The organism is Nocardioides salsibiostraticola (assembly GCF_054783655.1).
On record NZ_BAAGQD010000017.1, the window covers coordinates 56769 to 113880 of the forward strand.

The window sequence follows — 57112 nt, forward strand, 5'->3', positions numbered from 1 at the left end:
CGCTGACGGCTTGGACGGTGCCGAAGGCGCGGCGTACGCCGAGGGCCTCCAGGGCGGGTGGTGCGGTCATGGCGCCACTGTAAGTTTCGAAAGTCGGAAATCGTGGCTCTTGAGGTGACCCGGCTCCCCGAGTCGGCGCAAGTTTTTGAAAACGCGCCGGGTCGACGCCGTACGAGCGTCAAGATGCGCCGACTCGGCGGTCCGAGCCGGCAGATATTTCCTGGGGTGAATGCCCGGAGAGGGGCCGAGATCCTCTAGATTCCGACCGTGAGCGCTCAAGCACCCTCTGCTGTCATCCTGATCCGTGCCGAACGGTTCGTGCCCAACCCGACCACCGCGGCCGACAACGCCTTCCAGGCCGATCTGCCGCTGGGTCAGTCCGACGAGGTCACCTCGGCGATGGCGCTGGCCGAGATGGATGCCGTCGCGGACGCGTTGCGTGCCGCGGGTGTGCGCGTCCATGTCTTCGCCGACGAGGACCACACCCGACCCGACAGCGTCTTCCCGAACAACTGGCTCTCCACGCACGCGGGCGGCAACGTGGCGATCTATCCGATGTACGCCTCCAACCGTCGCCACGAGCGCCGGTCCGATGTCCTGGAACTGCTCAAGTCGTCCTACCGGGTCCAGACGATCGTGGACTACTCCGGTCTGGAGAACGACGGCATCTTCCTCGAGGGCACCGGGGCGATGGTCCTCGACCATGTGTCGCGGGTCGCCTACACCGCAGTCAGCCACCGCGCCGACACCCACGTGCTCGAGCGCTTCTGCACCGATCTGGGCTACGAGCCGATGGCCTTCGACGCCGTCGACTCCTCGGGCGTGCCGGTTTACCACACCAACGTGATCGCCTGCATCGGCACCGACGTCGCCCTGATCGCCCTGGAGATGATCCCGGACGAGGTGCGCCGCGCCGGGGTGCGGGAGCGACTCACCGTCAACGGCCGCAAGGTCGTCGAGCTCACCGAGGAGCAGGTGCGGGAGTTCGCCGGGAACGCGGTCGAGCTGTGCGGACGCACGCCGGAGGGCCAACGGAACTACATCATGGCGATGTCCTCCCGGGCCCGGCGAAGCCTGCGTCCCGACCAGATCGCGGTCATCGAGGAGTCGTGCAGCATCGTCGACGTCGACATCCCGACCATCGAGCTGGCCGGTGGCTCGGTGCGGTGCATGATCGCCGGCGTACACCTCGATCACCGTCCGGTGGGGGTCGCACTGGGGCCGACACCTGCCGTGTCCGCCATCGACCAGAACCCCCAGACGGTGGACGGACGCGACGTGGCCGGGGGCCACTGACCGCCCCTGTAGCCGCACCGGACAACGGCCGTCACACTGGGTCTGGCAGTGTCGACACCAGACACCCTTGATTCTTAGAACGCCGTCAGGGCGCGACCCAGTCGCGACTGACCCAGAACTGACGCAGAACGGACACCCCTTGAGCCATCCTCATCCCGACCTCCAACGGCCACCGAAGTTGCCCGCGCAGGGCCTTCGTGTCGTCGCCTTGGGCGGCCTCGGCGAGATCGGTCGCAACATGACCGTCTTCGAGTACGACGGCAAACTGCTCATCGTCGACTGCGGGGTGCTCTTCCCCGAGGAGCACCAGCCCGGCGTCGACGTGATCCTGCCGGACTTCAGTTGGATCCGGGACCGGATCGACAAGGTAGTCGGCATCGTCCTGACCCACGGTCACGAGGACCACATCGGTGGCGTGCCCTATCTGCTGCGTGAGCGCAGCGACATCCCGGTCATCGGTTCCCGGCTGACCCTCGCGCTGATTCGCGAGAAGCTCAAGGAACACCGCATCGTCCCGAAGCTGCACGAGGTCAAGGAGGGGGACCGGGACAAGAACACCTACGGTCCCTTCGACCTGGAGTTCTTCGCGGTCAACCACTCGATCCCCGACGGTCTCGCCGTCGCGATCCGGACCGGTGCGGGACTCGTGCTGCACACCGGGGACTTCAAGATGGACCAGTTCCCCCTCGACAAGCGGATCACCGACCTGCGCGGCTTCGCCCGGTTGGCCGACGAGGGCATCGACCTGCTCCTGATCGACTCGACCAACGCCGAGGTGCCCGGGTTCACGACCTCCGAGCGCGACCTCGCACCGGCCATCGAGCAGGTCTTCCGGACCGCACCGCGACGCGTGATCGTGTCGAGCTTCGCCAGTCACGTGCACCGCATCCAGCAGGTGCTCAACGAGAGCCACGCCCACGGTCGCAAGGTGGCCCTGGTGGGTCGATCCATGGTGCGCAACATGGGGGTCGCCCAAGATCTCGGCTACCTCGAGGTGCCGCCGAACCTGATCGTGCCGCTCAACGAGCTCGAGAAGATGCCCGCCAAGAAGGCGACGCTCATCTGCACCGGCTCCCAGGGTGAGCCGATGGCCGCCCTGTCCCGGATGGCCAACCGTGAACACAAGATCCGGGTCGGCGAGGGCGACACGGTCCTGATGGCGTCCTCGGTCATCCCGGGCAACGAGAACGCGATCTCCAACGTCATCAACGGGCTGACCCGCTGGGGCGCCCACGTGGTCCACAAGGGCAACGCGAAGGTGCATGTCTCCGGTCACGCCAGCGCCGGTGAGCTCATCTACTGCTACAACCTGATGTCGCCGAAGAACGTGCTGCCCGTCCATGGGGAGTACCGCCACCTGCGCGCCAACGCCGACCTGGCCATCAGCACCGGGATCCACCCCGACCGGGTGATCCTCGCTGAGGACGGCGTGGTCGTCGACATGGTCAAGGGCAAGGTGAAGATCACCGGCAAGGTCGCCGCACGCAACATCTACGTCGACGGCCAGGTCGTCGGTGGCGTCACCGAGACCACCTTGCGCGATCGCGTCACTCTCGCCGAGGAGGGTGTCGTGACCGTTCTGGCGATCGTCGACGCCGACACCGGGCAGCTCGCGGACCCGCCGGACTTCCTGGTCCGCGGTTTCGAGCACGAGCCGAAGGCGTTCGACCCGGCTGTGACCGTGGTCGAGAAGACGTTGGCCCGGGCGGCGAGCGAGGGCATCGGCGACCCCCGTCAGCTCGAGCAGATGATCGGACGCGACGTCGCTCGGTGGGCCCAACGCGCCTTCCGTCGTACGCCGCTGATCATCCCGATCATCATCGACGCCTGAGTCGGGACGCTCAGCGCTCCATGCGACCGGTGCCCGATGTCCTCGGGCACCGGTCGCCGCAATATGGCAACCCTTTCGGGTGAAGAAGACTGCGTCGACGCGTGGCAGGATCGCTCAGCCAACCCTTTTCGGACGGTGCATTCCGGACGAGAAGGATGACGATCACGACCGCTCGGGAAGGCGGCAGCCATGACGACTCCAGTCACTCAATCCGGCCCTCGCGAGGAGCGGGACTACTACCTCGGTCGGACGGTTCATCTCGCGATGGTGGCCGCACTGGGTGGACTGCTCTTCGGATTCGACACCGCGGTGATCAACGGAGCCGTCGGCGCCATCTCCGAGGACTTCGACGTCGATGGTTTCTTGCTGGGATTCGTCGTCTCATCCGCCCTGCTGGGCTGTGTGTTGGGGGCCTACGCAGCGGGTCGACTCGCCGATCGCGTGGGCCGCGTCCGCGTGATGGTGCTGGCCGCGCTGCTGTTCCTGATCAGTGCCATCGGCTCAGGGTTGTCGGTCGGCGAGTGGGATCTCATTGCCTGGCGAGTGGTGGGTGGGCTCGGCGTGGGTGCGGCATCGGTGATCGCGCCCGCCTACATCGCCGAGGTCTCGCCAGCGTCCATTCGAGGGCGGATGGGGTCCCTCCAACAGTTGGCCATCGTGACCGGCATCTTCGTCGCTCTGCTCTCCGACTACTTCTTCGCGACCGTGGCAGGAGGTTCGGGTGAACCGCTTTGGGGGCTGACCGCCTGGCGCTGGATGTTCATCGCCGAGGTCGTGCCCGCGGTGGCGTACGGCGTACTCGCCCTGACCATCCCTGAGTCACCTCGCTACATGGTCGCCAAGGGCGACCAGGCTACGGCCAGGGAGGTGTTGCGATCGGTGATGAAAACCGGCATCGACGAGCGCATCAAGGAGATCAAGGGCACGGTGGTCCAGGACCGTCGTTCCTCGTTTGCCGATCTCGTCCGCCCCGGCGGTCACAATCTGCTGCCCATCGTGTGGATCGGGATCGCGCTGTCGGTCTTCCAGCAGTTCGTCGGGATCAACGTGATCTTCTACTACTCCTCGACGTTGTGGCAGTCGGTCGGCTTCAGCGAATCCGACTCACTCACGATCACCGTGCTGACCTCGGTGACCAACATCGTGGTGACCCTGGTGGCGATCAGCCTGATCGACAAGATCGGTCGTCGTAAGTTGTTGACCATCGGGTCGACTGGGATGGTCCTCTCGCTGGGGACGCTCGCCTATGTCTTCGCCACCGCGGCCGAGACCACCACCGAGGCCGGCGAGGTCCAACCGGTGCTCGGCGATACGGCCGGAATCGTTGCGCTGCTCGCCGCCAATGCCTTCGTCGTCTTCTTCGGGATGTCGTGGGGGCCGGGTGTGTGGGTGCTGCTGGGTGAGATGTTCAGCAACAAGATCCGCAGCACCGCCCTGGGTCTGGCCGCATCGGCCCAGTGGTTGGCCAACTTCGCCATCTCGACTTCCTTCCCACGGTTCGCCGACATCGGACTGGGCTTCGCCTACGGCTTCTACGCCTTCTTCGCGTTGCTGTCGCTGCTGTTCGTCATCAAGTTCGTGCCCGAGACCAGGGGCCGCGAACTCGAGGACATGTAGTTGCCAACTCGGTCCCATGAACTCGCTGACAGCGGGCAACTCGCTGACCCATCGGACTTCCTGGTCTGCGGTTTCAGGCGCGTTGGCCCAGCCAGTGGTCGACCTCGAGAGCCGCGCCGACCTCGAGGGAACGGGCCGCCCACCGCTGCGGCAGCAACTGCTCGGCGCGGTGTAGTCGATTGAGCACCGTGTTGCGGTGGGTGAAGAGGACCCGCGCGGCGCGGGAGGCGCTATGACCTTCGCGGACGTAGGCGCGCACCGTGTCGCGGAGGTTCGGGTCAGCGGTGGCCAACTCGCCCAGGACGCGGGAGACGAAGGCGCGTGCGGCCTGCTCGTTCTGCGTGGCGAGGTGGACCAGGGCGACGTCGTCGTAGGCCGCCGCGGTCACGTGGCTGGCCCGCAGCAGCATCTGCTGGGCGCTGACCGCCTCGAAGTGGCTGCGTCGGAAGCCATCGAGCCCCACGTCGGAGCCGCCCACAGCCACACGCACCGCACCGTCCTCGAGTGCGCCCGTCAGCGCGGGTGGGTCCAGGGGCTCGTGGGACCCCAACCAGAGCCAGAGGGAGGAGGAACTCGCGGGCAACGCCAGCATCTGGGGCGCAGCGACCCGTCTGCGCAACTCGTTCGCGCTGCGCATCAGCGCGGCCTGATCGGGCATGGCTGCGACCGTCCAGAGCACAGCGGCGAGTTGCGCCCCGCCCAGGCGGTACCCCAACCGGTGTTCGGCTAGGGCGAGATCCGTCGGGTTGTCGTCGAGGAGTTCGTTGACGGTGGCGAGCCGTTGGGTGTGGGACTGCCACTGGTAGTCCTCCCGTTCGCGTTGGATCAGTGCGACGAGGCCGTCGAGTGTGGCGTCGACCCATGAGCCCATCGATCGGGAGGCCAGATCCAATGATGCGGCCAGGACTGCCGGATCGGTCTCCACCTCGAAGGATCGCTGCATCCACAGACGCCAGGCCTCGTCCTTGGCGACCCGGTACGCCGTCCACACGGCGCGATCGGCTCCACGACGGATCACCTCCCGAGCGATCCCGACGACGGGGCCCTCGAGCGCCGGCATGACCGGAACGCGGGGCGCGACCGCCATCATGGTGGCCCAGTGGAGGACGTTGAGGCGGGTCGACTCTCGCACCTCTTGAGCCATGACCGGATCGGTGTTGAACGGCTCGCCGATCCCGGTGAGGGAGGCCTCCTCCACGCGTTCCAGCGCTCCGCTTGCCGGGTCGACGAACCACTTCGCCACCACCCGCAGCAGGCCCTCTGCGCCGTCCACGGGTGTGTCCAGCGAGGTCGGGGTCTCCGTCTGCTGACTCGGTTCCATGACCTTCAACCTATCGCTAGATGGGCAGGTGCACATTCATTAACTAATAGATGTGCGGAATGCCCTTGAAGACGTGACGTCCGCCACGGGAGAGTGAACGCACTGTCCCAGTGAAGGAGTCGCCATGAACCAGCCGTCCCGCACCGTCAACTCACTCGACCACGCAACGAACCCGGGCTCGTCGGGCTGGTTGAAAGAGGTGGATCTGCTGGTGGTGGGCGCCGGTCTCACCGGGCTCGGATTCGCCTCCCGGCTGAGGGCTGAGAAGCCTGAGAAGTCCGTGCTCGTCATCGACACCCATGAGGAGGTCGGGGGGACGTGGCACCTGTTCCGCTACCCCGGGATCCGGTCCGACTCCGACCTGATCACCTACGGCTACCAGTACAAGCCGTGGACCAAGGAGAAGGCGATCGCCCCAGGGGCGGAGATCAAGGACTACCTCCTCGAGACCGTCAACGAGTTCGACCTCGCCGGGCGGCTCCGACTGGGCACCCGGGTCGAGTCGCTGAACTGGTCCTCGCAGGAACAGCGGTGGACGGCGACACTGCGCGAGGTCGCCACCGGAGAGGTGTCGCAGGTGTGCGCGCGCTGGATCGTCTCCGGCACCGGCTACTTCGACCACACGGAGGGCTACCGCCCCACCTGGGAGGGGGAGGAGTCTTTCGACGGCACTCTGGTCCACGCCCAGCAGTGGACCGAGGACCTGGACTACGCCGACAAACGAGTGGTGGTCATCGGCAGCGGCGCGACCGCGGTGACGCTCCTGCCGGCGTTGGCCGAGAAGGCCGAGCTCGTCACCATGCTCCAGCGCTCACCCAGCTACATCCTGCCGCTTCCCTCGAAGGACCTGGTCTTCGACCTGCTGCGACGCTTCATGCCAGAACGCAGAGCATTCGAGGCGACGCGAAAGGCCAACATTCAGCGTCTCCGTGCTGTGGTCAGTCTCAGCCGGCGTCACCCGCGGGCCATGAAGTGGCTGATCCGTCGGATCAACAAGGCGTTCCTCCCCAAGGGCTTCGACGTCGACACCCACCTCAGCCCGACGTACAAGCCGTGGGACCAGCGGATGTGCTTCGTTCCCGATGCCGACCTCTACGGGGCGATCAAGCGCGGCCGCGCGACGATCGCGACCGACACGATCGAGCGGTTCGTACCGGGGGGCATCGAGCTCACCTCGGGTCAGTTCCTGGCCGCCGACATCGTCGTTGCCGCCACCGGGCTGAAACTGTTGCCGTTCGGTGGCATCGAGGTCGCGATGGACGGTGAGGTCCTCGACTGGTCCGACACGGTCGCCTACAAGTCGGTGATGCTCAGCGGGTTGCCCAACTTCTTCTTCGGGTTCGGCTACACGAACAATTCGTGGACGCTCAAGATCGATCTCGCCAGCGACTACCTGGTGCGGTTGCTCGACCACATGGACACCCAGGGCTTCCAGACGGTGGTACCCACCCTCGACAGCCCGGACGCGAAGCGCGCGCCGATGATCGAGGACCTCACTGCCGGCTACATCCAACGTGGCATCGCGGCCTTCCCGCAACAGGTCCACGACGGGCCGTGGAGCTTCAAGAGCCACTACCGATTCGACCTCGACCGCCTCGCCCAACCCATCGACGACGGCCACTTGACCTTCGAGCGCAGCGCCGAGCACGCGCCCCTCGCGGTGGCCGGAGACGTCGCATGAACCGCTCGGACGTGACCTTCCTCAGTGCCGGGACGACCTGCGCCGCCTGGCACTACGCCAGCCCGCTCAAGGCCTACGAGACCGACGGCGGCCGCCCGTGCGTGGTGATGGCGCACGGCTTCAGTGGCACCCGCGATGCCGGGCTGGAGGGGTACGCACGGGGCTTCGCCGCCGCTGGACTGGACGTCCTGCTCTTCGACTACCGCGGGTTCGGGGGGTCTCAGGGCGACATGGCTCAGCACGTCGATTATCGCGGTCAACGAGACGACTACCGGGCGGCGGTTGCCGCCGCCCGCCGGTTGCGTGGGGTCGACCCCGACCGGATCGTGCTGTGGGGGACGTCGTACTCAGGTGGGCATGTGCTCAACGTCGCGGCGCACGATCAGCGGATCGCTGCGGTTCTCTCCCTCACACCGGCCGTCGACGGTCTCCCGGTGCTGGCCATGATCGTCAAGTCGCATGGGGTCGGCAAGCTTCTCGCCCTCACCTCGGCAGGCCTGCGCGACCGGTTCGGCAGGCGCCCGGTGATGCTGCCTGCGGTGGGGCCGGCCTCGTCATCAGCCGTGATCGCCAAGGACGGCGCGCTCGAGGACTTCACCGCCGTGGTGGGTCCGATGTGGCGCAACGAGGTGCGCGCTCGCTGCACCCTCGATGTCGCCCTCAACCGGCCCATCACTGATGTCGCCAAGATTTCTGCACCGCTGCTGATCCAGGGAGGCGATCACGACTCCGTGGTCTCCACGTCGGCTGGGCAGAAGGCCGCACGTAAGGCCGTGTCCACGGCCGAGGTGCGGAACTACCCGGTGGACCACTTCGACGTCTACGCCGACCCCTGGCTCTCGACCGTTCTGCACGATCAGCTCGACTTCCTGTCCCGTCACCTCGGAAAGTCCGTCAACTCCAAGCAGAGGAATGCCGCATGAGCAGCGATATCACCAACGTCACCGTCCTGGGCGCCGGAGTGCTCGGCTCCCAGATCGCCTTCCAGACAGCGGTTCACGGCTTCGTCGTCACCTGTTACGACCTGGACCAGGACGCCGTGTCTGCCGCGCGTCAACGGCTCGAGAACCTGGCGGTCACCTACGAGGCAGAGGTCCCGGCCGCCACCGGGCGCACCGCCGAGGTTCTTGCCGGACTGACCGTGACCTCCGACCTGGCCGAGGCCGTGAAGGAGGCCGACCTGGTCATCGAGGCCGCTCCGGAGCTTCCGGACGTCAAGCAGGCGTTGTACGGCTCGCTGTCGGGCCTGCTGCCCGACCGGACGATCCTCGCCACCAACTCCTCCACGTTGTTGCCGAGTGATCTGGTCGGATCGACCGACCGCCCGGACCGGTTCCTGGCGTTGCACTTCGCCAATCGGATCTGGCAACTGAACACGGCGGAGGTGATGGGAACCGCTCACACGGATCCCGCGGTCTTCGATCGCGTCGTTGCCTTCGCCGAAGAGATCGGCATGGTGCCGATCCCGATGCACAAGGAGAAGGCCGGCTACGTCATCAACTCCCTGTTGGTGCCCTTCCTCATCGCAGCCGGGGAGCTGGCGGAGGGGGAGTACGCCGCGCCCGCGGACGTCGACAAGGTCTGGAGGATCGGCACCGGAGCTCCTTTGGGGCCGTTCCAGTTGCTCGACATCATCGGTATGACGACGCCGTACAACATCATGGTCGACGGCGACGAGACGATGCAGAAGATCGCGGCCTGGCTGAAGAAGGACTACATCGACCAGGGCAAGCTCGGAGTGGCGACGGGCGAAGGCTTCTACACCTACTAGGAATGGACTCCGGGGTGTGATGGCGGTCATGTTTGCGCGAGGATGCATCCATGACTGGCACCGAGGAACTTCGACGCGTCCGTGACCTGCTGATCGAACAGCGCACCGCCTATGACGAGGCGGTCGCTCAGTTCGAGTGGCCGGACGTGGGCGCGCAGTTCAACTTCGCGCACGACTGGTTCGACCTCTTCGCGCGCGACAACCCCGCCCCGGGCCTGGTGATCGTCGAGGAGGACGGCAGCCGAGCGTCCTACAGCTTCGCTGAACTCGTCGACCGCTCAGATCAGGTTGCGGCAGCGCTCACCGAGCACGGGGTCGGTCCCGGCGACGCCGTGATGGTGATGCTCGGCAACCAGGTCGAGCTGTGGGAGACCATGCTGGCTCTGACGAAGATCGGGGCGGTGATCATGCCGACCACGACGGCAGTGACCTCGACAGACCTGGTCGACCGGATCGCCCGCGGCGGTTCGCGCGCGGTGGTGGCCAACGCCGGTGACACCGCGAAGTTCGATGACGTGCCCGGCGACTACGTGCGGTTCGCGGTCGGCGCGACCGAAGGCTGGCTGGACCACGCGGCGGCGTACGACCGGAAGCCGGAGCCGGTGGCGCATCCCGGCAACAGCACTGACGACCGACTTCTCCTCTACTTCACCAGCGGCACGACCAGTCGTCCGAAGCTGGTCGAGCACACCCATCGGTCCTACCCCGTGGGGCACCTGAGCACGATGTACTGGCTGGGGCTGCGCCAGAGGGACGTGCACCTCAACGTCTCCAGCCCGGGGTGGGCCAAGCATGCGTGGTCGAACTTCTACGCTCCGTGGCTGGCCGAGGCGACCGTGCTGGTTCTCAACCAACGCCGGTTCGATCCGGTGGGGATGCTCCGCTCGATCCGAGAGGAGCAGGTGACGACCTTCTGCGCACCGCCGACGGTTTGGCGGATGCTCATCAACACCGACCTCGGCGATGGGCCGGGTCTGCTGCGTGAGGCGATCGGGGCGGGCGAACCCCTCAACGCCGAGGTCATCAAGCAGGTCCGCGACCAGTGGGGGCTCACCATCCGGGACGGCTTCGGTCAGACCGAAACGACCGCGCAGGTCGCGAACACCCCGGGTCAGCCGGTCAAGGCCGGCTCGATGGGTCGCCCGTTGCCCGGTGTACCCGTGGTCCTGGTAGACCCGGTCACCGACGAGATCGTCGAGGGGGTCGGCGAGGGCGAGATCTGCCTGGATCTGTCGCAGGCTCCGCCGTCCCTGATGACCGGCTACCAGGGAGACCCGGAGCGCAACGACGAGGCGATGCGTGGCGGTCGCTACCACACCGGCGACGTCGCGAGCCGGGACCAGGACGGCTACATCACCTACATCGGACGCACCGACGACGTGTTCAAGGCTTCCGATTACAAGGTCTCGCCCTTCGAGTTGGAGTCGGTGCTCATCGAGCACCCTGCCGTCGCCGAGGCCGCGGTGGTCCCGGCGCCCGACGCGGTCCGGATGGCGATCCCGAAGGCGTACGTCGTCCTCGCGCCCGGTCACGAACCCACGCCCGAGACGGCCCGGTCGATCCTGGCCTACGCCCGCGAGCACCTTCCGCCGTACCTGCGCGTGCGCCGGCTGGAGTTCGCCGAACTGCCCAAGACGATCTCCGGCAAGATCCGGCGGGTCGAGTTGCGGGCCCGTGAGGTCGAGGTCGCCGAGGAACGTCCGACGGGGGAGTACCGCGACGACGACTTCCCCGACCTCAAGGGCTGACGCCACCAGACGTCAACATCACGGCAGGACGGTGCCGATGCCGCACTTCCCGTCGAGCTGCGCCTGCTTGGCGGGGCTGGCCGGTGTCGAGAAGGGCCCGCCTCTCGGCACGTCGAAGAACGTCCCGACCAGGGTGATCGTCTCGCTTCCCTGGTTGAAGGCGGTGTGGACCTCGGGACCGGGCTCGAGGAACATGGTTCCGGTGTCGTACGGCCGCACCTTGCAGTCACGGCCGCGCATGTAGCTGAGTTCCCCACCGTCGATGACGCTGACCATCACCGGACCCGGATGGGTGTGCCAGGGGAAGGAGTCGCCTGGCTCGAGTTCGAAGGTCACGGTGGCGATCCTTCCGGGATGGCGTAGGTGAATGACCTTCTGGCGGGCCCCGTCGATCTTGACCTTGAACGTCATCCGAACCTGGTCGGTGAACCGGTTCGGCCCCTCCGGGGATTGGAAGACGTTGGTCGGCTCGGGCCGACCGGTGGCCTGGAAGGAGTCGTCACCGGCGACGACGGGTGCTCCGGGTAGCAGGGCCAGGGCGGTGATGCCACCAACTCCTGCGAGGGCGAACTTCTTGGTGAGAGTGAACATGTGATCGACCTTCGTTCTCCACCGGCGAATGCCGAGGGGTGGATGTTTTGACGGACCACTTCACCGTGCTCCGTTCGGCATCCGTCCGCATCCGGCATACCCCCTCAGATATTGCTGCGGCGTCGTACAACGCGAGCAGCCCCCGACCGCTCTGGCAGGGCTCCCATCGGGAGGCGACCCATTCGATTATGTTGCATAATTGAACACAAGTGTCTGTTAGTCTGCAACGCACGTCCTGGGGCCTCACCAGGATCTCCGAGGGAGTGTCCCCGGCCCGGTCGAAGCGGAAAGAAGATGTGATGACGGTTGTTCAGAGGGTCGGCACTGCTGACATGGTGGATCGGGTCTTCAATGTTCCCCGGGTGATTCGTCGGACGGTGGCCAGTTTCCCGGTGCGTCGGATCGGGAATGATTACGCCGATCAGACGCTCGATGACATGTGCCCCGGACATCCGGCGGTGACGGACCTGCTTGCGGGGATCTCTACGTTCTTTCCCCCGGGGGAGCGGTTCATGATCGCTTCGGCGATGTCGATCCGAGACCAGATCGAGGACCCGCTGTTGCTTGCCGAGATCGACGCGTTCGTGCGCCAAGAGGCACAGCACGCGAGCGAGCATTCCCGGCTCAACCAGCACATAGCCGCCGATGTCGGGATGGCAGCGGAGGAGATTTGCCGGGAGATCGATGCGCTGTGGCAGTTCGTCGAGCGAAACGCCAGCCCGCGCGTCCGAGCCGGCGTCACCGCGGCCACAGAACACTTCACCGGGTTCATTGCTGAGGTGCTGCTTCGTGACATCGAGTTCATCGACTCGATCCCAGACGGCAAAGCCAAGCAGTTGTTCGTCTGGCATGCGATCGAGGAGTGCGAGCACAAGGCGGTCGTGTTCGACGCCTACAAGGAGGTCGGGGGAAGCGAGCTGGAACGCATCGCCATCATGGCTGCCTATAGCGTCCCGGTCTTCCTCGCCGCATCGCTTCCCGTTCTTCGGCTCCTCGCGGGTCATGGTCGCCTTCGGAAGGTCGAAACCTGGGCCGATGCGGTGCGGGTGGTTGGTGGTCGCTGGGGCTGGCCACTTCTACGCGGTTACACGCAGTACTACCGGCCTGGATTTCATCCCAATCATCTACCGACGCGCGAGCTGGAGTTGTTCTGGCGAGACCGGCTGAGCATTGTTGATGACGGGAAGCGGACCGCGTGAGCGCGCTGTCGGTGAACGTCGCGCCCACGGATCCGCTCTTCGATGAGACTCGCGAGGCACTGCGCCCCGAGTCTGTTGACCGCGAGGCCCTCATCATCGGCGCGGGATTCGGTGGCTTGGGCGCGGGGATCGAGTTGAAGCGCCTCGGGATCGAGGACTTTGCGATCCTGGAACGCGACGGCGCGGTGGGCGGCACCTGGAATGTGAACAGCTATCCCGGCGTAGCGGTCGACATTGCCTCTGCGACCTACTCCTACTCCTTCGAGCCCAATCCGGACTGGAGCCGGGTCTATGCCCCCGGTGCGGAACTGCAGGCCTATGCGGAGCACGTGGCCGACAAATACGAGTTGCGAGCGCACCTCGAGTTCGGCACCACGGTGGTGGAGGCTCGTTGGGAGGAGATCGCCCAGTCTTGGTCGGTGCGGCTTGATGACGGCCGGGTTCTGACCGCCCGCTACTTGGTCGTTGCTACCGGAATCCTTTCCCAGCCGCGCAAGCCGGCGATTCCGGGGATCGACGACTTCGACGGCAAGCTGATCTACACCTCACGCTGGCCGCGAGGTGACGACCTAGCCGGCGAACGGGTGGCCATCATCGGTACCGGCGCAACGGCGGTCCAGGTCCTCCCCGAGGTGGCTAAGGTCGCCGCTTCGATCTCGGTCTTCCAACGCACCCCCATCTGGGTCACGCCGAAGCCCGACCTGCCGATCCCTCCCATCGCGCGCGAAGTATTCCGCCGGGCCCCGATCACGCAGAAGGCCGTACGCTATGCGAACGGTGGCTTCATCGAATACCTCGGCCTCGGTGTCCTTGCCTTCCAGCGCGCACCGTGGATCTTGAAGTCCTTTGAGCTGCTCTCCAAGGCTCACTTGCGCACCCAGGTTCACGACCGGGCGACGCGCGAGGCGCTCACGCCCGACTACGACTTCTTCTGCAAACGACCCACTTTCTCCAACAGTTTCTACCAGGCGTTCAACCGCGAAAACGTCGAACTGGTCACCGCGCCTATAGACCACATCGGTGCGGACGCGATCGTGACCGGGGACGGCCAGAAACGAGAGTTCGACACCCTGGTACTGGCCACCGGGTTCCATCTCCAGGAGGAGGGGAACTTTCCGGCCTTTCCGATCTACGGCCGCGAGGGGCGTGAGCTAGGCGCCCACTGGCGTGAGGACGGGTACGAGTCCTACGAAGGGATCACCGTCAGCGGGTATCCGAACCTGTTCAGCATGAACAGCCCGTTCTCTTTCACCGGGTTGTCGTTCTTCTATCAGGCCGAGTCGCAGATGGCTCACATGGCGCGAGTAATCGGCGAGATGCGGCGTCGGCACGCAGTGACGTTCGAGGTCAAACCGCATGCTCAACGTCGGTTCGTAGCGGAGATGGACGCCAAGGTCCGCACTTCGGTCTGGGTCCAAGGTGACTGCTCGCGTGCCAACAGCTACTACTTCAATGCCGACGGAGCGACCAGACTCGGACGGCTGGAGCCGACGGCGGTGGTCAAATGGCGCAGCAACCACTTCGCGGTCTCGGACTACCGGTATGACACGGTGACCGATCCCGCCGTGCGCGCTGCACATCGGGCGGCCGATGCCAAGGCAGTTGGCGCCAAGAAGCGACGATCGACCAAGAAGTGAGCCGACTATGGTCTCGGCCAGGTCCGTGTCTGCTTCGCAAGCGCCTGCCCCTTGGCGGTGTGCGTCGTCCCGGCGCGCCGTCAACGTTGGTGAAGTGGCTGCTCACGCGAGTGCCGTCGACTCGGCTGCGCACCCATCAGCACGGGGCCTTCGAGGCCAGGGTGCGGTTGGCGGCGTTTTTAGCCGATGAACCAGCCCGGGTGGACGCGGTGACGCTGCGGCCCGGAAACGCCTGGGTGGGCACAGGGGTCCAGGTGCGAGCGGGCGAGTCGATCACCATTCTGAGCCGCGGATCGCTGTGGGTCTCCGAATCGCTCGGGGTGGGCCTGGACGCCGCCCAGTCGCTGTGGAGGCGCATCGGATCAGCACCGGTCTCCTCGATGGCGTCGCGCGACGTGATCGCGTACGCCGAGACGACCGGGGAGCTGCAGTTCTTGGTAGCCGAAGCTGGCCGCGTCAATCAGTCCGGGGGCATCGACCCGGCGGTGAAGGCACTGCCCCTGCGTGGCGCGCTCAATGTGGTCGCCATCAGGTGGGGAAACGGCCCCGAGAACGCACTGCCTAAAGTTGTTGCTGTCGATCCCGAGTTGTTTGGCGCGGTTCACTCACGCCTGTTGCACCCACGGAAAACTCCGCCCGGATGGTCCTACCACCCGCGGATCGGAGCCGGGGAGATCTTTGCCCAGGTCGCTCCAACAGCGCCTCTCAACGCGTTCTCTCACGGTGACGTCGGCATTCTCACCCGGCCCGCCGTAGCCGGCATCAGCGAGGATCTGGTGCTGTCGTGGTCCTGGCGAGTCCATCGTTTGCCCTCACGAATCGCCGAGGATCTCGAAGCGACTCACGACTACTTCGCCGTGGCGCTTGAGTTCGACGACGGCCGTGACCTCTCCTGGATGTGGTCGGCAACGCTCGATGTCGGGACTGTCTTCCCCTGCCCGTTGGCCTACTGGGATTCACGGGAGACCCACGTCGTGGTGCGAACCGGCACAGCCGATCTCGGCAGTTGGGTGACTGAGCGTCGAGTGGTCCACCGCGACGTCGCCGCATTTCTGCCTGGCTCGGCCCCTGCACAGACAACAGCAGCTTGGCTCGTCGCGAACACCGCGATCCAGGGAGATTCAGCCGCGTTCGAGGTTCGTGACCTGCGGTTGGAATCGGCAAGCCAGCAGTTGAACCTCAACCTCACTCACAACTCCGAGAGGCCATCTCTATGAAGAACTTCGCCAACAAGACCGCCGCCATCACCGGTGCTGGCTCGGGCATAGGACGGGCGCTTGCGCTATCCCTGGCAGCACAAGGTTGTCATCTATCGCTTTCTGACATCGATCCGCACGGATTGGGTGAGACTGCGGCGCTCCTCGCCGACCGGGACATCACCGTTTCCACCTCGGTCGTCGACGTTGCGGACCGCGAACAGATGAAGCAGTGGGCGGTAGAAACGATCGAACATCACGGTCGAGTCAACCTGGTGTTCAACAACGCCGGAGTCGCCCAATCGGGCACCGTCGTCGCAAACTCCTACGAGGACTATGAATGGGTTCTCGGAATCAACCTGTGGGGTGTCATTCATGGCACGAAGGAGTTTCTGCCACACCTTCTCGCGTCCGGCGACGGGCACATCGTCAACATCTCCAGCGTCTTCGGCCTCCAGTCGCAGCCAGGGGTCAGCACCTACAACACCAGCAAGTTCGCAGTCCGAGGTTTCACCGAAGCGCTTCGCCAGGAGCTCGACATCACCGCGCCGGGCGTCAGCGCCACCTGCGTGCACCCAGGCGGCATCCGCACCAACATCATGAAGTCCTCACGCTTCGGAGAAAGCATGGCCGACTTGTTCGACGACGCCAACACCGTCCGCTCCGCCTTCGAGGGCATGCTGGTCACCAGTCCGGATGCTGCCGCCGAAGCGATTCTCAACGGCGTGCGCCGGAACGCACGCAGGGTATTGATCGGCCTCGATGCACGGTTCTTGGACCTCGAACAACGACTACTCCCGACCCGGTACCAATCGCTCAACGCGTCCGGGATCGACTTCTTCAGCGACGCATTCCGAAGGTTTCCGAAGCTCGTACCGGGTGCTGCCGGTCATCGCTGACGGGCCGTGAGTCCGTACCGTCGTGGACGTCGATGGCTGCGTGGCTAGAAGCCGACGTGCCGAACTATCGCCAGTTCCCGCAACTCGGCCTGGTATCGGAGATAGGCGGTTCGGAGTTTGCCACCAGGCCACATTGGTGGGAGTAGTTCCCTGGGAAGCAGGGGGTCTGTCGCGAGGTGTCGTACGAGATATGCGGCCGCCGCCAGTCGCGTGGGCGGCTCTTGGGTGGTCTCCAGTTGATGCACGAGGCGTTCGCCCTCCTTGGCCCAGGTCGGGAGGTCCCACAGCGCCGAGGCGAGGGTGGCTGGATCATCGTCAGGGTGGGCTTGGAAACAAGACAGCACTGGCTGTTCTTTGTACGTGGGATTGCGGCGAAGGTTTGCCGGCCGGGTCCACACGCCTTCGCGTAGCTCTGCCAGTCGAGCCGCACTGAGCGTTTCTCGGAGTGCCGCACGTGCGGCACCGGAGCGTCCCGCGACCGTGACGACTGCCATCTCCCAGGCCCCGCCCCAGGGGCGGTCCGCATCTTCGGCGGCCTCATCCTGACGCCGTTGACGATCCAAGAGCCGCTCGCCCAGGAGGTACTCGCCCTCGACACGCTGAAGGTCACCGGCTGCGACAGCTCGCGTGAGTGCTGCCCTCGCAGTCGACGGCACGATGCCGAAGTGCTCCCCAGCACGGGTCAGGTCGCTAGGACTCAGGCGGCGTGGATAAGCCCCGAGCAAGAGGCTGAGGATGACGGATCGCGCGCCGAGTGGCCGCAGCTCGGCTCTGGTTGAGGAGGAGGTCACTGGTCCAGTCTGACATGCTGCAAATGAATCAACATTCGTGGTCAATAGTGTAGCGTCAGAGACATGACTGAGCACGGGACCACTGACGCTTCCGCCTGGCGACCACCCGCTGCCGAGGGTTCAGGTTCTCCATCTCGGCATGCGACCGCTCCCCAAGACTCCGGCGCCGAATACCGCACCCTGACCTACGAGCTTGACGGCCGGGTTGCGCGGCTGACCTTCAACCGACCTCAACAGGGAAATTCGATCACTCCGGATACCCCGTTGGAACTGGCGCATGCTGTGGAGCGCGCAGACCTCGACCCACGGGTGCATGTGATCGTGCTGAGCGGTCGAGGCAAGGGTTTCTGTGGGGGGTATGACCTTGCCGCAACGGCCGAGAACCTGATGGATGGCGGTATCGGTGTGAGTAGTGGCGCGGAGGGGACCGTCCTGGACCCCGTCGTGCAAATGAACAATCACGACCCGGCAGGCACCTGGGATCCGATGGTCGACTACGCGATGATGAGCCGCTTCACCAGGGGTTTCGCAAGCTTGCTGCACGCCAACAAGCCGACCGTCGCGAAGATTCACGGTTTCTGTGTTGCGGGTGGCACCGACATCGCACTGCACTGCGACCAGATCGTGATCGCGGCCGATACGAAGATCGGGTACCCGCCTACCCGGGTCTGGGGGGTGCCTTCGGCCGGCATGTGGGCGCACCGCCTCGGTGATCAACGAGCGAAGCGGTTGCTGCTCACCGGCGATTGCCTGTCTGGTCGTGAGGCCGCCGAATGGGGGCTGGCGATCGAGGCCCCCGAGCCGGACCAACTCGATGAACGAACCGAGATCCTCGTGCAAAGGATCGCCGCGATGCCACTCAACCAACTGATGATGGTCAAACTCGCTTTGAACTCGGCGCTCCTCGCCCAGGGGATTCAAAACAGCCAGATGATCAGCACGGTCTTCGACGGGATCTCCCGTCATACCCGAGAGGGCTATGCCTTCCAGCAGAGAGCGGCTGAGGCGGGCTTCCGCCAGGCCGTGCGTGAGCGCGACGCTGCACCCTACGACGACTTCGGACCCTCTACCCACAAAGGATGATGCAGATGCCGGCTACTCATGAGGTTGTCAATCAGGTTCCGCCGCTAGTCGGCCACAACCCCAGCAACGATGCCGCGCTGCGGGAGGGGCTCGAACGGGAAGGTGCAGGTTGGGCGATGGGGGAGATCGCCGAGCTCGGCAGCTTGGCGGGCACATCAGAGGCCCAGCACCTCGGCCGATTGGCCGAACGCAACCCACCGCGACTGCTGACCCACGACCGCTACGGGCACCGCACCGATGAGGTCGAATACGACCCGGCGTACCACGAGTTGATGAAGGTCGCCGTGGGTCACGGCCTCCACGCCGCACCCTGGGCAGACGGACGTCCGGGCGCACACGTCGCGCGCGCCGGCAAGCTCATGTCGTGGAATGTCGATGCGGGTCATGCCTGCCCGATCTCGATGACCTATGCCGTCGTACCCGCCCTGCGTGCCAACGCCGACTTGTCGGCGCAGTTCGAGCCGCTCCTGACAAATAGGTTCTACGACTACGGTCTACGTGATCCGGCGACCAAGGCTGGTCTGATCGCGGGTATGTCGATGACCGAGAAGCAGGGCGGATCTGACGTCCGCGCCAACACCACGGCCGCGACCCCGCAGGCCGATGGGACATACGCGCTGGTCGGGCACAAGTGGTTCACCAGTGCCCCGATGAGTGACATGTTCCTCACCCTCGCCCAGGCACCCGGTGGCCTGTCGTGCTTTCTGGTGCCCCGGGTGCTGCCTGGCGGAGAGCGCAACGCCATGTCGCTGATGCGGGTGAAGGAGAAGCTCGGCAACAAGTCGAATGCTTCCTCTGAGATCGAGTACGACGGCGCCATCGGCTGGCTTGTCGGCGAGGAAGGCCGCGGCGTGCCCACCATCATCGAGATGGTCAACATGACCCGCCTCGACTGCGTCATCTCCACCGCCGCTGGCATGCGGACCGGCCTGCTCCAAGCCACGCACCATGCTCAGCATCGATCGGCCTTCGGTAAACCGTTGATCGACCAGCCGTTGATGCGCAATGTGCTCGCTGACCTGGCCGTTGAATCGGAAGCATCCACCACCGCTATGTTGCGTCTCGCTGGGGCCAATGACCGCGCCATCCACGGCGACGAGTCCGAGGCAGCCATGCGGCGGATCGCCCTGGCCGTCACCAAGTACTACGTCTGCAAGCGCGGCCCCATGCACGCCGCCGAAGCGCTGGAGTGCCTGGGCGGCAACGGCTACATCGAAGACTTCGACATGGCGCGCCTCTATCGCGAGATGCCGTTGGCCTCGGTGTGGGAAGGCTCCGGCAACGTTGCCGCGCTCGATGCACTTCGAGCCATGGCCAAAGAGCCCCACACACTCGATGCTTTCTTCGCTGAAGTCGAACTCGCCGACGGAACTGATGCCCGCTTTGATCAGGCGCTGACGAGGTTGAAGAAGGAGTTCACCTCCTTCGACGAGATCGAGCACCGAGCACGTCGGATCGTCGAGCAGATGGCTCTGGTCTTCCAAGGCTCGCTGTTGTTGCGGCACGCGCCGGCGGCCGTCGGCGATACGTTCTGTGCCACTCGTCTGGACCGAGACTGGGGTGGCGCTTTCGGGACTCTGCCGACCGGGCTCGATCTTGGACCGATCATCGACCGCGCAGTGGTTGCCTGATGCCGGTTGATGTCGAGAAGCGTGGGCCGGTCACGATCGTCACGATCAATCGGCCCGAGGTGCGCAATGCGGTGGACTCTGAGCATGCGAGTGCCCTGTACGACGCGTTCCTCGCCTTCGATGCGGACGATGACGCCAGCGTCGCGATCCTCACCGGGGCCGGCGGCACGTTCTGCGCTGGCGCCGACCTCCACGCGGTCAGAGACGGCACGATGCGCGCCGATCCGCCGGAGACCGACGGCCCGGCGCCCATGGGCCCCACCCGACTCATGCTGTCCAAGCCCGTCATAGCGGCTGTCGAAGGGCACGCGGTCGCAGGGGGTCTCGAACTGGCGCTGTGGTGCGACCTGCGCGTCTGCGACCCGGGCGTCGTCTTCGGGGTCTTTTGCCGCCGCTGGGGTGTGCCCCTTATCGACGGTGGCACCGTGCGTCTGCCGCAGCTGATCGGACGGTCGCAGGCACTAGACCTGATCCTCACGGGGCGTGCCGTCGAGGCCGTCGAGGCCTTGAGGATTGGCCTGACCAGCCGAATCAGCGCCCCGGGTTCAGCTCTGTCGGAGTCCATCGCGTTGGCGGAACAGCTAGCGGCGTTCCCCCAGACGTGTATGCGCCACGACAGGCTCTCTGTCTACGGCCAACAAGGCCAGTCCCTCGAGGACGGCATCGCCCAGGAGTGGGAGCACGGGGTCGAGTCGTTGCTCGAGGCGGTCGCGGGTGCTGGCCGCTTCGCTGATGGGGCTGGGCGACACGGAGCGTTCGGATGAGCGTCGATCAGGGCAGACGATAAGGGGCGAGCTCGTTGCGTACTCGTCTCCCGCAGTCCAGGACTGCACGAGACGGCTCCGCACGACGAAGAAAGTCAGCAGACCGGCCGCAACGACCAGCACGACACGTCCGGATCTCGGCAGATGTTTGCTCGGCCAGGGCGGGCCTTTGGCGGTCCGGCGCAGGCCGCCGAAGCTTCAGCCCGCAGCGAGCTTCTTGACCATGAGCTGGTTGAGGCTCATGTGCTGCTCGGCGGCGTGCATTGCCAGATCCCGATGAAGATGTTCACCGATGCGAACGTTGAATGTCCCGGAGTACTTGCGTTCGGCGTAGGGCTCAGGGACCTTCTCGCGGTTGCCGCGCATGTCGTCGACAACGCCGGCGACTAGTTCTTCGAGTCCCTCGATGGCTGGAGGTGGCTCGGCCCAAGGGTGGGTGACTCGGGCGGGACTTTTGGGCGGCGGACGTACTCGGCTGGTGAGTGTTCGAGGACCCCGTCGATGACACAGGTTCGGTAGAAGCCCGAGAGCACTGAGAGGCGCCGGGACACGGTCGAGGGCGGGGATGGCCGCGTGCGCACGCTACGCGGCAAATCCGCGCGCGCTGAGCACTCTATGCCGTTTTTACGCTCGCATCCCAAAGTGGGATTCGTTTGGGTAAGGTGGGTTCATGAGGATTCAGATCGCCGTTCGCCTTCCTGAGGAGATGGTGGCCTTCTTGGACCGCACGGTGGCCACCGGCAAGGCTCCTAGCCGGGCCGCGCTTGTCGCGGCGGCGGTTGAGCGGGAGATGCGTAGGCAGGCTGCCGAACACGACGCCCAAATCTTGCATGAAGACGGTCCCGCCGACGACCTCGACGATCTGGTGCAGTGGAGCAGCACCCGCCTCACGGTCGAGGACTGATCGGTGCGCGAGATATGCCTGGTGAAACTCGACAAGACCCGGCCGGCCCTGGTCCTGACCCGCGGAGCGGCGCGGGCCGCGATGACCAAGGTGACCGTCGCTCCCATCACCACCACCGTCAAGGGCCTGTCCAGTGAGGTCCTGCTCGGAGCCGACAACGGATTGGATCACGACTGCGTGGTCGCCCTCGACAACGTCATCACTGTTCCGGTGAACCTGCTCGGCCGAACCGTCGGGTACCTCAGTGCCGAACAGGAGTCTCAACTGGCGCGCGCCGTGGTCTTGGCCTACGACCTCGAGCTACCCCTGCTCGAATGAACTGCAGGCGCGCCCGCAGCGGCAGAACCGGATGTCTACGTGCGGGGACTGGAACGGTCCACCGGCCACATCACGCCGTCTTCAAGCCCCCAGGAGGGTTCCAGAAGGTGCCGTTCTCGATGCAGAGGTCACAGGCGAAGGCAGGCGTACTCCAGATCGCTATCGGCGCGGTGGAGCACGATCGGGATCCCACATCACACCTCAATCGCAGAGCGGACCCCCGGGGATGCGAAACGCCGCCGAACGACCACAAGGTCGCGCGGCGGCGTTTCTGCAGGTCAGTAGCGGATTCTTTCGGTCATTCATCGTTCATCGAAGGGCCGCCAGGCATGCAGGATCAGATGTCGTAGTAGAGCTCAAACTCATGCGGGTGCGGACGCAGCTGCACGGGCAGGATCTCGTTGGTGCGCTTGTAGTCGATCCACGTGTCGATCAGGTCGGGCGTGAAGACGTTGCCCACCGTCAGGAACTCGTGGTCGGCCTCGAGGTGATCGAGGACCGCGTTCAGCGAGGTCGGGACCTGGCGGATGTCGGCCATCTCGTCTGGCGGGAGCTCGTAGATGTCCTTGTCTACCGGGTCGGCCGGCTCGATCTTGTTCTTGATGCCGTCCAGGCCAGCGAGCAGCAGCGCCGAGAAGGCGAGGTACGGGTTGGCCGACGGGTCGGGGCAACGGAACTCGATGCGCTTGGCCTTCGGGTTCGAGCCCGTGATCGGGATCCGCACACAGGCCGAACGGTTACGCGAGGAGTAGAGCAACGAGATCGGCGCCTCGTAGCCCGGCACCAGGCGGTGGTAGGAGTTGACCGTCGGGTTGGTGAAGGCCAGCAGCGACGGGGCGTGCTTGAGAATCCCGCCGACGTAGTAGCGCGCCATGTCCGAGAGACCGCCGTACCCGGCCTCGTCGTAGAACAGGGGCTTGCCCTCGTTCCAGATCGACTGGTGCACGTGCATACCCGAGCCGTTGTCGCCGAAGATCGGCTTGGGCATGAAGGTCGCGGTCTTGCCGTTGCGCCACGCGGTGTTCTTGATGATGTACTTGAACTTCATCACGTCATCGGCGGCCTTGAGCAGCTCGTCGAAGCGGTAGTTGATCTCCGCCTGGCCGGCCGTGCCGACTTCGTGGTGGGCGCGCTCGACGTGCAGTCCGGCCTTCTCGAGCTCGATGACCATCTCGTCACGCAGCTCACCGAAGTGGTCGGTCGGGGCGACAGGGAAGTAGCCGCCCTTGTAGGGGACCTTGTAGCCGCGGTTGTCGTTCTCGAAGGAGTCGCCGGTGTTCCAGGCGCCCGCGGTCGAGTTGATCTCGTAGAAACCGGTGTTCGCCTTGGTCTCGAAGCGCACGTTGTCGAAGACGTAGAACTCGGCCTCGGGGGCGAAAAAGGCCTGGTCGCCGACGCCGGTGGTGGCGAGGTACGCCATGGCCTTCTTGGCGATGTTGCGCGGGTCGCGGGAGTAAGGCTCACCGGTGAGCGGGTCGTGGATGAAGAAGTTGACCACGAGGGTCTTGGCGATTCGGAAGGGGTCGATCCAAGCAGTCGTCACGTCCGGGAACAACTGCATGTCAGACTCGTGGATCGCCTGGAACCCACGGATGGAGGAGCCGTCGAAACCGAGACCGTCTTCAAAGACGCTCTGGTCGAACGACGAGACCGGAATGGTGAAGTGCTGCATCACGCCAGGGAGATCGCAGAAGCGAACGTCGACCATCGAGACGTCTTCATCCTTGAGGTACTTCAGCAGCTCGTCGCTGTTCTGGAACATTCATTCCTCCTTGGTGGACCCAATGGGCCGACCGCAAAAAAGCCTGTGAGTGGGACCGGGCGCGACGTTGCACTCGGCGAACTAAAAGCGACCCTAGGGACGGGCAGTTTCTCGACCGTATCCAATTTGTTTCAGCGAGGTAAACAACCTCCGCATGTGGGACACCCTACGGGGACCGATAGCGTGGATGCCGTGGCCGACCTCCCGTTCGAAACCGCCTCCTGGCGGCGGCGTTTCCTGGCGTTGTTCATCGACTGGATCGCCTCGATCCTCGTGGTGGTGGCCATCTTCGGCACCGAGACCTACACCGACGCCCGCGGCGCCGAGCGGTTCTACGTCCTCGGGGTGTTCATCGTCGAGGCGGCCCTCTTCACCTGGTTGGCAGGTGGATCCTTCGGGAAACTCCTCACGGGCCTGCGCGTCGTCTCCGCCCGCGGGACCGCCGGCGGGTTGTTCAACCCGGTGACTCTCTTGGCCCGGCAGGCACTCATCGCACTGGTCATACCCGCCCTCGTCTTCCGTCCCGACGGTCGAGGACTGCACGATGTCCTGACCGGCACGGCCACGGTCACCAAGGATGTCTTCGAAGGACTACGCGCCCCGCGTTAAAGTCGAGCCATGCGCCTTCCGTCCGTACGCCGTGCCGCCACCGCCGGTGCGATCGCTCTGTCCCTGACTGCCCTGGGTGCCTGCGGCAGTTCTGACCCGCTCGAGTCCGCGAGCACCGCGCCCTCGAGCGAGGCCGACGACCCCTCCGCCAGCGCCGAACCTGCCGAGCCTTCTGCCTCAGCCGCCGAGGCGGATTCGGATCGATCGACGGCGGGGGAGCAGGTCGACGCGAACGAGTTCCTCGCGCTGTTCCGCGACTCCTTCGAGCAGGCGACCACCGCCACCATCGCCCTCAAGACTGGCGGACAGTTCGCCGTCCAAGGCACCGGCGCCATCGACTTCACCCAGGACCCGTTGGCCATGCAGATGTCGATGGACATCCCCAACGCGCCAGGTCCTCTGGAGCTGATCCTCCTCGACGGGGTGATGTATCAGGGTCAGGGCCAGCCGAACGGCAAGTTCTTCGCCTTCGACCTCAGCGACCCGTCCAGCCCCTTCGGCAAGGACTTCACCGATCAACTCGACCCGCGAGCCTCGATGGACACCTTCGAGGAAGGGCTCGAGAGCGTCACCTTCGTGGGGGAGAAGAACGGCCTGCGGACCTTCGCCCTGGTCGTCGACTCCGCCGCCCTGCTCGAGGGGGCCGGGGCCGACGCCGAGGCCGGCGCCGGCGTGCTGCCGGACACGATCGAGTACGAGATGAGCCTGGACGAGGACGGCTTCTTCCGCGCCTTCACCGCCGACCTCGGTGCCGAGACCGGGACCTTCGAGGCGTCGTACGACAACTGGGGCGAGCCGGTCTCGATCAAGGCGCCCAAGGAGTCACAGATCGCGCAACTGCCCGGTGCCTAGAGAGTCGGAACCGCGGGGTCAGCGGCCGCGGCTGTTGCCGCGCTGGCCCTTCATGCTCGTGGGGATCGGGCCCTTGGGGATCGGCATGTTCGACTTCTGCGCGTCCAGGGCCTTGAGCCGGTTCAGGATGTCGGTCATCTCGGCGGGCTTGACCTTGCGACCCAACTTCTGCACGTGGCGGGCCAGCTTGCCCAGCGGGACCTGACCGTCCCCGTTGCCGCAGATGACTTCGTGGAGCGGGACCTCGGAGGCCACGCGCTCGTGCTTGCGGCGCTCGCTGATCAGCAGGGTCTTGACGCGGGTGGGGTTGCCCTCACCGACGAGGGTGATGCCCGGAGGTCCCACGACGCGGTGCACGACGTCCTGATGCTTGTTGAAAGCGATGGCTGGGTCAGTCTTCCAACCGCGTTTGAGCATCCGCAGAGCAGCGGCGGCCGCACCAGGCTGACCGTCCATCTGGGCGTACGCCGCCTTCTGGGCACGTCGACCGAAGACGATCAGGGCCGCGGTGAGGCCGAAGAAGAAGGCGCCGACGCCCGCGATGACCCAACCGATGGTGCCGTCACCGGGCAGGACCGTGAAGATCAAGAACCCGAGGGCGGCGCCGACGACGAAGGATCCGAGGACCCACCACCCGATGGCGGTGTCGCTCTTCTTCGCCATCTTGTAGGTCTCGACGATCTGGCGTCGACGACTCATCTTCTCGGGGTTCGTCTCCGACTTGCTCGCCTTGCGGGCCAGCTTCTTCTCGGCCCGCGTGGGCTTCGGGGTCTCGTTCTTGGCCATGGCCGGAGCGCTGCCTTACGTTCGTGAGTTGACGGGGACGGGTCCAACGGGTCTGACTGGTCGGTCAGGTGCGCGTCGACCGGCTCAGACGGTAGCGCCCTCGCGGGCGTCCATCGCCTGACGGTACAACCGACCGGCCCGGTAGGACGAACGGACCAGTGGTCCGGACATCACCCCGGAGAAGCCGATCTCGTCTGCTTCGTCCTTCAACTCCACGAACTCCTGGGGCTTGACCCAGCGCTCGACGGGGTGGTGGCGCGGGGAGGGGCGGAGGTACTGGGTGATGGTGATCAGCTCGCACCCGGCCCCGTGCAGGTCGCGCAGGGCCTGGGTGACCTCCTCGCGGGTTTCGCCCATGCCGAGGATCAGGTTGGACTTGGTGATCAGACCGAAGTCGCGGGCCTGGGTGATCACGTCCAGTGAGCGCTCGTAGGTGAAGGCCGGGCGGATCCGCTTGAAAATCCGCGGCACCGTTTCGACGTTGTGGGCCAGCACCTCGGGGCGCGACTCGAAGACCTCGCGCAGCAGGTCGGGCTTGCCGTTGAAGTCGGGGATGAGGTTCTCGACCCCGGTGTCGGGGTTCAGTTCGTGGATCATCCGCACGGTCTCGGCGTACAACCAGGCGCCACCGTCGGGCTGGTCGTCGCGGGCGACACCGGTGATGGTGGCGTAGCGCAACTGCATCTTCTGGACCGACTCGGCGACCCGTCGCGGCTCGTCGCGATCGATCGGTTCGGGCTTGCCGGTGTCGATCTGACAGAAGTCGCAGCGGCGGGTGCACTGGTCGCCCCCGATGAGGAACGTGGCTTCCCGGTCCTCCCAGCATTCGAAGATGTTGGGGCAGGCCGCTTCCTGGCACACGGTGTGCAGCCCTTCGGCCTTCACCATTGCTTGGAGGGCCTTGTATTCAGGGCCCATCCTGGCTTTCGTCTTGATCCATTCGGGCTTGCGCTCGATGGGGGTCTCAGCGTTGCGGACCTCGAGACGGAGGAGTTTGCGTTGGCCGGGCTCAGGAGTGCTAGACACGCTCTACAGCGTACGCCGTCGGACCAGCCGGACCATCACGGCGTGAGGAGTTCGATCCTGGGCCCACGACCAGGCTCGGGTCGGGGGTCGTAGTCGGGTGTCGGGGTGTAGTCGTTCCACGCCAACAGATCGGAGAAGTGGCGTCGGCAGGCGGGCAGAACGTCCTGCACGGTCACCGGTTCGCCGACTTCGTGGCTCAGCGTGGTGACGCCCGCGTCGGCGATCCCGCAGGGGACGAAACGGTCGTACCACGCGAGGTCGACGTCGCAGTTGAGGGAGAAACCGTGCATGGCCACACCCCGGCTGACCCGGATCCCGATGGCGGCGACCTTGCGCTCGGGGCCCCTGTCGTCGGCCCGCAACCACACGCCGCTGCGGCCGGGAACCCGGGCGGTGGTGACCCCGAACTCGGCGCAGACGCCGATCAGGGCCTCCTCGACGCGGCGTACGTAGTCGACGACCAGGACGTGGCCCGGGAGCCGCACGATGGGATAGCCGACCAGTTGGCCGGGGCCGTGGAAGGTGATCTTGCCGCCACGGTCGACGTCGATGACGTCGGCTCCGCCGGAGTCCGCGGGCCGCTCGTGGGGTTCGGTGCGCTTGCCAGCGGTGTAGACCGGTGGGTGCTCGAGCAACAACACCGTGTCGGGCCGTGACCCGTCGACGACTCCGGCGTGCACCTCGCGTTGGAGGTCCCAGGCCCTCAGGTAGTCCAGGGCTGCGTCGCCGAGGCCGACCTCTTCGAAGGTTCCGGCGAACTCACGCACGGACCCGGTGCTGGACGAGGAAGAACTGCTCACGCGAACGACCCTACTCCGAGGCTGTGGATAACTTCTGCGCCCCGGCGCTCGAGCCGGTAGGACTGGGGTATGCCGATCTCGATGAGTCGATCCTGGGTGATGGTCCTCGTCCTGGTCGGCGCGGGATTCACCGTGGGGGTGGTCGCCCTGGTTCTGCTGAGGGCAGCACCCCAGCCGGATCCACGGGCCGTGGTGTCGGAGGCGGCGCTGGAGGCCCGCACTCTGATGCGACCATCCCGCACCCAGGGTCTGATCGTCCTGCGCGAGTGGGACGCACGCCGTGCCCGGGCCTGGGCCACCGGCGATCTGCAGGCCCTCCGTGGCCTGTACACCGATGAGGCGGAGGCAGGAAGGACCGATCGAGCGATGCTGCGGCGATGGGTCGACCGAGGGCTGAGAATCGAATCGCTGCAGACCCAGGTACGGGGAGCGACCGTGGTGACCCGCAGTCCTCGTCGCCTCGTCATCGTGGTCACCGACCGCATCGCCGGAGGCTACGCCGCGCGGGGTGCCCGCAGAGTCGCCCTGCCGCGCGACCGCTGGTCCACCCGTCGGATCACCCTGAAGCGACTGGAGGGCCGCTGGATGGTGGCGGACGTACGCCGGGGCTAGACCTGACAGGTAAGGCGGTGCGGCTACTTGAGCCCGGTGCGGAGCACGCCGTGGACCTCACGGTCCTGGAACTCGTACCCGGCGGCCTCCAGGGCATCTGGTCGCACGTTGAGCGATCCCAGGAGTTCGGGGGCCATCTCGCCCGCTGCGACCTTGAGGAACGACTTGGGCACCCGCGCGAACGACGGACGCTCCAGCGCCTCGGCCAATGCTTTGGTGAACTCCTCGTTGGTGGGCGTCACCGGACAGCAGAAGTTGAAGGGCCCGGAGGCGTCGTCGTGCTCGGCGAGGTGGATCACCCCACCGACCCAGTCCCGCAACGAGATCATCGCCATGTGCTGTTGGCCGTTGCCGAGTTTCCCGCCGAGACCTAGCTTGAACAGCAACCTCAGCTTGCTCAACGGATCGCTGGCGCGGTCCATCACCGGAGCGGTCCGCAGGAAACACACGCGTGCCCCTGCGGCCACGGCCGCATCGGCCGCAGCCTGCCAGTCCCGGGTGACCTCGGTCAGGAGTGCGTTCCCGCGGCTGTCGGACTCCTCGGTGAGGATCTGTGCCCCGTGATCCCCGTAGTAGGAGATCCCGTTACCCGCCAGGAACGCAGGCTTCCGATCCGACGCCGCGATCGCCTCGGCCAGGACCTGGGTGGTCCTGACCCGGCTCTCCCGCAGTTCGCGGGCCCACTTCTTGGAGTGCGGGTTCCCCACGGTGGGAGAGCCGGCGAGGTTGATGACCACATCGGCTTTCTCGATCCGGGCGTGATCGAGCTGACCGGCGGGGGCGGCGTACGGGTCCCACGTCGACTCGTCGGGCGCCGAGGAGGGTTGGCGGACGAGCGAGGTCACCGAGTGACCTCGCCCGACCAGGGCAGCGCTCAGGTTCGTACCGAGGAACCCGGAACTACCCGCCAACAGGATCGAGAGGGGCACGAGTCAGACCTCGAACTGACCGGTTTCGAGGCGCTGCTTCACGTCGGCGAGGAAGCGTGCCGCGTCGGCACCGTCGACGAGTCGGTGGTCGTAGGTCAGCGCGAGGTAGACCATCTGACGTACGGCGATGGTCTCGCCCAGGTTCGCGTCATCGATCACCACTGCGCGCTTGACCACCGAACCGGTGCCGAGGATCGCGACCTGCGGCTGGTTGATGATCGGCGTGTCGAACAGCGCGCCACGGCTACCGGTGTTGGTGAGCGTGAACGTGCCGCCCGACAGGTCGTCCGGACCGATCTTGTTGGTCCGGGTGCGCTCGGCGACGTCGCTGATCTTCCGCGCCAGCCCGGCGATCGAGAGGTCACCCGCGTCCTTGATGACGGGGGTGAGCAGGCCCTTCTCGGTGTCGACGGCGATGGAGAGGTTCTCCCTGTCGAAGTAGGTGACCTCGCCGGCCTCCATGTCGATCGCCGCGTTCAGGGAGGGGTGTTCCTTCAGCGCGTCCACGGTCGCCTTGGCGAAGAACGGCATGTAGGAGAGCTTCACGCCCTCACGCTCGGCGAAGGCGACCTTGTGGGCGTCGCGCAGCCGGGAGATTGATGTGACGTCAACCTCGACCACCGTGGTCAACTGGGCGGCGACCTGGAGGGACTCGACCATCCGGGTCGCGATGACCTTGCGCAGTCGCGACATCTTCTCGGTCTTGCCACGCAGCGGGGACGGCGAGGAGGACGGTGCCTTGGGGGCGGCTGAACTGCTCCCGGCGGAACTGCTGCTGGAGGCAGCAGGAGCCGACTCGGCGGCGGGCTCGGGAGCCTTGGCGGCCTCCGCGGCGGCCAGCACGTCCTGCTTGCGGACCCGTCCGCCCACACCGCTGCCCTCGATCGTGTCGAGGTCGACGCCGTGCTGGTCGGCCAACTTGCGGACCAGGGGGGTGACGTAGGTCGAGGAACTCGATCCCGACGAGGAGCTCGACGCTGCGGCCGGCTTCTCCTTCGCAGGCTCGGGCTCGGGGGCCTTCTCGGACTTCGGCTCCGGCTCGGGCTCCTTCTTGGCCTCGGGCTCGGGCTCGGGCTCTGGTTCAGGCTCGGACTTGGACGGCGCAGCGTCCGCGGACCCGATCAGAGCCAGCTCGGCACCGACCTCGACCGTCTCGTCCTCTTCGGCCTTGATCTCCAGCAGGGTCCCGGCCACGGGGGAGGGGATCTCGGTGTCGACCTTGTCGGTGGAGACCTCCAGCAGTGGCTCGTCCACGGCGACCTCGTCGCCCACGGACTTCAGCCAGCGCATGATCGTGCCCTCGGTGACCGACTCACCCAGCGCGGGCAGGGTCACCGGGGTGGACTCGCCGCCGCCGGAAGCGGCCGGCTTCTCGGGCTCGGACTCCTCCTCGGCTTCCGGCTCGGGCTCGGGCTCCGGCTCGGGCTCGGGTTCCGGCTCGGCTTCCGCTTCCGCTTCGGGCTCTTCCTCCGGCTCGGGCTCGGCTTCGGACTCGCCGCTGCCCTCGCCCTCTTCGCCGATGATGGCCAATATCGCACCCACCTCGACGGTGGCGTCCTCTTCGGCCTTGATCTCCAGCAGGGTCCCGGCCACGGGGGAGGGGATCTCGGTGTCGACCTTGTCGGTCGAGACCTCCAGGAGCGGCTCGTCCACCGCGACGGTGTCACCGACCTGCTTGAGCCATTGGGTGACGGTGCCTTCGGTGACAGATTCGCCGAGTGCGGGCAGATTCACTTCGGTGGACATGGGCTCGATCCTTTGCTCAGGCGTGGGCGTGCAGTGGTTTGCCAGCGAGGGCCAGGTGGGCCTCGCCGAGGGCTTCGTGCTGGGTGGGGTGTGCGTGGATCAGTGTGGCGACGTCATCGGCGTGCGCCTCCCAGTTGTAGATGAGTTGTGCCTCCCCGATCAGTTCGCCGACCCGTTCGCCGACGAGGTGTACGCCGACCACTGGGCCGTCGGTGTGGCGAACGAGTTTGACGAATCCCTGCGTCTTGAGGATCTGGCTCTTGCCGTTGCCCCCCAGATCGTAGGTGACGGTGTCGATCGCGTCATCGCCGAACTCGGCGCGCGCGTCGGCTTCGGTCAGCCCTACGGAGGCGACCTCGGGGTTGGAGTAGGTGACCCGTGGGATCCCGCTGTCCGGAACCGGTACGGGGTCCAGACCGGCGATCTGCTCGGCCACCAGGATGCCCTGACCGAAGCCGCGGTGGGCAAGCTGTGGGCCGGGCACGATGTCGCCCACGGCGTACACGTTGTCCAGGTTGGTCCGGCAGTGATCGTCGGCAAGGACGAACCCGCGGTCCATCTCCACGCCCTGCTCGGCGAAGCCGAGTCCGTCCGTGGCGGGCCCGCGACCGACGGCCATCAGAAGCAGGTCGGCGCTCAGCGTGTCGCCGTCCTCGAAGGAGACGTCGACCCCGTCGTCGCGGGTGGTGACCCCTGAGACGGGGGACCCGGTGCGGAGTTTGATCTTGCGCTTCTTGAACGCCCGCTCGAGTGCGGCGGAGGACGCCTCGTCCTCGGCCGCGATCAGTCGGGGGAGTGCCTCGACGATGGTCACCTCTGCTCCGAAGCTGCGCCAGACACTGGCGAACTCGCACCCGATGACGCCGCCACCGAGCACGATCACCGAGGCGGGAACCTCCTCGAGGGTCAACGCCTGTTCGGAGGTCAGCACGCGGGATCCGTCGATGTCCACGCCCGGGATGGTGCGGGGGTAGGAGCCCGAGGCGAGGACCACGTTGCGACCGGCGTACGCCGTGCCGTCCACGGTCACCTGCAACGGTCCGGTCAGTTGTCCGGCGCCTTCGATCAGGGTGATGCCGCGACTGCTGACCAGGCCGGTGAGGCCCTTGTACAGGCGCTTCACCACGCCATCCTTGTAGGCGTTCACCGCGGGCATATCGATGCCGTCGAGTGTGGCGCGGACGCCGAACTGTTCGGCGTGGCTGGCATTGTCGGCGACTTCAGCAGCGTGGAGCAGCGCCTTGGTGGGGATACAACCCACATGCAGGCAGGTGCCGCCCAGCTTGCTCTTCTCGACGAGTCCCACCGAGAGGCCCAGTTCGGCGGCACGTAGCGCGCAGGCGTACCCCCCTGAACCGGCCCCGAGGATGAGCACGTCGAAGGTGCCGTCGGTCTCTGGATTCGACATGGGTACGACGGATCTCCTCTCGCAGCGTGTGATCCGTCACCCATCCTTGCACTTCATCGCGGCGGTCGAACACCCGCACCGAGGTGCTTTCGATCTTTGCTACCCAACCGTTGTAGAACGGGTCGGGATGGCCCTGCTGGGTAGTAGCAGGCAAACTAGGCGCATGGGTTTGATGGATCGGTTCCGACGCGGACCGCGACAACGGATGAGCAAGCCGGCACGCGACGCTGCTCGCACCGGATCGACGCGGGTGCGCGCCGCCGACAAGGTGGACACCGAGCACCTGGAGAACTTCGTCACCAGCAAGACCGGTGTCGAGGGCTTCGTGGAGCCGCGGACCGCGGTCAGCGAGGTCACCTTGCTGCTGGTGGCGCACGACGGGGAGTGGACCCGGCGACGGGTTCCGTCGGTCAACTGGGCCCACGACTTCGCCAACCAGCACCAGGTCCCGTCCTATGACGCCGGTCTGGTCGGGATCCCGCAGCGGATGCGCGACTACAACTCGCGGATCAAGCAGCAACGCAAGGAGCAGGGGCTCTAACGAACCCCCGCTCCCGGCGTCTGACGTCTACTTCTGAGACAGCGCCCGGGCGAACTCGACCAGCGTGGGCACGGCGAAGCCAGTGCCGCCGGCGGTGATGTGGCCGACCGGTCCGCCACCGTTGAATCCGGGGCCCGCGATGTCGAGGTGTGCCCACGGCAGTCCGCCGGTGAACTCACGCAGGAAGGCACCGGCGAAGAGTCCACCGCCCCACCTGATCCAGTCGACCTGAGCGAGGTCGGCGACCTTGCTGGACTTGATCCGGGTCTCCATGTGCTCGGGCAGCGGCATCGGCCAGTGCAACTCACCCGCCGCGTCCGAGGCGGACATCACCTGGGCGACGATGTCCTCGCTGCCCATGACTCCGGCGATGTGGTCGCCGAGAGCGACGACCATCGCGCCGGTCAGGGTGGCGACGTCGAGGATCACGTCGGGCTTCTTCTCCACCGCGCGGCCCAGGGCGTCGGCGAGGACCAGGCGGCCCTCGGCGTCGGTGTTCTGCACCTCGACGGTGGTTCCGTCGTACATCGTCAGGACGTCGCCGGGTCGGGTCGCGTCACCGGAGAGCATGTTCTCGGCCATGGCGGCGTAGGTGCTGACCTGGATCGGTAGACCCAGCTCGGCGATCGCGTACGTCGCCGCGATGACCGCAGCAGCACCGGCCATGTCGCTCTTCATTTCGTGCATCCCCGAGGCGGGCTTGATCGACAGGCCGCCGGAGTCGAAGGTGATGCCTTTGCCGACCAGCGCGAGGTGCATCTTCGCGCCACGCGGCTTGTAGTTGAGTTCCACCAGACGGGGCGGGGCCGCGGAGCCGCGGCCGACGCCGATCAGGCCGCCACAGCCGAGCTCGGCGAGCTTGGTCTCGTCCAGGACCGTCACGGTGACCTTGTTGGCGCCACGGCGGTAGGCCTTGCCAGCCTCGACGGCGGCATCGGCGAAGACGGGCGGGGTCAGGTCTCCGGGAGGGGTGTTCACCCAACCGCGGGCCTGGATTACCGCGGCCGCGATGGCCTGGGCCTCGGCGAACGCGTCGGTGGCCTCCTTCTTGCGGCCGATCGGGCTGAGCCACACCACTTCACTGGGCGTCGAGGCGTCAGCGCCGGACTTGTAGTCGTTGAAGGTGTAGCTGCCCAGGAGGAAACCCTCCGCGGCGGCGCGCACCAGGGCGGCATCCTCGCAAGGGAGGGAAATCGCCACGGACGCGGCGTTGCCGACGGCCCGAGCGGCGGCGCCGGCTCCACGGCGAACGCTGTCGCCGGTCTCTTCGGCACCCAGGCCGACCAGCACGAGCACCGAGGCAGAGATGGTCCCGTTCGTCGGGATCTTCGTGGTCTCACCGGCCTTGCCGGTCACCCCGAGGGAGGCCAACATCGGCGCGAACTTACGGCCGTAGGCCTTGGCGACATCCTCACCCCCGCTGGCGACGGTTGGGGTCTCCCCGGACCGGACTCCGACCACGACGACGTCGGCTTTGGTCTTGGCTGGGCTCGCGTTGCGCAAGGTAAAAGAAGTCACGGTCGCACCTTAGACGACCCCATCCACCGAGCGATCAGGGTCGTATGGCGAGCCGGTCGCGGTGGGTCTACACGCGGCGGTGGAAGGTGATGGTGCCGTCGGGTCTGATTTCGTGGGCGTAGTCGTGGTGGTGGATCAGGGTGTGATGTCGCGGGCACAGGACGGCTGTCTTACTCAGGTCCGTGCCCCCGCCCTGGTGCCACGGGTCGAGGTGATGCATGTGGCACATTCCGCTCGGCCAATCACAGTTCGCTGCCTGGCAGGTGGGGTGTTCGATGCTGGCCGCGATGCGCTGGCTCTTCGAGTGGTAGCGGCGGGTGCGGCCTAGGTCGAGGACCTGGGAGGCCCCGTTGAGGACGACGGGCAGGATTCCCGCTTCACAGGCGATGCGTCGGGCCTGTCCGGGGCTGATGGGTTCTCCGGTGTCGAGGTGGGCGGGCTTGAGGCCACCGATCAGGGTGTCGTAATCGAGGTGGATCACTGCGGTCGCGGAGATGCCGCCCGATCGAGGTGCGTCGTCTGCCCGGAAGGACTCGATGAGTTCACAGAACGCCTCACCCATCCGCTTCGGCGTCGCTGCCCGCTCAGCCTTCTCCGTCTTGTCGGTTTCATTCGCCGCCTGGTGTTTCGGGGCAGCGAAGGCCAGCAGCAATTTCCGGAACATCGCGCCCTGTGCGGAGGGGATGACGAACCGTCCGCGCACGGCACCGGACCCGTCGTCGTGCATGGTCAGCTTGGTCTGGTTGCGGGCTGAGTCTTCTTCCTTCGCCAACTGCTCGGCTTCGTAGGCTTCGGCCCCTTCGGGGTCGAGGACCTCCCAGACCCTCCAACCCAGGATTTTCAACGTTTTGGCGTCGAACTCGGAAGCGTTCTCGATCAGGGTTGATTCGACCTTGGCGACGGTCTGGGGTGGGCACTTGTCGGTCGGCAACGATTCCACCGCGTGAGTGATGACGGTGGCCTGCTCGAGGTGCAGCCCACCGCTGGCGAGAGCGCAACGGGTCTGCTCGCGAGCGTCGAGAGCCTTCGCTTCCCGGACCCGACGGTTGGCTTCGGTGCGGGTGAGCTTCGAGGAGTGGGCCAACCAGTTCGCGGTACTGGTCCCACCGGCATGGGCGGCGACATCACGCCGGTCTGCCTCGAGGAGAACGCGCCGCCCCATCTCCGCAACCTGCGCCTCGAGTTCCGCGAGAAGCAGCGCGGTATCGCCGACCTCGGTGTCTTCCATCGACCACGTCTGCGTCTCGACCAACTCGCTGAGACCTGTCTTGATCTGGCGTGCGAAAGCACTGATCGGGTGTCCCCGGTCGGTGGTGCTCTCGTCTTTGGCCATGTGCCTATTCCAGCACCGCGCACCGACAGTGGTGCCTCGAAGAAGGCGTTATCCACAGCAATGATTGTCACGAAAAGATAACGATGAATACGCGCCCACGTCCACGCTGTCAGCCACCAAGTCTCTGTCGGATTTGCTGCGTCTATAGCGGGGAAACGACGCGCCTGTGAACGGCAGGATGCGCAGCGCGTCCAACGCGCTGCCGCCTAGCAGCTGCAGCGTCGATGCCGTCTCTGGTTGCCAACTCACCCTGTGGTGTGCGGTGCAGCCACATGGGTACCTTCGGACCACCGACAATCGAAGGAAGTGCCTCATGGGTCTCTTCAAGGTCAACAGAACTCCGCAGGCACAAGCAGAACGGGACGTCAGGATCAACGGCCGGATAAGCCATCGCAGCCTCCGAGAGCTCCAGGACCAACTTCACGCCGTGGGAGACCTTGGCCTCGATCTAGACGAGGCCCTCCGTAGCCCGAGCCAACGCCAAAGGGTCGACATCACCACTCTCATCAAGGCATTGGCCATCGCGACAGAAACTGCCGAGCTGGCGCTCGCGGAAGTCGTTGCACTCCGGCAGGCTCTCGAGTGACCTAACAGACACCGATCAACGGGGCCGCCTGCCGTGACATGACGCAGTCGCGGGGGAATGGGCTAGGTCTGCTGGCGCCGATTGGTGCGGCAGGCCCGTTCGTGCCGCAGCCCTTCCAGTCCTGCTGGATCTCGCGGCGCTGAAGTGCCGCGCGGCGACAGTGAAGCCGATGGGGTGGGGTAGGTCCGCACCGCTAGCTGATCGGGTGATCGTGGACCGCCGATGAGAGGTGTAGGCCGTTCAGCTCGAGGTAGAGCTGTCGCTCGGTGACAGTAAGTGTGAGCGCGTTGCGGCGCTTTATCGCGTCCACCGCGGAATCGATGAACCCGGGCTCAAAGCTGTGCAGGACGATCTCCTCGGCGCGATGTATCTTCGCCCCCATCCACGGCGCCAGCACCCTGGTCGGGTCGCGGTGCGTGTAGATCGTCGTGCGCTCGGCCGCCTTGCTGCCCGTGTGAAGGCGCGCGGCATCCGGCGCCCCGACTTCGATCCAGGCCAGCAGCTTCCCGCTCAGGTCGCGCACGAGCACCGCCGGGTCGGCGGTCGCCGAGATTCCGTCGCTGAACGTGATGCCGTCTTCGAATTCGAGGCAGTAGGCGAGCACACGCGTCACGAGGTACGCGTAGGTCTCTGATGGATGCCGCGCCGCGCGAAGCGTGAACTGCTCGTAGACGCCGCGATCCGTGTCGGCCAACTCAATCTCGAACGTGTACATCGTCGCACCGGCTGCCATGGGGTTCATGCTGGCCCAAGTGGCGTTCTGACGTCGAATGACTTGAGTCCTCGATAGTGGTGTAGCGCGGTCGCATGCTGCTGAGCGCATGGTTCGCAGCGCCCAGTGCCATCGCCGATGGTGTGTAGTGGGGACCCTCGCTTCATCGACAACCAACCGCACGAGTGGACGTCCGCTGCACGTGCCGGCAGGGGGCGATTCGACCGTTTCAGATGGTCAACGTCTCCTGAGGGTCAATGTCGGGCTCGTCAGAAGAATCCGCCGCGTCCATTCGGGCATCCAACTCGTAGGCCAAGATCAACAACTGCTCAGTAAAGGTGGCGACGTCGACCGCCTGTGCTGCGGTGATCGGGAGCAGCGCGTGATTCGCGTCGTTGCCGACATCCTTGATCCGCTCGACCCACTTCATCATCCGCGGCGTAACGAGACCCTGGGTCTGCAGGTGTTTCGCACATTCGGCGAAGCCCGGAGCGAAGCCCTTCCCATTGGTGGGCGGAAGGTCGTGGGTCACTGCGATGTGGAATAGGAGCTTGCGGCAGAGCATGACGGCAGCAGTGTGCGCGCCGACGCCGAGACAGGCCCTGGCTTCTTCCCATACCAAAGCTTCGTCGTTCGGAACGCCCAGTGGCGTCCGGAGCGGTTGTACGCCCGGCTGGATGGCACCGTCCTGTCGCACATAGCCCTTCTGGCACGAGACGCAGCGAAACCACGTTGTGAGGGAGTGCTGCTGCTTGTAGTTCCCATCTGTCTCGGCCGCGACGACGAGGGCCTGGCTTTGACCGCAGTACGGGCAGGGCGCGTCCGACCATGTCTCGCTCTCGCCAAGCGAGAAACCCTTGATTGCCTTGTCCTGAGCGGTTCCGAGCAGATGTGTGACAGAACTGTTTGCCATGGCCGTGACCCTAGGGGCAAACGCCGACAGTTAGCAGGCGACTGGGCCAGACGATCGATCTGGTCCAGTTCGACTCGATCAGAGTCGGGGATGCGCGTTAGCGTCATTCTGGGTGGAATGTGCGTGATCACCCACCGGAGAATGATTCTGCGATTGACACTGGTCTTGAAGAGATAGTCGAGTACGTCGGCGATCGCGCAAGCCGATCTCAGCGTCTCCACTCTTTGACATCGGCAGGCTCATGCATCAAGCACCCGTGTCGCTAAAGCAGCAGTCCCCGATTGCGCGGTACTCCTGCGATAGGTTCGCAACATGGTGCCTGCCGACGATCAGACTCAAGGTCCCCTCCGCTCGCCTCTCCACGAGAGGCATGAGGCACTCGGCGCGAAGTTCGCGGAGTTCGGTGGGTGGTCGATGCCGATGGAGTACTCCACCGGCGTCGTGAAGGAACACAACGCGGTGCGGTCCTCGGTCGGCATCTTCGACGTCAGCCACCTCGGTAAGGCGATGATCGTCGGACCCGGTGCGGCGGACTTCATCAACGCCACGTTGTCCAACGACCTGGGCAAGATCGGTCCCGGACAGGCGCAGTACACGCTGTGCTGTGACGAGGAGAGCGGCGGGATCGTCGACGACCTCATCGCCTACTACCGCGACGACGAGCACGTCCTGATCATGCCCAACGCCGCGAACGCCGCCGAGGTGCTGAGTCGCCTGCGCGCAGCCGCCCCCGAGGACATCAAGGTCATCGACCACCACACCGAGTACGCCGTCCTCGCGATCCAGGGGACCCGCTCGGATGAGGTCCTCACCGAGCTCGGGCTGCCGGCCGGACACGACTACATGACCTTCGCCGAGGGCGACTACGACAACGCCGGGGTGGTGGTCTGCCGCACCGGCTACACCGGTGAACGCGGCTATGAGTTGATCGTCGCGGCCGACGGCGCCGGATCCCTGTGGGACGGACTGCTCGAAGCGGGGGCCGCCTTCGACATCGCACCGTGCGGCCTGGGCGCTCGCGACACCCTGCGCACCGAGATGGGCTACCCGCTCCACGGGCAGGACATCACCCTGGACGTCACTCCCAACCAGGCACGTCTGGGCTGGGCCGTGGGCTGGAAGAAGGACGCGTTCTGGGGCCGCGACGCCCTCCTTGCCGAGAAGGAGGCCGGGCCCGCTCGCCGACTCGTCGGTCTGCTCTCGACGGGGCGTGCCATCCCGCGTCCGCACATGTCGGTCTCCCTGACCCCCGATGTCCTCCTCGGGGAAATCACCTCCGGGACCTTCTCGCCGACCCTCAAGCAGGGGATCGGTCTGGCCCTGCTCTCGACGTCGGTCGCCCCCGACGCCGAGGTCGGCGTCGACGTCCGCGGACGACGTGAGATCTTCAAGATCGTCCCGCTGCCATTCGTCGACACCTCCGTGAAAGAGTCCTGAGCCATGTCCCTGCCCGAACAGCCCAGCACCTTCCGAGAGCCCACCCCCGCCGAGCGCCCCTGGTGGTGGCGGCTGGAGGGCGTCGAGGGCGGACCCGCCGAGGTTCCCGGTGAGTACGCCGACCAACGCTTCGCCTCGCAGGCCGACGCCGAGTCGTGGGTCGGAGCCATCTGGGCTGACCTCGCCGACGAGGGCGTAGCCGCCGTGACGCTGCACGAGCACGACCGTGAGGTCTACGGGCCGATGTCGCTGGAGGCCTGACCCGATCTGACTCCCGGGTCAGCCCTCGCACTGCGGGCTACCGTGGAGGACGACCAGTCATCTGCGGAAAGAGCCAGCGATGCGCGAAGCGGGCGATGCCGCATCCGAGACCGCCTTCGACGCCTACGCGTCGGCACGCTGGTCCGCGCTGGTCCGGGTCGCGGCCCTGCTGGGCACCCCCGATCACCTGGCCCCTGAGGTCGCCCGGGCTGCGCTGGCTCGCACCCAAGCGGCGTGGGCAGGCCGGGACCCGATCGATCCCGACCGCGCGACCCGGCGGGCCCTGCTCGAGGAGCGTCGGCTGGCCGATGCCTTCTGGGTCAGCGGGGGGCCCGCATCCTCGCTCGATCAGCCCGAGTCCCGACGCGCGTTGGAAGCGCGCTTGGGTGGCCTGATCGTCTCGGACCGGGCCACGGTTCTCTGGGGCGCGCTGGTCGGTCCCGAGGAGACCGACGGTCTTGAGCTCCAACCGAGTGCCGACGAGATCCGCCGCGTCGCGGAACTGCTCGTCGTACCGCCCCTGGACGCCGCGGCGATCGCCGAGACCCGCGCGCACCACAGGCGGGCAGCGCGGCGAAGGGTGAGCATCTTCGTGGCGGTCGGGGCGGTGCTGATCGCGCTCCTGGGAACCTCGGCTCTCCTCGGTGACCCCGGCGAGGATCCCACCCGGCCCGTGGCCACCGACCCCGAGCCTGCGCAGGCCGAGGTCTCGCGAACCCTCGTGGAGGTGGCCGCGGCCGACAACCCCGCGCCGGTTCCCTGGTACTCCGAGGGGGCGCTGCACCTGGACCAGTCGATCATGCGCATCCCCACCGTTCGGAGGGTCGCCCAACTCGGGAACGGTGGCGTGGTGCTGACCTACTCGGGTGCCCTGGTCCAGATCGATGACGCCGGGGTGCGGACCGATCTCGCGGACCTGTCGCGTCTGGCCGAAGCGGCATCCTTCGTGGTCTCCGACGCCGACGGGCTGGTCGCCTGGGTCGAGGTGGAGCCGAACCCGGACCCGGTGGACGAGCGACCGTTCACCCTGGTTGTGCGGGACACCACCCGACGAATTGATCTCCTGCGGATGTTCGTCGACCCCGCCTCGGTTCCGGTGGCCGTCGATGCCCGCGCCGTCTACTTCAACCAACCCGACAAGAGCGTGAGGATCGCCCTGGGCCGCGAGGAGTACGCCGAAGCCCCGCGTGCCGACGACATCGAGCTCGATCCCCGCCGCCTGGTCGCCGCCGCCGGACCGACCCGGGTCTACCGGATCGGAGAGAGACGACTGGAGGTCGAGCACGCCCTGTTGAACCGCTCCTTCGAGATCGCCGGAACCGGCGCCGAGCTGGCCGATGACGGGGGCTACCTCGCCACCAGGACCTACTCCGACGAGACCGCCTACGGCCGGGTGCACATCTACGAGCTGCCCAGTGGCACCGAGATCGACAACGGACTCGATTCCTCGCAGTACGTCCCCATCGACGTCGAGCTCGGTCCCCGCGACACGATCACCTATCTGCTCGCCGAGGTGGGCCCGGGCGGCGGTCCCGCCACCGACGAGGGGGGAGCGGAGCGCCTCGACCTGTTCACCTGCAACCTCTCTGAGAGGTACCTCCGCTTCGCGGTGGCCGCCGGCGATACGTCGCCGGATCGTTGCTCGGTCCAGGCGCGCATCGCCACCTCGGGAGTGGCGACCTTCCTGGGCGGCTAGGGGGACCACTAGGTTGATCCCGTGCAGCAATACCTGGATCTGGTCCGACACATCCTCGACCACGGCGTAGAGAAGGGTGACCGCACCGGCACCGGGACGAAGAGCGTCTTCGGGCACCAGATGCGCTTCGACCTGAACGCTGGCTTTCCCCTGGTGACGACCAAGAAGGTCCACACACGGTCGATCTTCGCCGAACTGCTGTGGTTCCTGCGTGGGGACACCAACGTGACGTGGCTGCAGGATCGTGGCGTCTCGATCTGGGACGAGTGGGCGGACGACTCCGGTGACCTCGGGCCGATCTACGGCTACCAGTGGCGGTCGTGGCCGACCCCGAACGGGCAACACGTCGACCAGCTCGCCGAACTCGTCGCCCGGCTACGCAGCGACCCGGACTCACGTCGCCACATCATCTCCGCGTGGAACGTCGCCGACATCCCCCAGATGGCGCTCCCGCCGTGTCACACCATGTTCCAGTTCTACGTCGCTCCCGGTGTCGACGGCGAGCCCGGCAAGCTCTCCTGCCAGCTCTACCAACGCTCCGCGGACGTGTTCCTCGGCGTGCCGTTCAACATCGCCTCCTACGCCTTGCTCACCCACATGGTCGCCCAGGTGACCGGGCTCGGGGTCGGCGACTTCGTGCACACCCTCGGTGACGCTCACCTCTACAGCAACCACCTCGAACAGGCGCGGCTCCAACTCACCCGCGAACCCCGGCCGCTTCCCCGGCTGGTGCTCGACCCCACCATCACCGACCTGGCCGACTTCGACCTCGAACACATCGCGGTCGAGGGCTACGACCCACACCCTGGGATCAAGGCTCCCATCGCCGTATGACGCCCGGTGGCAAGCGTGTGGCACTCGTCGCGGCGGTGGCCCGCAACCGGGTGATCGGCAATGGCCCGGACATCCCGTGGCGGTTGCCGGGGGAGCAGGCGCAGTTCAAGGCCCTCACGATGGGCCACATCCTGCTGATGGGACGCACGACGTACGAGTCGATCGGCCGGCCCTTGCCGGGTCGCACGACTATCGTCCTGACCACCGACGAGGCCTGGACCGCCGACGGCGTTCTGGTCGCCCACTCGGTCCAGGAGGCTCTGGCCCTGGCCGATCAGCAACCCGGCGACGTGATGGTCGCCGGCGGGGGAGCGGTCTACCGGGCCACGCTCGACCTGGCCGACGAGCAGATCATCTCCGAGGTGCCGCAGACACCCGAGGGAGACGTCCACTACCCACCCCTCGACCCAGAAGCCTGGGAGGAACAGCAACGTGAAGTCTTCGAGGGCTACGAACGCGTCCGGTGGACCCGTCGGACGTAGGTCGGCCTGATTGGATGGGTCCCATGGAACTGCGCATCTTCACCGAACCCCAACAGGGCGCCACCTACGACGACCTCCTCGCCGTCGCCCTGACCGCTGAGGAGTTGGGCTTCGACGCCTTCTTCCGCTCGGACCACTACCTCGCAATGGGCACCGACGGACTCCCGGGCCCCAGCGACGCCTGGACCACCCTGGCCGGACTGGCCCGCGACACGACCACCATCCGCCTCGGCACGATGATGACCAGCGCGACCTTCCGACACCCCGGCCCGTTGGCCATCCAGGTCGCCAATGTCGATCAGATGAGCGGTGGTCGCGTCGAGTTGGGGATCGGCGCCGGGTGGTACGAGTCCGAGCACACGAAGTACGGCATCCCCTTCCCGAGCACCGGGGAACGGTTCGATCGCTTCGAGGAACAACTCGCGATCATCACCGGCCTGTGGCGCACCCCGGCGGGGGAATCGTTCACCCACGACGGAGAGCACTACCGCGTCATCGACAGCCCCGCCCTGCCGAAGCCGACGCAGGCCTCGCCTCCGGTGCTCATCGGCGGTCTGGGCAAGAAACGCACCCCGGCCCTGGCCGCGCAGTACGCCGACGAGTTCAACCTGCCCTTCGTCGACGTCGCGACGACCGTGGCCCAGTTCGCGCGGGTTGCAGCAGCGTGCGAGGCACGCGACCGCGATCCGGCCAGCATGATCTGGTCCAACGCACTGGTCCTGTGCGTTGGAGCCGACGAGGCCGAGTTCCGGCGTCGGGCCGCGGTGATCGGACGCGAGCCGGACGAGTTGCGTCAGAACGGCATCGCCGGCACGCCCTCCGAGGCGCTCGCCCGGATCGAGGAGTACCGCGCCGCAGGCGCCGAGCGGATCTACCTCCAGGCCCTGGATCTGGCCGACCTCGACCATCTGCGGTTGGTGGCGGCTGAGGTCATGTCGGCCCTGTCCCGATAGCCTGCGCACCATGAGTTCTCCCTCGGCCCCGTTCGGACGGGTCCTCACCGCCATGGCCACGGCGTTCCGCCCCGACGGCACCGTGGACACCGAGCAGACCGCCCGGATCGCCGCCTACCTGGTGGACCATGGACACGACGGGGTCGTGGTCTCCGGCACCACCGGTGAATCGCCGACCACCACGGTCGCCGAGGACGGCGAGATCCTCCGCGTCGTGCTCGAGGCCGTGGGCGACCGAGCCCAGGTCGTGGCGGGGGTCGGGACCAACTCCACCGCCCACTCGGTCGAACTGGCCGAACAGGCCGCGAAGCTCGGTGCCCACGGAGTGCTGCTGGTGACGCCGTACTACAACAAGCCGAGCCCGGCCGGGGTCCTGCACCACTTCAAGAGCGTCTGCGACGTCTCCGACCTGCCCGTCATGCTCTACGACGTGCCCGGTCGCACCGGAACCCAGATCTCCATGGCGACGTACGCCGAGGCCATCACCTGGCCGCAGGTCGTCGCGGTCAAGGACGCCGTCGGGGACTTCGCCCGCGGGGTCCGCCTCACCCAGATGGGGTACGCCGTCTACTCCGGTGACGATGTCGCCAACCTCGCGTGGCTGGCCCACGGCGCCGCGGGCTTCGTGTCCGTCGCCGGGCACGTGGCGGGCAACGAGCTCAAGGCGATGAGCGATGCCTTCCACGCCGGCGATCACGCCGAGGCCCTGGCGGTCTTCACCCGGATCCTCCCCGCCATCGACGCGGTGATGGGGGTCGAGAACTACGGGGCCACCACCGCGAAGGCGGGCCTCGAACTGCTCGGGGTGCTCGACAACCGCCGGGTCCGGGGTCCTCTCGTGGCCCTCGACGACGCCGAGGTCGCCGCTCTCCGGCGCGGCCTGACGACCTCCGGGCTACTACCCACCGACTGACCAAGGCACCCATCCGGTGCGTTGACACCCGGACGAAGGACCACTGTGAGCCACCCGTACCCCGACCTGACCACCCCGCCACCACTGAAACCGGGGGGCCTACGCGTCACCGCCCTCGGCGGTCTCGGGGACGTCGGACGCAACATGACCGTCTTCGAGTACGCCGGACGGTTGCTGATCGTGGACTGCGGCGTGCTCTTCCCCGAGGACCACCACCCGGGGGTCGACCTGATCCTTCCGGACTTCGACAGCATCCGGGACCGCCTCGACGACGTCGAGGCTCTGGTGTTGACCCACGGTCACGAGGACCACATCGGGGCGACGCCGTACCTCCTGCGCGAGCGGGGCGACATCCCGTTGGTCGGCTCTCAACTGACGCTGGCGCTTCTCGACAGCAAGTTGCGGGAGCACCGCCTGCGCGAGACCGTGCACCACCAGGTCGCCGAGGGCGACACCTTGCAACTGGGCCCCTTCGAGCTCGAGTTCATCGCAGTGAACCACTCGATCCCCGACGCGTTGGCGATCGCGATCCGCACCGGCGCCGGGCTGGTCCTGCACACCGGCGACTTCAAGATGGACCAGCTGCCCCTCGACGGTCGGATCACCGACCTACGGGCGTTCGCACGCCTGGGCGAGGAGGGGGTCGATCTGTTCCTCACCGACTCCACCAACGCCGAGGTCCCGGGCTTCACCACGTCAGAGAAGAACATCGCCCCGGTGCTCGAGCAGACCTTCCAGGAGTCTGAGCAGCGGATCATCGTGGCCTGCTTCGCCTCCCACATCCACCGCGTCCAGCAGGTCCTCGACGCGGCGGTCAAACACCATCGCAAGGTCGCCTTCGTCGGCCGCTCGATGGTGCGCAACATGGCAATCGCCCGCGACCTGGGCTACCTCACCATCCCTGGCGGCGTCATGGTCGAGGCCAAGGAGTTGGCGGCGCTCCCACCGGAGCGTCAGGTCCTGATCTCCACCGGGTCGCAGGGTGAACCGCTCAGCGCGCTGAGTCGCATCGCGCAGGGCAGCCACAGTTTCGTGCACCTGGAGCAGGGAGACACCGTCATCCTCGCCTCCAGCCTGATCCCCGGGAACGAGAACGCCGTCTACCGGGTGATCAACGGGTTGGCCCGGTTGGGGGCCCGGGTGGTCCACAAGGGCAACGCGATGGTGCACGTCAGCGGTCACGCCAGCGCCGGCGAACTGCTCTACTGCTACAACATCGTGCGTCCTCGCAACGTGCTGCCCGTCCACGGCGAGATGCGGCACATGCTGGCCAACGCGGCGCTCGCGCGCCAGACCGGCATCGAGAACATCGTGATCGCCGAGGACGGTGTCGTGGTGGACCTGGTCGATCGGGTCGCGTCCATCGCCGGCAAGGTCGACTGCGGCTACGTCTTCGTCGACGGAACCTCGGTCGGCGACGTCACCGAGTCGGATCTCAAGGACCGACGTATCCTCGGTGAGGAAGGTTTCATCTCGATCATCGTGGTCGTCGATTCGGTCACCGGGACGGTCTCGGGCGGTCCCGAGATCCACGCCCGGGGCAACGCCCTGGAGGGCGAGGACTTCTCCGACATCAAGGAATCGGTCACCGAGGCCCTGAACCAGGCGATCGCCGAGGGCACCACCGACCACTACTCCCTGCAACAGATCGTACGCCGCACCGTGGGCCGCTGGGTCAGCCGTAAGCACCGCCGCCGCCCCATGATCATCCCCGTGGTGGTCGAGGCGTAGCTCTCCAACACAGACCCAGCACCACGAACAGACCCAGCACCACGAACAGGGCCCCGCCGGAGAATCGGCGGGGCCCTGTCGGTTCAGTGCTGGATCAGAAGATCCGGAAGTTCACCACGTCGTGGCTGTTGCGGAACTTCTTGTTGCCGTGGAACCGCACGTAGAGGATGCGCTCCCCGCGGATGAGGTTCTTGCGGATGAGGATCTTCACCTTGCCGTTCGTGTCGAGTTTGCCGAAGCCGACCCGACTTCCACCGGTGAAGATCTTGACCCGCCCGCGGGGGCTGATCTGCGGGAAGCCCTTGGTGCGGACCTTGACCCGGACCTTGAAGTCCTTGCCGAACTTCACGACCTTCTGGGACTTCGCGGTGGTGTTGGTGACGTAGGTCGCCGGCGGCGGGGGAGGGGTGACGATCTCGTCGCACACACTCACCGTGAGGTTGTCGACGTACCAACCGTCGACGCCGCCACACCCGTCGCGACCGACGGCCAGACGGAGCTGCATCGTGTCGCCGGACGCGACGCCGAGGGCCTCGAGGTCGACCTGGGACTCACCCCAGCTGCCGGTGACTTCGCCTCCGTCGGTGCCGGTGAATCCGTCCTGGCCGGCCAGTGGGTTGGTGTTCCCCGCCGCCTCGGTGAAGATCTCGCCGGGTGCGTTGAATGTGTAGGCGTCGGCCGGGATGGGCGCGAAGTCTGCACCGTTGAGCGAGACCTGCACGTTGCCACCGTCGTAGCCGCCCTCGAGGGCGACGTAGTGCTCGAAACTCAGTCGAGGAGCGTTGAGCGTGCCGGACGGCATCGTGAAGGACGGGCCGGTGATGAAGTCGGCGCTGGAGAAGTCGTTCTCTCCGTCGCCGGAGCAGTCGCCCGTGTCCCCGGCGGGACCGTAGGCCACGCCCCCGCGGTGGTTCCCGGGTGCGTCACTGGTGGCCTCCCACGGAGCGCCGAAGCCGCCCCGGTACCCGCCCAGGTCAGCGAGCTTCTGGTCGGCATCCCAACCTGCGAGTCCGTCCTCGAAGTCCTCGGAGTAGACCGCGGTCGAGGTGAAACCCTCACCACACACGGCCGGCGAACCGGCCTCGAGGAGGGGCTGGAAGTCGCACTTGGCGGGCGGCGTCCGCATCTCGGTGGCCGTGATCGCCGCAGTGACGGTGCCACAGTCCGAGGCCGTGATCGGCTCGGCGAGGATCGGCGTCGCGTCCGGGGTGGTGGTCAGCGTGTTGATGGACTGACCGATGAGGTCGGCACAGGAGGCCTCCAGGCCGTCGGCCGCAGCGACGAAGTTGGACCCGGGGGTCAGATAGTTCGTCTGTGCCCTGAACCAGATCGCGGCGGCCTTGTCCAGGCCGATTCCGGCCATGGTCTGACCGTTGTAGTCCCCGCCGTCGACCGTCAGGGCGTAGGCGTGGTTGGGGACACCCGAGTTGCTGTGCACGCCGCCGGAGTCGGCCAGGGTGGGGTCGCACCTGTACTCGGCGTCGGTCACCTTGCCGGGATGGCCGTAACAGGTCGGTGTCCACATGTCGCGGATCGCCCCACCGAAGGCCGTGGTCTTCTCGCCGATGAGCCAGCGGGTCGAGGGGGTGCGGCTGGTGGGGTCCTCGACGGCGATCGACACGTTTGAGGTGTCCGCGGACTTGAAGCGCAGGCCGTCCTCGTAGGTCACCATGAAGCCGGAGATGGAGGAGTCTCCACCGACCGCGTACGGCAGGTCACCGGGGACGTTGTTCCCGATGATGATGCCGGTTGCACCGGCCGCCTCGGCGTTGGTCACCTTCGTCTGGAAGGGGCAGGCGCCCCGGTCGACGTAGGCGTACTTGTCAGCGATGTCCGCGGCGTTGGTGAACGGAGCGCAGCCGTCGGTGGTGCTGCCACTGGCGTCGTCGTCGGTGGCGACCTGGACGTCGGCGTCTTCCGGCGTCGTCGAGTAGCCGTCGCCGAAGGCGGCTTCCACGGCCTGGCACGGACCCGCCACATCGGCCGGGGAGTTGATCACGACGGTCAACCCGGCGTCGGCGGTCGGATCGCACTCACCGTCGGGTCGTTTGGCGTCGAACATCTCGCCGGCGTCGTCGCGACCGTTGATCAGGTCGACGGTCTCACCCCAGACATCGGAGTAGGACTCGCTCAGGGCGCCGGCCTGGTACTGGTAGATCAGACCCGAGGTGTACTCGGTGTAGGCGTGGCCCCACTCGTGGGAGACCACGTCGTCAGAGGTCACCCCGTCGCAGTAGTTGGTCGTGGCGCCGTTCCAGTTGGCGTTCGGGCACCTGATGCGGGGGTCGTTGTTGACCGTGAGCATCGGGGCGCCCTCGGCGTCGTAGGAGTCCCGACCGAAGGCGTTGAAGTAGAGCCAGTAGGAGTCGCCAGCGGTGTTGACCAGGTTCTGCTGGTCGCCGTTCAGGTCACCGGGGAGAGGGTCACCCTCGGTCCAAACCGGAGTAGTGGCAGGAGAGTTCTCGTAGAGCTCGCGATCCAGGGCATCGGCCACCATCGAGTAGCGGTTGACGAGCTTGCCGGTGTTGGCGTCGAAGATGAGCATCTCGCGGATGTTGGCTCTGTTGCTGACCTCGACGGTGTAGGCGAGGATCGACTCGCCGGCCTCACCCTTGAGAGCACCGGTGCGGTAGACCACGAGCGTGGTCGCGGCGGCCTTGATGCCGGACAGATCTGCGGGCTTCGAAGTCCCCTCGCCGGTCGGCGGGTCGCTGCGGACCCAGCCCAGGGCGGTCTTCTCGATGGCCGAGGCGGACTTGCGGGGGGTCACGGAGAGCTTCAGATCGGGGACGGCGAAGCCGTTCACCGAGGTCAGGGCGCCATCGGAGGTGAAGTTGGCCTTCAGCCGCGAGGCGAAAACCTCGACACCTTGGTACTTCTGTACGTAGGTCACTGTGGTGCCGAGGTCGTTGCGGTCGACCGCGGTCTGCACCAACTCGGAGGGCCGCGCACCGAAGGCTGCGGCGAAGTCGCCGAGGTAGGCGTCCGCCTTCGCTACTGCGTTCGCCCGGCCGTCACCCTCCATGTTCGGAAGCAGGTCCGCGGTGCGTCCCTTGGCCCGGATGAAGGAAACGGCCCCGGTCGAGGTCTCCCGGCTGATGGCGATATCGCCGTCGGCGTCGCTGCGCATCTGCTTCACCAGCGAGTCGTCTGCGGCAGCGGAGCTGGGCGCCGGTGGCGCGGCGGGGGCACCCTGGGCAAGCGGCACAGCGGCGAGACTCGCTCCCATGATCGCCAAACTGAGGCCCGTTTTGAGCCCAGCCCTGAAAAACTTCACTTGTTCCTTCTTTCCGAGATAACTGATGCGTGGGGCCTACGGGGGTGATGGTGATCTGGCCCACGTCGGGGGAACTCTAGGGAGGGCGCCGGTCGGGGCGCCAGAGCGACGCGCGATCAATGTCGTTCCGTTACCGACAGTTCCGTCCGAGCTGGGGATTCAGGTCCGTTCGCGACACGCAAGGTGTGATGCGTGGGGCTGGTGTGACGGTGGCCTAGGTTGAAGAGCATGGCGACCCGTACGTCTTCCCCGCCGGGTTCGCGCAGCAAGAGCACGACGACTTCACGATCTGGCGCTGGTGCGTCGGGGCGTGGAGGGACCGGCTCGAGCACGCGGACACGGAGTACGAAGAAGAAACCGACCACCCGTTCCTCGACGAGCCCATCGGGCCCGTCGGGCAAACGCGCCCCGGCCAAGAAGGCGGCCGCCAAGAGAGCACCTGCGAAGAAGGCTCCGGCCAAGAAGACAGCAGCCCAGCGCCCGGCTCCGCGTGCGGTGCGTAACGGTCCTGGACCTGTCGCTCGGGTGTTCGCCGCGGCGTTCCGCGCGATCGCGGCGCTCTGGCTGAGTGTGGCGCACGGCCTGGGTGCTGCCCTGCGGGGCATCGGTCACACCGCCCAGGACCTGGAGCCGGAGCAGCGGCGTGACGGTGCTGGGCTCTTCCTGATCGGCACCGCGGTGATCGTCGGGGCCGCAGTGTGGTTCGAGATCCCTGGCGGGGTCATGGAGTTCGTACGCACCGTCATCGCCGGCAGCGTCGGCAAGGTGGCTTTCCTGATGCCCCTGGTCATCGTGTTCGCCGGTTGGCGCGTGATGCGCGATCCCGTCCACCAAGGTCCGGCCGGTCGCCAGATCGTCGGCTGGTCAGCACTGGTGCTGGGGCTGCTGGGCATCGTCCACATCGCCAACGGGAGTCCCCGGCCTGTGGCTGGGGACACCTCGAGCCTGCGGGAGGCCGGGGGAGCGGTTGGCTTCATCGTGTCCTCGCTGCTGATCGACCTGCTCCGATCGCCCTACGTCGTGGTCCCCCTACTGGTGCTGCTCGTGGTGTTCGGGGTCCTGGTGATCACCGCGACGCCTATCTACCGGGTCCCGGACAAGATCGCCGACCTGCGCGACCGCGCCCTGGGCGCGAACCACTACGCGGAGGACGGCCACCTGGCCGGGGCAGAACCGGAGGAGATCGACCCCGACATGGGTGATCCCGCCTACGACAGTCCCGTGTTGAGCGCCCGAGAAACACGTAAGCGCGCCAAGCAGGACGCCATCGACGTCGCCCTCGAGCAGTCGGACGCGGCCGAAGCGGCCAACGACCAGCGTGAGGCTGAGTCGGAGGAGCAGGAGTCTCCTTCGCAGCACGCGCTCACCGCGACCGCCGAACGGCCGAAGATCAAGGCCGAGCGACCCGTCGAAGCCACCTCCGAGGACTTGGAGCCGCCGCCGCACACGCCGATCCCGCAACGGGTCGAGCAGTTGTCCCTGTCCGGGGACGTCACCTACTCCCTGCCCGAGAATGGCGTTCTCAAGCCGGGTTCGGTGCACAAGGCCAAGTCCAAGGCGAGCGACGCCGTCGTCGACCGGCTCACCAGTGTGTTGGAGGAGTTCGGCATCGACGCCCAGGTCACGGGGTACACCCGCGGCCCGACCGTGACCCGCTACGAAGTCGAACTCGGCCCCGGCATCAAGGTCGAGAAGGTCACGGCCCTGTCGAAGAACATCGCCTACGCGGTGGCCTCGGCGGACGTGCGGATCCTCAGCCCGATCCCCGGCAAGTCCGCGATCGGGATCGAGATTCCCAACCTGGACAAGGAGGTCGTCTCCCTCGGGGACGTCCTGCGCTCACCCACCTCCCGCGGCGATCACCACCCGATGGTCTGCGGGCTCGGCAAGGACGTCGAGGGCGGTTTCGTCGTCGCGAACCTGGCGAAGATGCCGCACCTGCTCGTGGCCGGTGCTACCGGCTCCGGTAAGTCGAGTTTCATCAACTCGATGATCACCTCGGTGCTCATGCGCTCGACCCCCGATGAGGTCCGGATGATCATGGTCGACCCCAAGCGGGTCGAACTGAACGCTTACGAGGGTGTTCCTCACCTGATCACCCCGATCATCACCAACGCCAAGAAGGCGGCCGAGGCGTTGCAGTGGGTGGTCCGCGAGATGGACCTGCGCTACGACGATCTGGCCAACTTCGGCTTCCGCCACATCGACGACTTCAACAAGGCGGTGCGCGCGGGCAAGGTCGAGGTGCCGGCGGGCAGCGAACGTGAGCTGACGCCGTACCCCTATCTGTTGGTGATCGTGGACGAGCTGGCGGACCTGATGATGGTCTCGCCGCGTGACGTCGAGGACTCGGTCGTCCGGATCACCCAGCTGGCCCGGGCCGCCGGGATCCACTTGGTCCTGGCCACCCAACGACCCTCGGTCGATGTGGTGACCGGATTGATCAAGGCCAACGTCCCCTCCCGGCTGGCCTTCGCGACCTCGTCGCTGGCCGACAGCCGGGTCATCCTCGACCAGCCCGGCGCCGAGAAGCTGGTCGGTCAGGGTGATGGGTTGTTCCTGCCGATGGGGGCCTCCAAGCCCGCTCGTATCCAGGGCGCCTGGGTCACCGAGGCCGAGATCGCCCAGGTCGTGCAGCACTGCAAGGGACAGTTGCAGCCCTCCTACCGGGAGGACGTGACGGTCCCCGCGGCGAGCAAGCGCGCCCTGGACGACGACATCGGGGACGACCTCGACCTGGTGGTCCAGGCCATCGAGCTGGTGACCTCCACCCAGTTCGGATCGACCTCGATGCTGCAGCGCAAGCTGCGGGTCGGTTTCGCCAAGGCCGGTCGCCTGATGGACATCCTCGAGAGCCGCGGCATCGTCGGTCCCAGTGAGGGTTCCAAGGCTCGTGATGTGTTGATCAAACCCGATGAGGTGGATTCAGTGATCGCAGTGATCCAGGGAGAAGCGTGATGGCAGCCATGTCTGAGAAGTCCATGTCTGAGGAGAGCACGAGCACGACCGCGACGGGCTCCGTGCTCGAAGCGGACGACCGCGTCGAGGCGATCGAGGGCCTCGAGCAGTTGGAGATCCGTCGTCGACCCGGACTGTCCGCAGGGGTGGCCGTGAGTGCCACCGTGGTGGCTCTGGCCTACCTGACCCGCGTGATCACCGGCGAGCCGACCTGGCTCGACTGGGTGGTTCTCGGCGTGCTCACGGTGATCGCCGGCACCTACGCCGCACTCCTGGCCGACTCCCGTGCGCCCTTGTTGATCGCCGATGAGCAGGGCGTGCGAGTACGCCGAGGCGCGACATGGCGGGGTATCGCCTGGGCGGACATCCCGCAGGTCGAGCATCACCCCAGCCGCGGGCTCTTCCGCGACGGACTGGTGGTCATCAACTCCCGCGACGCCGGCGTCGAGGAGGACATCACGCTGCGGTTGTCGGTGGCGACCCGGATCGTAGGGACGTCACCCGAGGTGTTCACCGACTCGCTGGCCGCGATGAGCGGACCGGACACGGCGGTGCTGGAACTGCGTGAATCCGAGCCCGTCACCGCACCGGACAACGAGTACGACGACTTCTGGAACGGTGAGACGGCCGACTGGTCGCAGGTGTCCCAACCCGAACCCGAGTCGTCGCCGGAGCCTGAGGTCGACGACGAGATCGTGGAAGCCGAGCCAGAGCCCGAGCCCGAACCGATCCGCGCGAGCATGACCCCGGCCCCGCTGCGCAGCCTGATCTCCGGCGTACGGGCCGAGATCACGCGTCATCGTGAGCCCGCCTCGAGCCCCGAGGTGGCTGCGCGGGCGACCGAGGGGTCGACCGCGCTCAACCTGTCGCTGAACGACACGGCGGTCCGACTGCCTGAGAACGACGAGTTACGGCGTGCCGAGCCCGAGATGACCGATCTGATCCCTGCGATCGCACTGCCCGCCGTCGAGGAACTGCCCGCCGTCGAGGAACTGCCCGATCCGGTGATCGGGCCAGTTCTGGCCGCAGCCCGGGAGCGCATCGGCCTGAGTGTCGATGCGGTCGCCGAGCGCACCCGGATCCGTCCCCACGTCATCGAAGCCATCGAGGTCGACGACTTCGCTCCCTGTGGTGGCGACTTCTACGCCCGCGGCCACCTGCAGACCCTGGCCCGCGTCCTGGGGGTCGAGTCCGGCCCGCTGCTCGCTCAGTACGCCGAGCTCTACGCCCACGCCCCCATCGACCCGCGGCGTGTGTTCGAGGCCGATCTGGCCACCGGTTCCAGCGGGTCCATCCGCGGCACGCGCGGCGGCCCGAACTGGTCGGTGCTCATCGCCGCGGTGATGACCGTGGTGCTGATCTGGTCGGTGGCGCGCCTGATTACCGACAACCCTGCTGCGATCGAACCCGAGGCTCCTCGGCTCAACCCGAGCGGCGGCCTGAACAGCGGCGCGTCCGTGGCGCCCGAGGTTCCGGTCGTACTCACCGCGTCCGGTGGGGGAGCCCGTGTCATCGTCCGCAACGGCAGCGAGATCGTGTTCAACGGTGCCATCGCGTTCGGCCAGACCACCACCGTGCAGGTCTCGCCCCCGATCCGGATCAGCTCCACCGACGGTTCGTTGCGCGTCAGCGTCGACGGTGACGACCGCGGCGCCATGGGGGAGACCGGCCAGGAGGCCCAGGCGACGTACGTCGTGCGATGAATCACCCCCACGGGGTGACGTCGGCTTTCGGCGTACGTCGGCCGGTGCAGGCATACTCAACACCCTGATGACCACTCCTGCGCCGCCCGACTCCGACCTACTCGCCGTCTCCATGCTCACCTTGGGATGCGCGCGCAACGAGGTCGACTCCGAAGAGCTCGCTGGACGCCTGGCCGCCGGGGGATTCCGCCTGGTCGATGACCCCGCCGAGGCGGACACCGTCATGGTGAACACCTGCGGCTTCGTGGAGGCGGCGAAGAAGGACTCGGTCGACGCTCTCCTGGAGGCCGCCGACCTCAAGGAGACCGGCCGCCCGCAGGCCGTCGTGGCCGTCGGCTGCATGGCCGAGCGCTACGGCAAGGAACTGGCCGAGTCCCTCCCCGAGGCCGACGCCGTGCTCGGCTTCGACGACTACGACGACATCGCCGCCAAGTTGCGTTCGATCCTGGCGGGCGACAAGCAGCACCCCCACACGCCCTCGGACCGACGAAAGTTGCTCCCGATCAGCCCCAGCGCGCGTCAGCCCGCCGCGGACCTGGCCCCGGTCGAGCCCATCAGCCCGACCCGTCGCCGCCTCGATCACGGGCCGATGGCGCCGCTGAAGTTGGCCAGCGGCTGCGACCGCCGGTGCACCTTCTGCGCCATCCCCAGCTTCCGGGGCTCCTTCGTCAGTCGTCGTCCCAGCGACGTCCTCCACGAGGGCCAGTGGCTGGCCGAGCAGGGGGCGCGCGAACTCTTCCTGGTCTCGGAGAACTCCACGTCCTACGGCAAGGACCTCGGCGACCTGAGGTTGCTGGAGACGATGCTGCCGGAGTTGGCGGCGATCGACGGTGTCGGGCGCGTGCGGGTCTCCTACCTCCAACCGGCCGAGACGCGACCGGGCCTGGTCGAGGCGATCGCGACCACACCGGGGGTTGCGTCGTACTTCGACCTGTCTTTCCAACACGCCAGCCCCACGGTGCTGCGCCGGATGCGTCGCTTCGGCGACCCGGACAGCTTCCTCGGCCTGCTCGAGCAGGTGCGGTCCCACGATCCTCACGCCGGGGTCCGTTCCAACGTGATCGTCGGCTTCCCCGGCGAGACCGAGGAGGACTTCGCGGTCCTCTGCGACTTCCTCCAGGCCGCTCGACTCGACGTCACGGGAGTGTTCGGCTACTCCGACGAGGACGGCACCGAGGCGGAGGCGTTCACCGACAAGTTGGATGAGGACGAGGTCCTGGCCCGGGTGCAGGAGTTGTCCTCCCTGGTCGAGGAGCTCACCTCGCAGCGCGCCGAGGAGCGCATCGGCGAGACCGTCGAGGTGCTGATCGAGTCCGTCGAGGACGGCGAGACCATCGGTCGCGCCGCTCAGCAGGGCCCCGAGGTCGACGGCACGACCCTGCTCGTGGGTGCGTCCGAGGACGCCGACCTGCGCGTGGGCCAGTTCGTCACCGCCGTGGTCGAGGCCACCGACGGGGTCGACCTCATCGCTCACGTGGTGGGAGAGCCCCGATGAGTGACCCCAAGCCGGTCAGCAACTTCAACCTGCCCAACGCGCTGACCACCCTGCGCATCGTGCTGGTGCCTTTCTTCGGCGCGGCGCTGTTGGTCGACGGGGGAGACTCGGTCACCTGGCGCATCGTGGCGTTCGTGATCTTCACCGTCGCGATGGTCACCGACAAGATCGACGGGGACATCGCCCGGGCACGCGGGCTGGTCACGAACTTCGGCAAGATCGCGGACCCCATCGCCGACAAGGCCATGACGGGCATGGCACTGATCGCGTTGTCGGTCGCCGGCGATGTCTGGTGGTGGGTGACGATCGTGGTGCTGCTGCGCGAGTGGAGCGTGACCCTGCTGCGGTTGTCGATCCTCAAGCACGTGGTGATCGCCGCCTCGCAGAGCGGCAAGATCAAAACCATGCTGCAAGCCTGTGCCCTCGGATTCCTGGTGCTGCCGCTGCCGCACGGTGGCGCTCACGGTGGGGCCTTCGACCTGTTCGGCTTCCCGGGCGAGGCGCTGTTCTACGCCTCGCAGGTCCTGTTGGCCGCGGCGGTCGCGATGACGATGTGGTCGGGATTCGAGTTCTTCCGTGACGTCTGGCGTCAGCGGGCTGACCTCAAGCAGTCTTCCACGCGGCATTAATCAGCGCCGCAAGAAGTATTCGCAAGATCTAGTGAACTTCTAGGTAACGGTGTTACCGGAGGGGTACCGCTGGGTCACTTCGGAGGGTTAGGGTCCGGTTCAGCCCGCTTCTGGGTACCCACCACCCCTCGGAAGGTCCATACCTGTGCTGTTCCAATCCCGGGTTCGTACGCGTTCCCTCGTGGCAAGTCTCGGTCTAGGTCTTGTCATCACCCCCTTGACGGGGATCGCTCTCTCTCCCGCCCAAGCGGCCGATCCGGTCAACGTGACCCTGTTGGCTACCAACGACTTCCACGGCCGCATTCAGAAGGACGGCAGCCAGGCCGGTGCCG

Annotated in this window: 51 protein-coding genes (2 of these 51 only partly in view); 34 read left to right on the plus strand and 17 right to left on the minus strand. The window is 66.5% G+C overall.

Annotated features, from left to right (window positions below; translation table 11 throughout):
• Positions 1-70, minus strand: the beginning of a protein-coding gene (locus tag ACYVLV_RS10890; RefSeq protein WP_460809874.1) for an ABC transporter ATP-binding protein. 860 nt of this gene lie to the left of the window's left edge; 70 of the gene's 930 nt are visible here — the first part of the coding sequence; it begins with the start codon at positions 68-70; its stop codon lies beyond the left edge, outside the window.
• 197 nt (positions 71-267) lie between these two features.
• Here ACYVLV_RS10890 and ctlX point away from each other — a divergent pair, with 197 nt between their 5' ends.
• The 3 genes from ctlX (at position 268) to ACYVLV_RS10905 (ending at position 4744) form a co-directional block, all read left to right on the plus strand.
• The gene (gene ctlX / locus ACYVLV_RS10895) at positions 268-1296 is read left to right on the plus strand and encodes a citrulline utilization hydrolase CtlX (RefSeq protein WP_460809875.1); all 1029 of its coding nucleotides are present in this window, start codon (positions 268-270) and stop codon (positions 1294-1296) included.
• Positions 1297-1435: 139 nt separating this feature from the next.
• Positions 1436-3127: a ribonuclease J gene (locus tag ACYVLV_RS10900; protein ID WP_460809876.1), complete on the plus strand. Its 1692-nt coding sequence runs from the start codon at positions 1436-1438 to the stop codon at positions 3125-3127.
• Between the two features lie 189 nt (positions 3128-3316).
• Positions 3317-4744 (plus strand): sugar porter family MFS transporter, encoded by a 1428-nt coding sequence (locus tag ACYVLV_RS10905; RefSeq protein ID WP_460809877.1) that lies wholly within the window; start codon positions 3317-3319, stop codon positions 4742-4744.
• A 73-nt stretch (positions 4745-4817) separates the two neighbouring features.
• Here the strand turns inward: ACYVLV_RS10905 and ACYVLV_RS10910 are convergent, their stop codons facing one another.
• A complete protein-coding gene (locus tag ACYVLV_RS10910) occupies positions 4818-6065 on the minus strand; it encodes a PucR family transcriptional regulator (protein WP_460809878.1) in 1248 nt (415 codons plus the stop codon).
• Positions 6066-6189: 124 nt separating this feature from the next.
• Here ACYVLV_RS10910 and ACYVLV_RS10915 point away from each other — a divergent pair, with 124 nt between their 5' ends.
• The 4 genes from ACYVLV_RS10915 to ACYVLV_RS10930 are packed head-to-tail and all read left to right on the plus strand — an operon-like array spanning position 6190 to position 11265.
• Positions 6190-7746 (plus strand): flavin-containing monooxygenase, encoded by a 1557-nt coding sequence (locus tag ACYVLV_RS10915; RefSeq protein ID WP_460809879.1) that lies wholly within the window; start codon positions 6190-6192, stop codon positions 7744-7746.
• A complete protein-coding gene (locus ACYVLV_RS10920; protein ID WP_460809880.1) occupies positions 7743-8669 on the plus strand; it encodes an alpha/beta hydrolase in 927 nt (308 codons plus the stop codon). The genes ACYVLV_RS10915 and ACYVLV_RS10920 overlap by 4 nt, the downstream gene beginning before the upstream one ends.
• Positions 8666-9517 (plus strand): 3-hydroxyacyl-CoA dehydrogenase, encoded by an 852-nt coding sequence (locus tag ACYVLV_RS10925; protein ID WP_460809881.1) that lies wholly within the window; start codon positions 8666-8668, stop codon positions 9515-9517. Before ACYVLV_RS10920 ends, ACYVLV_RS10925 begins: the two co-directional genes overlap by 4 nt.
• A gap of 50 nt (positions 9518-9567) precedes the next feature.
• Positions 9568-11265 (plus strand): AMP-binding protein, encoded by a 1698-nt coding sequence (locus ACYVLV_RS10930; protein WP_460809883.1) that lies wholly within the window; start codon positions 9568-9570, stop codon positions 11263-11265.
• 18 nt (positions 11266-11283) lie between these two features.
• Here ACYVLV_RS10930 and ACYVLV_RS10935 read toward each other — a convergent pair whose 3' ends face one another.
• Positions 11284-11856 (minus strand): cupin domain-containing protein, encoded by a 573-nt coding sequence (locus ACYVLV_RS10935; protein ID WP_460809885.1) that lies wholly within the window; start codon positions 11854-11856, stop codon positions 11284-11286.
• Positions 11857-12155: 299 nt separating this feature from the next.
• On the opposite strand from ACYVLV_RS10935, the gene ACYVLV_RS10940 reads away from it, so the two are divergent.
• The 4 genes from ACYVLV_RS10940 to ACYVLV_RS10955 all read left to right on the plus strand — a co-directional run bounded on the left by ACYVLV_RS10940 (position 12156) and on the right by ACYVLV_RS10955 (position 16787).
• Positions 12156-13055: a metal-dependent hydrolase gene (locus ACYVLV_RS10940; protein ID WP_460809887.1), complete on the plus strand. Its 900-nt coding sequence runs from the start codon at positions 12156-12158 to the stop codon at positions 13053-13055.
• Positions 13052-14692 carry a flavin-containing monooxygenase gene (locus ACYVLV_RS10945; protein WP_460809890.1) on the plus strand — a complete coding sequence of 547 codons (1641 nt, stop codon included), beginning with the start codon at positions 13052-13054 and terminating at the stop codon, positions 14690-14692. The genes ACYVLV_RS10940 and ACYVLV_RS10945 overlap by 4 nt, the downstream gene beginning before the upstream one ends.
• A gap of 110 nt (positions 14693-14802) precedes the next feature.
• Positions 14803-15909 (plus strand): DUF3047 domain-containing protein, encoded by a 1107-nt coding sequence (locus tag ACYVLV_RS10950; protein ID WP_460809891.1) that lies wholly within the window; start codon positions 14803-14805, stop codon positions 15907-15909.
• Positions 15906-16787, plus strand: coding sequence for an SDR family NAD(P)-dependent oxidoreductase (locus ACYVLV_RS10955; protein WP_460809894.1), 882 nt, complete (start codon positions 15906-15908; stop codon positions 16785-16787). Before ACYVLV_RS10950 ends, ACYVLV_RS10955 begins: the two co-directional genes overlap by 4 nt.
• Positions 16788-16831: 44 nt before the next feature.
• On the opposite strand, the gene ACYVLV_RS10960 is transcribed toward ACYVLV_RS10955, so the two are convergent.
• Positions 16832-17653, minus strand: a complete 822-nt coding sequence (locus ACYVLV_RS10960) for a PaaX family transcriptional regulator C-terminal domain-containing protein (protein WP_460809895.1) — start codon at positions 17651-17653, stop codon at positions 16832-16834.
• Between ACYVLV_RS10960 and ACYVLV_RS10965 the strand changes: the two genes are divergently transcribed.
• The 3 genes from ACYVLV_RS10965 to ACYVLV_RS10975 are packed head-to-tail and all read left to right on the plus strand — an operon-like array spanning position 17642 to position 21056.
• Positions 17642-18661, plus strand: coding sequence for a crotonase/enoyl-CoA hydratase family protein (locus ACYVLV_RS10965; protein ID WP_460809898.1), 1020 nt, complete (start codon positions 17642-17644; stop codon positions 18659-18661). The genes ACYVLV_RS10960 and ACYVLV_RS10965 overlap by 12 nt on opposite strands.
• Before the next feature lie 5 nt (positions 18662-18666).
• Entirely contained in the window at positions 18667-20292 is a 1626-nt protein-coding gene (locus ACYVLV_RS10970; RefSeq protein WP_460809900.1) for an acyl-CoA dehydrogenase family protein, read from the plus strand.
• Entirely contained in the window at positions 20292-21056 is a 765-nt protein-coding gene (locus tag ACYVLV_RS10975; protein ID WP_460809901.1) for a crotonase/enoyl-CoA hydratase family protein, read from the plus strand. The genes ACYVLV_RS10970 and ACYVLV_RS10975 overlap by 1 nt, the downstream gene beginning before the upstream one ends.
• Before the next feature lie 198 nt (positions 21057-21254).
• Here the strand turns inward: ACYVLV_RS10975 and ACYVLV_RS10980 are convergent, their stop codons facing one another.
• The gene (locus ACYVLV_RS10980; protein WP_460809903.1) at positions 21255-21422 is read right to left on the minus strand and encodes a toxin-antitoxin system HicB family antitoxin; all 168 of its coding nucleotides are present in this window, start codon (positions 21420-21422) and stop codon (positions 21255-21257) included.
• A gap of 304 nt (positions 21423-21726) precedes the next feature.
• On the opposite strand from ACYVLV_RS10980, the gene ACYVLV_RS10985 reads away from it, so the two are divergent.
• Together ACYVLV_RS10985 and ACYVLV_RS10990 are read left to right on the plus strand one after the other, a co-directional pair.
• Positions 21727-21960, plus strand: coding sequence for a ribbon-helix-helix domain-containing protein (locus ACYVLV_RS10985; RefSeq protein ID WP_460809904.1), 234 nt, complete (start codon positions 21727-21729; stop codon positions 21958-21960).
• Positions 21961-21963: 3 nt separating this feature from the next.
• Positions 21964-22278 carry a type II toxin-antitoxin system PemK/MazF family toxin gene (locus ACYVLV_RS10990; protein WP_460809906.1) on the plus strand — a complete coding sequence of 105 codons (315 nt, stop codon included), beginning with the start codon at positions 21964-21966 and terminating at the stop codon, positions 22276-22278.
• A gap of 337 nt (positions 22279-22615) precedes the next feature.
• Here ACYVLV_RS10990 and glnA read toward each other — a convergent pair whose 3' ends face one another.
• A complete protein-coding gene (gene glnA, locus ACYVLV_RS10995) occupies positions 22616-24040 on the minus strand; it encodes a type I glutamate--ammonia ligase (RefSeq protein ID WP_460809907.1) in 1425 nt (474 codons plus the stop codon).
• 192 nt (positions 24041-24232) lie between these two features.
• On the opposite strand from glnA, the gene ACYVLV_RS11000 reads away from it, so the two are divergent.
• Both ACYVLV_RS11000 and ACYVLV_RS11005 read left to right on the plus strand, forming a co-directional pair.
• Positions 24233-24649: an RDD family protein gene (locus ACYVLV_RS11000; RefSeq protein WP_460809910.1), complete on the plus strand. Its 417-nt coding sequence runs from the start codon at positions 24233-24235 to the stop codon at positions 24647-24649.
• A gap of 9 nt (positions 24650-24658) precedes the next feature.
• Positions 24659-25501, plus strand: a complete 843-nt coding sequence (locus ACYVLV_RS11005) for a hypothetical protein (protein ID WP_460809911.1) — start codon at positions 24659-24661, stop codon at positions 25499-25501.
• An 18-nt stretch (positions 25502-25519) separates the two neighbouring features.
• Here ACYVLV_RS11005 and ACYVLV_RS11010 read toward each other — a convergent pair whose 3' ends face one another.
• From ACYVLV_RS11010 to lipB, 3 genes are all read right to left on the minus strand, one after another.
• Positions 25520-26287: a DUF4191 domain-containing protein gene (locus ACYVLV_RS11010; RefSeq protein WP_460809912.1), complete on the minus strand. Its 768-nt coding sequence runs from the start codon at positions 26285-26287 to the stop codon at positions 25520-25522.
• An 84-nt stretch (positions 26288-26371) separates the two neighbouring features.
• Entirely contained in the window at positions 26372-27313 is a 942-nt protein-coding gene (gene lipA, locus ACYVLV_RS11015) for a lipoyl synthase (RefSeq protein WP_460809914.1), read from the minus strand.
• A gap of 35 nt (positions 27314-27348) precedes the next feature.
• A complete protein-coding gene (gene lipB, locus ACYVLV_RS11020) occupies positions 27349-28113 on the minus strand; it encodes a lipoyl(octanoyl) transferase LipB (protein ID WP_460809915.1) in 765 nt (254 codons plus the stop codon).
• A 69-nt stretch (positions 28114-28182) separates the two neighbouring features.
• On the opposite strand from lipB, the gene ACYVLV_RS11025 reads away from it, so the two are divergent.
• Entirely contained in the window at positions 28183-28725 is a 543-nt protein-coding gene (locus tag ACYVLV_RS11025) for a hypothetical protein (RefSeq protein ID WP_460809917.1), read from the plus strand.
• Between the two features lie 23 nt (positions 28726-28748).
• Here the strand turns inward: ACYVLV_RS11025 and ACYVLV_RS11030 are convergent, their stop codons facing one another.
• Genes ACYVLV_RS11030 through lpdA form a run of 3 tightly spaced genes read right to left on the minus strand, consistent with a single transcriptional unit; the run spans position 28749 to position 32808 of the window.
• Complete coding sequence (locus ACYVLV_RS11030) at positions 28749-29654, minus strand: TIGR01777 family oxidoreductase (RefSeq protein WP_460809919.1); 906 nt, start codon at positions 29652-29654, stop codon at positions 28749-28751.
• A gap of 3 nt (positions 29655-29657) precedes the next feature.
• Entirely contained in the window at positions 29658-31400 is a 1743-nt protein-coding gene (gene sucB / locus ACYVLV_RS11035; RefSeq protein ID WP_460809921.1) for a 2-oxoglutarate dehydrogenase, E2 component, dihydrolipoamide succinyltransferase, read from the minus strand.
• Positions 31401-31416: 16 nt separating this feature from the next.
• Entirely contained in the window at positions 31417-32808 is a 1392-nt protein-coding gene (gene lpdA, locus ACYVLV_RS11040; RefSeq protein ID WP_460809922.1) for a dihydrolipoyl dehydrogenase, read from the minus strand.
• A 163-nt stretch (positions 32809-32971) separates the two neighbouring features.
• Between lpdA and ACYVLV_RS11045 the strand changes: the two genes are divergently transcribed.
• Positions 32972-33349, plus strand: a complete 378-nt coding sequence (locus ACYVLV_RS11045) for a hypothetical protein (protein WP_460809923.1) — start codon at positions 32972-32974, stop codon at positions 33347-33349.
• A 27-nt stretch (positions 33350-33376) separates the two neighbouring features.
• Here the strand turns inward: ACYVLV_RS11045 and ACYVLV_RS11050 are convergent, their stop codons facing one another.
• Together ACYVLV_RS11050 and ACYVLV_RS11055 are read right to left on the minus strand one after the other, a co-directional pair.
• Complete coding sequence (locus ACYVLV_RS11050; protein ID WP_460809925.1) at positions 33377-34867, minus strand: leucyl aminopeptidase; 1491 nt, start codon at positions 34865-34867, stop codon at positions 33377-33379.
• Positions 34868-34934: 67 nt separating this feature from the next.
• A complete protein-coding gene (locus ACYVLV_RS11055; protein WP_460809928.1) occupies positions 34935-36200 on the minus strand; it encodes an HNH endonuclease signature motif containing protein in 1266 nt (421 codons plus the stop codon).
• A gap of 313 nt (positions 36201-36513) precedes the next feature.
• On the opposite strand from ACYVLV_RS11055, the gene ACYVLV_RS11060 reads away from it, so the two are divergent.
• Positions 36514-36786, plus strand: coding sequence for a hypothetical protein (locus ACYVLV_RS11060; protein WP_460809930.1), 273 nt, complete (start codon positions 36514-36516; stop codon positions 36784-36786).
• Between the two features lie 193 nt (positions 36787-36979).
• Here the strand turns inward: ACYVLV_RS11060 and ACYVLV_RS11065 are convergent, their stop codons facing one another.
• On the minus strand, positions 36980-37519 hold the full coding sequence (locus ACYVLV_RS11065; RefSeq protein WP_460809931.1) for a YaeQ family protein: 540 nt from the start codon (positions 37517-37519) through the stop codon (positions 36980-36982).
• A gap of 208 nt (positions 37520-37727) precedes the next feature.
• A complete protein-coding gene (locus ACYVLV_RS11070) occupies positions 37728-38411 on the minus strand; it encodes a DUF4145 domain-containing protein (RefSeq protein ID WP_460809932.1) in 684 nt (227 codons plus the stop codon).
• Between the two features lie 312 nt (positions 38412-38723).
• Between ACYVLV_RS11070 and gcvT the strand changes: the two genes are divergently transcribed.
• From gcvT to ACYVLV_RS11110, 8 genes are all read left to right on the plus strand, one after another.
• Positions 38724-39848 carry a glycine cleavage system aminomethyltransferase GcvT gene (gcvT, locus tag ACYVLV_RS11075; protein WP_460809934.1) on the plus strand — a complete coding sequence of 375 codons (1125 nt, stop codon included), beginning with the start codon at positions 38724-38726 and terminating at the stop codon, positions 39846-39848.
• A gap of 3 nt (positions 39849-39851) precedes the next feature.
• Positions 39852-40109 carry a hypothetical protein gene (locus ACYVLV_RS11080; protein ID WP_460809936.1) on the plus strand — a complete coding sequence of 86 codons (258 nt, stop codon included), beginning with the start codon at positions 39852-39854 and terminating at the stop codon, positions 40107-40109.
• A 79-nt stretch (positions 40110-40188) separates the two neighbouring features.
• Positions 40189-41805: a hypothetical protein gene (locus tag ACYVLV_RS11085; RefSeq protein ID WP_460809937.1), complete on the plus strand. Its 1617-nt coding sequence runs from the start codon at positions 40189-40191 to the stop codon at positions 41803-41805.
• Positions 41806-41826: 21 nt separating this feature from the next.
• Positions 41827-42639, plus strand: a complete 813-nt coding sequence (locus ACYVLV_RS11090; protein WP_460809938.1) for a thymidylate synthase — start codon at positions 41827-41829, stop codon at positions 42637-42639.
• Positions 42636-43121, plus strand: a complete 486-nt coding sequence (locus ACYVLV_RS11095) for a dihydrofolate reductase (RefSeq protein WP_460809939.1) — start codon at positions 42636-42638, stop codon at positions 43119-43121. The genes ACYVLV_RS11090 and ACYVLV_RS11095 overlap by 4 nt, the downstream gene beginning before the upstream one ends.
• Before the next feature lie 23 nt (positions 43122-43144).
• Positions 43145-44074 carry an LLM class F420-dependent oxidoreductase gene (locus tag ACYVLV_RS11100; RefSeq protein ID WP_460809940.1) on the plus strand — a complete coding sequence of 310 codons (930 nt, stop codon included), beginning with the start codon at positions 43145-43147 and terminating at the stop codon, positions 44072-44074.
• 10 nt (positions 44075-44084) lie between these two features.
• On the plus strand, positions 44085-44987 hold the full coding sequence (gene dapA, locus ACYVLV_RS11105) for a 4-hydroxy-tetrahydrodipicolinate synthase (RefSeq protein WP_460809942.1): 903 nt from the start codon (positions 44085-44087) through the stop codon (positions 44985-44987).
• A 45-nt stretch (positions 44988-45032) separates the two neighbouring features.
• Entirely contained in the window at positions 45033-46718 is a 1686-nt protein-coding gene (locus ACYVLV_RS11110) for a ribonuclease J (protein WP_460809943.1), read from the plus strand.
• A 94-nt stretch (positions 46719-46812) separates the two neighbouring features.
• Here the strand turns inward: ACYVLV_RS11110 and ACYVLV_RS11115 are convergent, their stop codons facing one another.
• Entirely contained in the window at positions 46813-49947 is a 3135-nt protein-coding gene (locus ACYVLV_RS11115) for a M4 family metallopeptidase (RefSeq protein ID WP_460809944.1), read from the minus strand.
• Between the two features lie 276 nt (positions 49948-50223).
• Between ACYVLV_RS11115 and ACYVLV_RS11120 the strand changes: the two genes are divergently transcribed.
• The 5 genes from ACYVLV_RS11120 to ACYVLV_RS11140 all read left to right on the plus strand — a co-directional run.
• Positions 50224-52953, plus strand: a complete 2730-nt coding sequence (locus ACYVLV_RS11120) for an FtsK/SpoIIIE family DNA translocase (RefSeq protein WP_460809945.1) — start codon at positions 50224-50226, stop codon at positions 52951-52953.
• Positions 52953-54656: a helix-turn-helix domain-containing protein gene (locus tag ACYVLV_RS11125; protein ID WP_460809948.1), complete on the plus strand. Its 1704-nt coding sequence runs from the start codon at positions 52953-52955 to the stop codon at positions 54654-54656. The genes ACYVLV_RS11120 and ACYVLV_RS11125 overlap by 1 nt, the downstream gene beginning before the upstream one ends.
• A 67-nt stretch (positions 54657-54723) precedes the next feature.
• A complete protein-coding gene (gene rimO / locus ACYVLV_RS11130) occupies positions 54724-56151 on the plus strand; it encodes a 30S ribosomal protein S12 methylthiotransferase RimO (protein ID WP_460809950.1) in 1428 nt (475 codons plus the stop codon).
• A complete protein-coding gene (pgsA, locus tag ACYVLV_RS11135) occupies positions 56148-56780 on the plus strand; it encodes a CDP-diacylglycerol--glycerol-3-phosphate 3-phosphatidyltransferase (protein WP_460809952.1) in 633 nt (210 codons plus the stop codon). The genes rimO and pgsA overlap by 4 nt, the downstream gene beginning before the upstream one ends.
• A 217-nt stretch (positions 56781-56997) precedes the next feature.
• A protein-coding gene (locus ACYVLV_RS11140; protein WP_460809953.1) for a bifunctional metallophosphatase/5'-nucleotidase crosses the window boundary here: on the plus strand, positions 56998-57112 show its start. Its footprint extends 2141 nt past the window's final position; the window shows 115 of its 2256 coding nt (coding positions 1-115); its start codon is at positions 56998-57000; its stop codon lies beyond the right edge, outside the window.

Bases quoted from the DNA above. Each gene is read 5' to 3' on its own strand.
- ACYVLV_RS10970 (WP_460809900.1), top strand. From the start codon at position 18,667: ATGCCGGCTACTCATGAGGTTGTCAATCAGGTTCCGCCGCTAGTCGGC.
- ACYVLV_RS10935 (WP_460809885.1), bottom strand. From the start codon at position 11,856: ATGTTCACTCTCACCAAGAAGTTCGCCCTCGCAGGAGTTGGTGGCATC.
- ACYVLV_RS10980 (WP_460809903.1), bottom strand. From the start codon at position 21,422: ATGCGCGGCAACCGCGAGAAGGTCCCTGAGCCCTACGCCGAACGCAAG.
- ACYVLV_RS11055 (WP_460809928.1), bottom strand. From the start codon at position 36,200: ATGGCCAAAGACGAGAGCACCACCGACCGGGGACACCCGATCAGTGCT.
- ACYVLV_RS11065 (WP_460809931.1), bottom strand. From the start codon at position 37,519: ATGGCAGCCGGTGCGACGATGTACACGTTCGAGATTGAGTTGGCCGAC.
- ACYVLV_RS10915 (WP_460809879.1), top strand. From the start codon at position 6,190: ATGAACCAGCCGTCCCGCACCGTCAACTCACTCGACCACGCAACGAAC.
- pgsA (WP_460809952.1), top strand. From the start codon at position 56,148: ATGAGTGACCCCAAGCCGGTCAGCAACTTCAACCTGCCCAACGCGCTG.
- ACYVLV_RS11080 (WP_460809936.1), top strand. From the start codon at position 39,852: ATGTCCCTGCCCGAACAGCCCAGCACCTTCCGAGAGCCCACCCCCGCC.
- ACYVLV_RS11005 (WP_460809911.1), top strand. From the start codon at position 24,659: ATGCGCCTTCCGTCCGTACGCCGTGCCGCCACCGCCGGTGCGATCGCT.
- ACYVLV_RS11125 (WP_460809948.1), top strand. From the start codon at position 52,953: ATGGCAGCCATGTCTGAGAAGTCCATGTCTGAGGAGAGCACGAGCACG.
- ACYVLV_RS11100 (WP_460809940.1), top strand. From the start codon at position 43,145: ATGGAACTGCGCATCTTCACCGAACCCCAACAGGGCGCCACCTACGAC.
- ACYVLV_RS10930 (WP_460809883.1), top strand. From the start codon at position 9,568: ATGACTGGCACCGAGGAACTTCGACGCGTCCGTGACCTGCTGATCGAA.
- ACYVLV_RS11010 (WP_460809912.1), bottom strand. From the start codon at position 26,287: ATGGCCAAGAACGAGACCCCGAAGCCCACGCGGGCCGAGAAGAAGCTG.
- ACYVLV_RS11060 (WP_460809930.1), top strand. From the start codon at position 36,514: ATGGGTCTCTTCAAGGTCAACAGAACTCCGCAGGCACAAGCAGAACGG.
- ACYVLV_RS10925 (WP_460809881.1), top strand. From the start codon at position 8,666: ATGAGCAGCGATATCACCAACGTCACCGTCCTGGGCGCCGGAGTGCTC.
- ACYVLV_RS10940 (WP_460809887.1), top strand. From the start codon at position 12,156: ATGACGGTTGTTCAGAGGGTCGGCACTGCTGACATGGTGGATCGGGTC.
- ACYVLV_RS10965 (WP_460809898.1), top strand. From the start codon at position 17,642: ATGACTGAGCACGGGACCACTGACGCTTCCGCCTGGCGACCACCCGCT.
- ACYVLV_RS11045 (WP_460809923.1), top strand. From the start codon at position 32,972: ATGGGTTTGATGGATCGGTTCCGACGCGGACCGCGACAACGGATGAGC.
- glnA (WP_460809907.1), bottom strand. From the start codon at position 24,040: ATGTTCCAGAACAGCGACGAGCTGCTGAAGTACCTCAAGGATGAAGAC.
- lpdA (WP_460809922.1), bottom strand. From the start codon at position 32,808: ATGTCGAATCCAGAGACCGACGGCACCTTCGACGTGCTCATCCTCGGG.
- ACYVLV_RS10920 (WP_460809880.1), top strand. From the start codon at position 7,743: ATGAACCGCTCGGACGTGACCTTCCTCAGTGCCGGGACGACCTGCGCC.
- rimO (WP_460809950.1), top strand. From the start codon at position 54,724: ATGACCACTCCTGCGCCGCCCGACTCCGACCTACTCGCCGTCTCCATG.
- ACYVLV_RS10955 (WP_460809894.1), top strand. From the start codon at position 15,906: ATGAAGAACTTCGCCAACAAGACCGCCGCCATCACCGGTGCTGGCTCG.
- gcvT (WP_460809934.1), top strand. From the start codon at position 38,724: ATGGTGCCTGCCGACGATCAGACTCAAGGTCCCCTCCGCTCGCCTCTC.
- ACYVLV_RS10910 (WP_460809878.1), bottom strand. From the start codon at position 6,065: ATGGAACCGAGTCAGCAGACGGAGACCCCGACCTCGCTGGACACACCC.
- ACYVLV_RS11085 (WP_460809937.1), top strand. From the start codon at position 40,189: ATGCGCGAAGCGGGCGATGCCGCATCCGAGACCGCCTTCGACGCCTAC.
- ACYVLV_RS11025 (WP_460809917.1), top strand. From the start codon at position 28,183: ATGCCGATCTCGATGAGTCGATCCTGGGTGATGGTCCTCGTCCTGGTC.
- sucB (WP_460809921.1), bottom strand. From the start codon at position 31,400: ATGTCCACCGAAGTGAATCTGCCCGCACTCGGCGAATCTGTCACCGAA.
- ACYVLV_RS10975 (WP_460809901.1), top strand. From the start codon at position 20,292: ATGCCGGTTGATGTCGAGAAGCGTGGGCCGGTCACGATCGTCACGATC.
- ACYVLV_RS11095 (WP_460809939.1), top strand. From the start codon at position 42,636: ATGACGCCCGGTGGCAAGCGTGTGGCACTCGTCGCGGCGGTGGCCCGC.
- ACYVLV_RS10985 (WP_460809904.1), top strand. From the start codon at position 21,727: ATGAGGATTCAGATCGCCGTTCGCCTTCCTGAGGAGATGGTGGCCTTC.
- ACYVLV_RS11115 (WP_460809944.1), bottom strand. From the start codon at position 49,947: ATGGGAGCGAGTCTCGCCGCTGTGCCGCTTGCCCAGGGTGCCCCCGCC.
- dapA (WP_460809942.1), top strand. From the start codon at position 44,085: ATGAGTTCTCCCTCGGCCCCGTTCGGACGGGTCCTCACCGCCATGGCC.
- ACYVLV_RS11070 (WP_460809932.1), bottom strand. From the start codon at position 38,411: ATGGCAAACAGTTCTGTCACACATCTGCTCGGAACCGCTCAGGACAAG.
- ACYVLV_RS11120 (WP_460809945.1), top strand. From the start codon at position 50,224: ATGGCGACCCGTACGTCTTCCCCGCCGGGTTCGCGCAGCAAGAGCACG.
- ACYVLV_RS10905 (WP_460809877.1), top strand. From the start codon at position 3,317: ATGACGACTCCAGTCACTCAATCCGGCCCTCGCGAGGAGCGGGACTAC.